Origin of the sequence: Streptosporangium sandarakinum (genome assembly GCF_050942225.1) — a bacterium.
Classification (GTDB): Bacteria; Actinomycetota; Actinomycetes; order Streptosporangiales; family Streptosporangiaceae; genus Streptosporangium; species Streptosporangium nondiastaticum.
On the sequence record NZ_CP192034.1, the window covers coordinates 6,638,308 to 6,695,978 of the forward strand.

General features: G+C 72.2%; 46 protein-coding genes (2 of these 46 only partly in view). 17 read left to right on the forward strand and 29 right to left on the reverse strand.

The genetic code is table 11. The annotated features are described in order from the left end of the window. The 6 genes from ACQP10_RS30510 to ACQP10_RS30535 form a co-directional block, all read right to left on the reverse strand. Positions 1-1,176, reverse strand: partial view of a DEAD/DEAH box helicase gene (locus tag ACQP10_RS30510; RefSeq protein ID WP_433540164.1) — the 5' end (the start) only. 1,893 nt of this gene lie to the left of the window's left edge; 1,176 of the gene's 3,069 nt are visible here — the first part of the coding sequence; its start codon is at positions 1,174-1,176; its stop codon lies off the left edge, out of view. Continuing rightward, positions 1,173-2,696, reverse strand: coding sequence for a hypothetical protein (locus ACQP10_RS30515; RefSeq protein ID WP_433540165.1), 1,524 nt, complete (start codon positions 2,694-2,696; stop codon positions 1,173-1,175). Before ACQP10_RS30515 ends, ACQP10_RS30510 begins: the two co-directional genes overlap by 4 nt. A gap of 238 nt (positions 2,697-2,934) precedes the next feature. Continuing rightward, positions 2,935-3,378, reverse strand: a complete 444-nt coding sequence (locus ACQP10_RS30520; protein WP_179824487.1) for a hypothetical protein — start codon at positions 3,376-3,378, stop codon at positions 2,935-2,937. Positions 3,379-3,565: 187 nt separating this feature from the next. Continuing rightward, positions 3,566-4,030, reverse strand: coding sequence for a GNAT family N-acetyltransferase (locus ACQP10_RS30525; RefSeq protein WP_389999832.1), 465 nt, complete (start codon positions 4,028-4,030; stop codon positions 3,566-3,568). Positions 4,031-4,258: 228 nt separating this feature from the next. After that, complete coding sequence (locus ACQP10_RS30530; protein ID WP_433540166.1) at positions 4,259-5,245, reverse strand: aldo/keto reductase; 987 nt, start codon at positions 5,243-5,245, stop codon at positions 4,259-4,261. Between the two features lie 214 nt (positions 5,246-5,459). Continuing rightward, positions 5,460-6,485: a hypothetical protein gene (locus tag ACQP10_RS30535; protein WP_433540167.1), complete on the reverse strand. Its 1,026-nt coding sequence runs from the start codon at positions 6,483-6,485 to the stop codon at positions 5,460-5,462. 181 nt (positions 6,486-6,666) lie between these two features. Between ACQP10_RS30535 and ACQP10_RS30540 the strand changes: the two genes are divergently transcribed. Next, positions 6,667-7,308: a TetR/AcrR family transcriptional regulator gene (locus ACQP10_RS30540; RefSeq protein ID WP_433540168.1), complete on the forward strand. Its 642-nt coding sequence runs from the start codon at positions 6,667-6,669 to the stop codon at positions 7,306-7,308. 312 nt (positions 7,309-7,620) lie between these two features. After that, on the forward strand, positions 7,621-9,603 hold the full coding sequence (locus tag ACQP10_RS30545; protein ID WP_346019368.1) for a DUF6571 family protein: 1,983 nt from the start codon (positions 7,621-7,623) through the stop codon (positions 9,601-9,603). Positions 9,604-9,709: 106 nt separating this feature from the next. Here the strand turns inward: ACQP10_RS30545 and ACQP10_RS30550 are convergent, their stop codons facing one another. Further along, on the reverse strand, positions 9,710-10,156 hold the full coding sequence (locus ACQP10_RS30550; protein ID WP_433540169.1) for a hypothetical protein: 447 nt from the start codon (positions 10,154-10,156) through the stop codon (positions 9,710-9,712). An 87-nt stretch (positions 10,157-10,243) separates the two neighbouring features. Here ACQP10_RS30550 and ACQP10_RS30555 point away from each other — a divergent pair, with 87 nt between their 5' ends. The 4 genes from ACQP10_RS30555 (at position 10,244) to ACQP10_RS30570 (ending at position 13,553) form a co-directional block, all read left to right on the forward strand. Next, positions 10,244-10,534 (forward strand): hypothetical protein, encoded by a 291-nt coding sequence (locus ACQP10_RS30555; RefSeq protein WP_433540170.1) that lies wholly within the window; start codon positions 10,244-10,246, stop codon positions 10,532-10,534. Positions 10,535-10,740: 206 nt separating this feature from the next. Next, on the forward strand, positions 10,741-12,192 hold the full coding sequence (locus tag ACQP10_RS30560) for a hypothetical protein (protein WP_433540171.1): 1,452 nt from the start codon (positions 10,741-10,743) through the stop codon (positions 12,190-12,192). 122 nt (positions 12,193-12,314) lie between these two features. Beyond that, positions 12,315-12,671 (forward strand): nucleotide pyrophosphohydrolase, encoded by a 357-nt coding sequence (locus ACQP10_RS30565; RefSeq protein ID WP_346019364.1) that lies wholly within the window; start codon positions 12,315-12,317, stop codon positions 12,669-12,671. 171 nt (positions 12,672-12,842) lie between these two features. Then, positions 12,843-13,553, forward strand: coding sequence for a DUF6461 domain-containing protein (locus tag ACQP10_RS30570; protein WP_389999803.1), 711 nt, complete (start codon positions 12,843-12,845; stop codon positions 13,551-13,553). A 161-nt stretch (positions 13,554-13,714) separates the two neighbouring features. Here ACQP10_RS30570 and ACQP10_RS30575 read toward each other — a convergent pair whose 3' ends face one another. Then, on the reverse strand, positions 13,715-14,023 hold the full coding sequence (locus ACQP10_RS30575) for an NIPSNAP family protein (RefSeq protein WP_179824508.1): 309 nt from the start codon (positions 14,021-14,023) through the stop codon (positions 13,715-13,717). Positions 14,024-14,383: 360 nt separating this feature from the next. On the opposite strand from ACQP10_RS30575, the gene rox reads away from it, so the two are divergent. Continuing rightward, on the forward strand, positions 14,384-15,814 hold the full coding sequence (gene rox / locus ACQP10_RS30580) for a rifampin monooxygenase (protein WP_433540172.1): 1,431 nt from the start codon (positions 14,384-14,386) through the stop codon (positions 15,812-15,814). A gap of 34 nt (positions 15,815-15,848) precedes the next feature. Here the strand turns inward: rox and ACQP10_RS30585 are convergent, their stop codons facing one another. Both ACQP10_RS30585 and ACQP10_RS30590 read right to left on the reverse strand, forming a co-directional pair. Then, on the reverse strand, positions 15,849-18,377 hold the full coding sequence (locus ACQP10_RS30585) for a GmrSD restriction endonuclease domain-containing protein (protein WP_433540173.1): 2,529 nt from the start codon (positions 18,375-18,377) through the stop codon (positions 15,849-15,851). A 101-nt stretch (positions 18,378-18,478) separates the two neighbouring features. Then, on the reverse strand, positions 18,479-18,799 hold the full coding sequence (locus ACQP10_RS30590) for a 5-methylcytosine restriction system specificity protein McrC (RefSeq protein WP_433540174.1): 321 nt from the start codon (positions 18,797-18,799) through the stop codon (positions 18,479-18,481). Positions 18,800-19,058: 259 nt separating this feature from the next. On the opposite strand from ACQP10_RS30590, the gene ACQP10_RS30595 reads away from it, so the two are divergent. The 3 genes from ACQP10_RS30595 to ACQP10_RS30605 all read left to right on the forward strand — a co-directional run bounded on the left by ACQP10_RS30595 (position 19,059) and on the right by ACQP10_RS30605 (position 22,010). Then, entirely contained in the window at positions 19,059-20,789 is a 1,731-nt protein-coding gene (locus ACQP10_RS30595) for a hypothetical protein (protein ID WP_433540175.1), read from the forward strand. Beyond that, positions 20,786-21,322 (forward strand): hypothetical protein, encoded by a 537-nt coding sequence (locus tag ACQP10_RS30600; RefSeq protein ID WP_389999788.1) that lies wholly within the window; start codon positions 20,786-20,788, stop codon positions 21,320-21,322. Before ACQP10_RS30595 ends, ACQP10_RS30600 begins: the two co-directional genes overlap by 4 nt. A gap of 268 nt (positions 21,323-21,590) precedes the next feature. Next, positions 21,591-22,010: a PPOX class F420-dependent oxidoreductase gene (locus tag ACQP10_RS30605; protein WP_346019354.1), complete on the forward strand. Its 420-nt coding sequence runs from the start codon at positions 21,591-21,593 to the stop codon at positions 22,008-22,010. Positions 22,011-22,055: 45 nt separating this feature from the next. On the opposite strand, the gene ACQP10_RS30610 is transcribed toward ACQP10_RS30605, so the two are convergent. The 8 genes from ACQP10_RS30610 to ACQP10_RS30645 form a co-directional block, all read right to left on the reverse strand. Next, on the reverse strand, positions 22,056-23,318 hold the full coding sequence (locus ACQP10_RS30610) for an FAD-dependent monooxygenase (RefSeq protein ID WP_433540176.1): 1,263 nt from the start codon (positions 23,316-23,318) through the stop codon (positions 22,056-22,058). 45 nt (positions 23,319-23,363) lie between these two features. Further along, positions 23,364-23,954, reverse strand: coding sequence for a TetR/AcrR family transcriptional regulator (locus ACQP10_RS30615; protein WP_433540177.1), 591 nt, complete (start codon positions 23,952-23,954; stop codon positions 23,364-23,366). Between the two features lie 174 nt (positions 23,955-24,128). After that, positions 24,129-24,539 (reverse strand): YybH family protein, encoded by a 411-nt coding sequence (locus ACQP10_RS30620; protein ID WP_346019351.1) that lies wholly within the window; start codon positions 24,537-24,539, stop codon positions 24,129-24,131. A gap of 300 nt (positions 24,540-24,839) precedes the next feature. Next, positions 24,840-26,045: an ARPP-2 domain-containing protein gene (locus ACQP10_RS30625; RefSeq protein ID WP_346019350.1), complete on the reverse strand. Its 1,206-nt coding sequence runs from the start codon at positions 26,043-26,045 to the stop codon at positions 24,840-24,842. Beyond that, positions 26,042-27,652, reverse strand: a complete 1,611-nt coding sequence (locus ACQP10_RS30630) for a hypothetical protein (RefSeq protein WP_433540178.1) — start codon at positions 27,650-27,652, stop codon at positions 26,042-26,044. Before ACQP10_RS30630 ends, ACQP10_RS30625 begins: the two co-directional genes overlap by 4 nt. 387 nt (positions 27,653-28,039) lie before the next feature. Next, on the reverse strand, positions 28,040-30,862 hold the full coding sequence (locus ACQP10_RS30635) for a hypothetical protein (RefSeq protein WP_433540179.1): 2,823 nt from the start codon (positions 30,860-30,862) through the stop codon (positions 28,040-28,042). Positions 30,863-30,970: 108 nt separating this feature from the next. Beyond that, positions 30,971-33,121: a protein kinase domain-containing protein gene (locus ACQP10_RS30640; protein ID WP_433540180.1), complete on the reverse strand. Its 2,151-nt coding sequence runs from the start codon at positions 33,119-33,121 to the stop codon at positions 30,971-30,973. 225 nt (positions 33,122-33,346) lie between these two features. After that, positions 33,347-34,378: an ROK family transcriptional regulator gene (locus ACQP10_RS30645; RefSeq protein ID WP_346019346.1), complete on the reverse strand. Its 1,032-nt coding sequence runs from the start codon at positions 34,376-34,378 to the stop codon at positions 33,347-33,349. A gap of 71 nt (positions 34,379-34,449) precedes the next feature. Here ACQP10_RS30645 and ACQP10_RS30650 point away from each other — a divergent pair, with 71 nt between their 5' ends. Both ACQP10_RS30650 and ACQP10_RS30655 read left to right on the forward strand, forming a co-directional pair. Next, positions 34,450-35,616: an MFS transporter gene (locus ACQP10_RS30650; protein WP_433540181.1), complete on the forward strand. Its 1,167-nt coding sequence runs from the start codon at positions 34,450-34,452 to the stop codon at positions 35,614-35,616. Positions 35,617-35,895: 279 nt separating this feature from the next. Beyond that, a complete protein-coding gene (locus tag ACQP10_RS30655; RefSeq protein ID WP_433540182.1) occupies positions 35,896-37,137 on the forward strand; it encodes a hypothetical protein in 1,242 nt (413 codons plus the stop codon). Between the two features lie 242 nt (positions 37,138-37,379). On the opposite strand, the gene ACQP10_RS30660 is transcribed toward ACQP10_RS30655, so the two are convergent. Both ACQP10_RS30660 and ACQP10_RS30665 read right to left on the reverse strand, forming a co-directional pair. Continuing rightward, entirely contained in the window at positions 37,380-38,012 is a 633-nt protein-coding gene (locus ACQP10_RS30660) for a class I SAM-dependent methyltransferase (protein WP_346019343.1), read from the reverse strand. 449 nt (positions 38,013-38,461) lie between these two features. Then, positions 38,462-39,982: a PLP-dependent aminotransferase family protein gene (locus ACQP10_RS30665; RefSeq protein ID WP_433540183.1), complete on the reverse strand. Its 1,521-nt coding sequence runs from the start codon at positions 39,980-39,982 to the stop codon at positions 38,462-38,464. Positions 39,983-40,063: 81 nt separating this feature from the next. On the opposite strand from ACQP10_RS30665, the gene ACQP10_RS30670 reads away from it, so the two are divergent. Together ACQP10_RS30670 and ACQP10_RS30675 are read left to right on the forward strand one after the other, a co-directional pair. Further along, complete coding sequence (locus tag ACQP10_RS30670) at positions 40,064-40,675, forward strand: LysE family translocator (protein WP_433540184.1); 612 nt, start codon at positions 40,064-40,066, stop codon at positions 40,673-40,675. 26 nt (positions 40,676-40,701) lie between these two features. Then, positions 40,702-41,400 carry a B3/B4 domain-containing protein gene (locus ACQP10_RS30675; RefSeq protein ID WP_346019340.1) on the forward strand — a complete coding sequence of 233 codons (699 nt, stop codon included), beginning with the start codon at positions 40,702-40,704 and terminating at the stop codon, positions 41,398-41,400. A gap of 117 nt (positions 41,401-41,517) precedes the next feature. Here the strand turns inward: ACQP10_RS30675 and ACQP10_RS30680 are convergent, their stop codons facing one another. From ACQP10_RS30680 to ACQP10_RS30705, 6 genes are all read right to left on the reverse strand, one after another. Continuing rightward, entirely contained in the window at positions 41,518-43,557 is a 2,040-nt protein-coding gene (locus ACQP10_RS30680) for a hypothetical protein (RefSeq protein WP_433540185.1), read from the reverse strand. A gap of 120 nt (positions 43,558-43,677) precedes the next feature. Further along, on the reverse strand, positions 43,678-44,847 hold the full coding sequence (locus tag ACQP10_RS30685; protein WP_346019338.1) for a Gfo/Idh/MocA family protein: 1,170 nt from the start codon (positions 44,845-44,847) through the stop codon (positions 43,678-43,680). A 72-nt stretch (positions 44,848-44,919) separates the two neighbouring features. Further along, positions 44,920-46,545 (reverse strand): hypothetical protein, encoded by a 1,626-nt coding sequence (locus ACQP10_RS30690; RefSeq protein ID WP_399500189.1) that lies wholly within the window; start codon positions 46,543-46,545, stop codon positions 44,920-44,922. 23 nt (positions 46,546-46,568) lie between these two features. Continuing rightward, complete coding sequence (locus ACQP10_RS30695) at positions 46,569-47,435, reverse strand: carbohydrate ABC transporter permease (RefSeq protein WP_179824622.1); 867 nt, start codon at positions 47,433-47,435, stop codon at positions 46,569-46,571. 11 nt (positions 47,436-47,446) lie between these two features. Next, positions 47,447-48,409 carry an ABC transporter permease gene (locus ACQP10_RS30700; RefSeq protein ID WP_346019336.1) on the reverse strand — a complete coding sequence of 321 codons (963 nt, stop codon included), beginning with the start codon at positions 48,407-48,409 and terminating at the stop codon, positions 47,447-47,449. A 206-nt stretch (positions 48,410-48,615) separates the two neighbouring features. Further along, positions 48,616-49,761, reverse strand: coding sequence for an ROK family transcriptional regulator (locus tag ACQP10_RS30705; RefSeq protein ID WP_399500190.1), 1,146 nt, complete (start codon positions 49,759-49,761; stop codon positions 48,616-48,618). Between the two features lie 611 nt (positions 49,762-50,372). Between ACQP10_RS30705 and ACQP10_RS30710 the strand changes: the two genes are divergently transcribed. Next, positions 50,373-50,801, forward strand: coding sequence for an ATP-binding protein (locus ACQP10_RS30710; RefSeq protein ID WP_179824628.1), 429 nt, complete (start codon positions 50,373-50,375; stop codon positions 50,799-50,801). 225 nt (positions 50,802-51,026) lie between these two features. Next, on the forward strand, positions 51,027-52,001 hold the full coding sequence (locus ACQP10_RS30715; protein WP_433540186.1) for a D-isomer specific 2-hydroxyacid dehydrogenase family protein: 975 nt from the start codon (positions 51,027-51,029) through the stop codon (positions 51,999-52,001). A gap of 76 nt (positions 52,002-52,077) precedes the next feature. On the opposite strand, the gene ACQP10_RS30720 is transcribed toward ACQP10_RS30715, so the two are convergent. Next, a complete protein-coding gene (locus ACQP10_RS30720) occupies positions 52,078-52,932 on the reverse strand; it encodes a PHP domain-containing protein (protein WP_346019333.1) in 855 nt (284 codons plus the stop codon). A 332-nt stretch (positions 52,933-53,264) separates the two neighbouring features. Between ACQP10_RS30720 and ACQP10_RS30725 the strand changes: the two genes are divergently transcribed. Then, a complete protein-coding gene (locus ACQP10_RS30725; protein ID WP_433540187.1) occupies positions 53,265-55,700 on the forward strand; it encodes a protein kinase domain-containing protein in 2,436 nt (811 codons plus the stop codon). Positions 55,701-55,863: 163 nt separating this feature from the next. Here ACQP10_RS30725 and ACQP10_RS30730 read toward each other — a convergent pair whose 3' ends face one another. Further along, entirely contained in the window at positions 55,864-57,045 is a 1,182-nt protein-coding gene (locus ACQP10_RS30730) for a M20 metallopeptidase family protein (RefSeq protein ID WP_389999722.1), read from the reverse strand. Between the two features lie 285 nt (positions 57,046-57,330). Continuing rightward, a protein-coding gene (locus ACQP10_RS30735; protein WP_433540188.1) for an amidohydrolase family protein crosses the window boundary here: on the reverse strand, positions 57,331-57,671 show its end. The gene runs 883 nt beyond the window's last position; only the last 341 of its 1,224 coding nucleotides appear in the window; the start codon falls outside the window, past its right edge — the gene reads right to left on this strand; its stop codon occupies positions 57,331-57,333.

A 57,671-nucleotide genomic window follows, 5' to 3' on the forward strand; every position in this document is an offset into this window, starting at 1 on the left:
GCTCTCCACCATGAGTGCGCGGGCCCGCCCGGTCACGGCGTCCTCGTTGCCGACCCGTACGGCCAGGACGTCCGCGGGCAGCTGCTCCAGGACGTTGTCCACGGCCCGGTTGGTGTGCGAGGTGATCAGCACACGCTCCCCCCGGGCCGCGCACGCGACCGCGATCTCGGTGATCGTCCTCGTCTTGCCGGTGCCCGGAGGACCCAGGATGAGCAGCAGGTCCGGTACGGCGAGCGCCCGCCGGAAGGCCGGGAGCTGGCCGTCCGGGTCGAGCGCCCCGCGGGGCCGGTCGCGGGGATCGACGTCGAACCGGGTGAACCTCCGGTCGACGAACCAGGTCAACAGCTCGCGGTTCACCGCCTCGCCCAGGCGCAGGGCCCGTACGGCATCGGCCTGCGCCTGGAACACCCGCTCGCTGGGCATGACCCTGAGCGCGCCCTGGGCCGGGATGCGGCCGTAGTCGACCGCCGACTCGAACCGGACTACCACCTCCAGCCCGCGCACCATCCGCACCCGGCCCCTGAGGTCGGGCTGGTCGGCGAGGCAGACGGCGGTCCCGGCCGCCAGGCCGGCGGGACGCACCAGGTGGAAGGTGTAGACGCCGCGGGCGGAGCGCCGTTCCTCCCGGGCGCTCTCCATTCGCCGGTAGTGGATGGGCGGCGCCTCCCGCTGCCGGGCGACCTCGATGTCCCGCCCCGCCTCGATGACCCGGTCCATCAGGTCGAGGTGGTCGGTGTGGTGCCGGGGCAGCGACGGCCGTTCCGGCGCGGACCGGCTCACGTCGCTCCACGCCCGCCGCAGCAGCCCCCAGTGCGCCGACATGCCCTGCGGCACGTCGCGAAGCCGGTGGAAGCCCCGCCAGCCGGCGGAGCATCCCAGCAGCAGGGACCCGCGCAGCAGCCGCTCCTCCTGCCCGAACCCGCGCGGCCGCGCGCTGCCCAGCACGTAGGCGTCCTCGCGCCGGGACAGGTAGAGCCGGGCCACGTGCGTGTCGACGTGCACGACGAGGCACTTGCGCTCCTCCTCCAGCAGGGCGGGCAGCGCGCCGATTCTGGACAGCCGCTCCATCTCCTGGATCAGCTGTCCGGGGTGCAGCCGCGGCGCCAGGCTCGCGTGGACCTTCTCCGAGGGGACCACCGCCACCGGACCGGGCAGGAACACCGGGACCGTCGTCACGAGAACTCCCCCCGCGAGAGCTCCCGCCGTCCCTCCCGGAACGCCACGGCGAGCGCCCCCGCCCGCCCGGGGCGGCGCCGCGGATCCGCGTCGAGGCAGCGGGCCAGCAGCTCGTCCGCGGCCGCCGGGAACCCGCGTACGGTGGCCCGCACCGGAGGCGATCCCCCAGGCAGAGGCGGATGGCCGGTCACCGTGTGGTAGACCACGGCGGCGAGCTGGTGGAGGTCGGTGTGCGGCCCCGGCGACGGAAGGCGCGGACCGGCGCGGACCTGCTCGGGCGCGCGGTACCCCTCGGGCCCCTCCCCGGGCCGGACCGGCCAGGCCGCCAGCCCGGCGTCCCGCAGGGCCGGTTCGTACGCCCGGCCGGTCAGCACGATCGTGTCGGGGCTCAGCATCCGGTGGCTGTGCCCGCGCCGGTGCAGCTCGGCCAGCGCGTCGGCCAGCCGCGCGGCCTTCGCCAGGACGTCCGCGACCGTGAGCCGATCGAGCGGCCCGGCAGTGAGCCCGTCGAACGGTCCGGCCGTGAACCGGTCGGACGGTCCGGCCGTGAACCGGTCGAACGATCCGCCCGTGAGCCGGTCGAGCGGTCCGCCGCCGGGGCCGAAGACCTCCCGCCAGCGCGGCCCGGCCGGTGACTCCGTGACGAGGGTGACGGCCGCCGCTCCCGGTTCCTCGTGCAGGCCGAGCAGCCGGGGCAGGCCGCGCGCCCCGGCCAGGGCGGACAGCAGCGCCGTCCGGTCGCGCAGGGCCTCGCGGGCGCCCGCCGCGTCGGGGGTGTCGCGCAGCACCGCGACCCGGTGCAGCCGTACCCGGGCGGCGGCGGGTTCGACGCGGTCGGCGGTCGCCTCCCGCGACACCCAGGACCGGTCGGGCGCGAAGGTCTCGGCCGCGTCGTCGTGCAGCAGGTAGCGGTCACCGCCGAGACGCAGCTCCTCGCCGCCTCGCCAGGGGGCCTCCGCCGGGCCGTACGGCGCGGGCGGCACGGGAGCCGGACCGGCCGGTCCGGCGGGCCGGTAGGGGTCGTAGTAGGACCGCCTGACGGTCGCCGCCTCGGGCAGGGCGAGACGGCGGCGCAGCCCGCCCGCATCCCACAGCTCGATCGTGACACCGGTCTCGGCCTGCCGTTCTCGGCTCCAGCGCTGCCACCACCGCACGGTCGGGGCGTCCAGCTCGCACGGAACGCACAGCACCCATCTCTCGATGGTGTAGCCCTTCTCCCGGGCGTATTTCCGCGCGGACCCGAAAGACTCCCGCACCTGCCTCTGCTGCGACTCCCCGAAACCGTTGACGAAGTATTTCGCCTGCCAGATCGTGACGCGGCCGTCGAGATCGCCCACCAGCACGTCGATGCCCCAGTCACCGGGATTGGCCCGGACCGGGATCGCGTCCTCCCCGGTGACCGCCGAGACCAGGTCGGTGAGCATCTGCTCGAAGTCCTCCCTGGCCCCCGCCTCACCCCTGCGCTGGCGATGCGCCGCGAAGTCGACGGGGTGCTCCCCCGCCCCGAAACCCCCGCTCACCGCGGGTCACCAGCCATCCGGGACGCGGCGCCCGGCGCCGTCACGCCCCTCCGCCCCGCTCCGTGATCGAGCATCTCGCCCCCTCACCGGCCGGCTCCGCATTACCAACCCGTTGTACATCACCGATCCGCGGCTGACAGGGAATCGGATCATCCGGCCGGAAACGACCCGGTGAAGCCCAGGGAGACCGCGGGGACGCGCCGGGAGACCGCGGAGGACGCGTGCGTCAACGGCCGGGTCACGAGACCGGCAGGCAGTTCGTCTCGCCCCGCATGCCGTACTGCCCGTGACGCCGCGAGTCCAGGATGATCACGGTTCTGTACTCGTCGCCGGCGAGCCGGATGGGGGCGTTCTCCTCGTCCTCGACGATCCGGTAGCGGGCGACCCGGAAGAGCGCCCCCATCAGGAGGTCGTTGAGCAGGCCCGGTTCGGTCCCGGGCGCGCGGTCCCTGCCGACGGCGGCGAAGGTCCGTTTCGCTTTTCCCTCGCCGCAGGGGATGTCGCGCCCGCCGGGGTCGGTGATGCGGACGTCCAGCGCGCGGCGTCTCTTCATGACCTCGGTGATGTGGTGCTTGAGGGTCTCCCCCGCCTCCGCCGCCGTGGGGCCGCTCGCGCCGCATCCCGACACCGCCAGCACCGCCACCGCGCACGCCGCCACGCCGCGCCGTACGGAAAGCGCCATGGATCCCTCCGGGGCGGCCGATACGCCGTGATCCGACAACGTCCAATAAAGCCGCCGTCGCGTCTGCCCGTAAAGGGGATGGCCCCGTACCCGGAGGATCGGGCGCCCACCCGCGGCGCGCGGGGGGTCGGATCGCCATGGAGCGAGCTCGCGCGGGCGTATCTCCCGTCGTGGGCGCGCGCGGGGGTCAGAGACGCCGGGTCATGAACACGCTGCTGGGGTCGGGACGGTAGTCGGCGAACGGCTCGCAGTAGGTGAACCCGAGCTTCTCGTACAGCCTCCTGGCGGCCAGGAAGAACTCGGCCGACCCGGTCTCCAGGCTCAGCCGGGTGAAGCCCATCGCCCCGGCCTCGGCGATGATGTGCTCCAGCAGCCGGGACGCGATGCCGCTCCGGGCGCGTTCCGGCGCGGTGCGCATCGACTTCAGCTCGGCGTGGCCCGCGTCCAGCCTCTTGATCGCCCCGCAGCCCACCGGGTCCTCGCCGTCCAGGACCGACCAGAACGTCACCCCGGGCGCGCGGAGCCCGTCGAGGTCGAGGGCGTGCTTGCTCTCCGGCGGGGTGATGGACCGCATCTGCCGGACATGCTCCCGGAGGAACCCGATGATCCGCGGACCGGACAGGTCGTCCACCACGATCCTCAAACCGCTCAACTCACATACTCCGCGTCATGGAGGGTCGCGCCGCCGGACCCCGAACCCGTCGATGCGCCGGGAGAAGCATCTCGCACCCGGCTGCGAGGGGCATCCCGGCACGGCCGGGAGGGCTGCTGCCGTCCCGGCCGGGCCGTACTGGGATGCGCCCTCCTGCCCGGATCGGTCCGAGCCTGCTCCGGGTTCGTTCCATGCCTGTTCCAGACCTGTTACGGGCCTGTTCCGGCGCTATCCGGCCAGGTCGGCCAGGTCGTCGGCGGTGAGGCGGATACCGGCCGCCGCGACGTTCTCGGCCACGTGGTCCGGCGAGCTGCTTCCGGGGATGGCGAGGACGACCGGTGAGACGGCCAGCAGCCAGGCCAGGGCGACCTGCGCGGGCGTCGCCCCGTGGCGGGCGGCGACGTTCGCGACGCCGGACCCGTCGATCGGCTCCCGGCCTCCGCCGAGCGGGAAGAACGGCACGTAGGCGATGCCGGCCTCCTCGCACCGCGCGAGCACGGCGGCGTCGTCCCGGTGGCCGACGTGGAAGTGGTTCTGCACCGCGGCGACCGGGGCGACCGCCTGGGCCTCGGCGAGCTGGGCCGCGTCGACGTTGCTCACGCCGAGGTGCCGGATCAGGCCCTGGTCGCGCAGCTCGGCGAGGGCGGCGAACCGCTCGGCGACCGCGAGGGGCGCGTCGGCGACTGGACTGACGGGCGCCGGGAGCGCAGCGACCGGAGCGAGGAGGGAAGGAGCCGACTCCGAAGCGTCCCGAGCCGCGGCGCGAAGCGCCGCCATCGACACCGACTCGCCGCCCGGCCGTCCCATGCCGCCCACCCGCAGGTAGACCAGGTCGAGGTGGTCGCGGCCGAGGCGGCGCAGATCCTCCTCGACCAGGCCGCGCAGCTGCCCGGCCGTCGCCTGGCCGGTGGGCACGACGCCGCCCTCCAGGAGCGGCCCGACCTTGGTGGCGATCACCATGTCTTCGGAGTACGGCGCCAGCCCCCGCCGGATCATCTCGTGCGCCTGGAGGTCGCCGAAGCCGTAGAAGCCGGCGGTGTCGATGTGGTTCACGCCGAGCTCCACGGCGCGGCGCAGCACCGCGACGCCCTCCTCGGGGTCCCGGATCCGGCCGCCGAGGGCGAGCCGCATCGCGCCGAAGCCGAGCCGGTTGACCCGCAGGTCACCGCCCAGCGGGAAGTCTCCGGCGGCGGCGGAGGGTTGGTTCATCGTCATGACGGCACCGTCTTTCTCGGGTTCTCTCGGGTTCTCTCGGGTCTTCTCTGGCTTCTCGGGCCGGGCGGCGTACGGAACGGGCCGGCCGTCCGGAGTGGCGTGATGCGCGGAGTACGGAATGCGGAGTGTGCGGAGCACGGAACGCACAGGGGGCGGGAGGACACGCGGGGCGCGGAACGCGGGGGGTGCGGAATACACGCGGGATACGCGGATCTCAAGCGCCCCGGTAATAGTCGGCGAGCGCGGCGAAGGCGGCCTTGGGCTCCCACGGCAGGCCCGGATACGCCTCCCCTGTGCGACCGCCCTCCAGGACCTTGACCACGCCGTAGCTCGCCAGGTCGAAGTCCTCGCGGGGGTCGTCGCGGTGCGGCAGGTCGTAGCGCGCGAAGGTGTTGACGAACGCGGTGTCCACGCCTTCGGCGGTGAAGACGTCCAGCAGTTCCCTCAGGTAGGCGGCCTGCTCCTCCTCATCGCGGACATGGTCGCCGACGAGCCGGACCGGCCGGCCGTCCCCGCCCCATTCGACGATCATGTCGCCGCGTCCGCCCAGGTCCGCCGCGCCACGGTGTGTGGTGCACCCGAACTCGGTGATGGCGAGCGGCTTGCCCCGCCGTACCGCGGCCCGGATGTCGTCGCGGAACCGGGGGGCGATCTCGGCGTTCCGGTAGCCGGCGTCGGAGGAGACGATGTCGAACGGCGTCCAGTCGACGCCGTCCATCGGCAGGGACGCGTAGCTGACCTTCCCGCCGAAGCTCCCCCGCACGGTCCTGACCGCGTGGGCGAGGAAGTCGTTCACCCGGGCGGGCACCTCCGCCAGCGCCTCGCGCAGCCGCGCCGGCTCGGCCAGCAGCGCGAGCCGCTCGTCGAGGGTGTCGCCGGGCAGGAACCCGACGGTGAACAGGCTCAGCTCGGAGCCGGTGAGCAGCACTACCTCGGCGCCGTCCCGGCGCAGCCGTTCGGCGCGGCCGGCGCCGTCGGCCAGGAAGTCGAGCAGTTCGCCGGTGGTCAGGTCACAGGTGAACGGCGAGTACCAGACCTCCAGCCCGGCCTCCGCGGCGTACCCGGCGGCGGTCTCCAGGCGGTCCTGCCGGCCACCGGTGATCCGTACGGCCGTGCAGTGCAGGTCCGTACGGATGACCTGCATCTCCCGCCGGACGACGCCGGGGTCGAACGGCTCCCGGGTGCTGTGACCCGGCCCCGCGACGAACCCGGTGTCGTAGGTGATCCCCTTACCGCGCATGACGCGTTCCTCTCCCCGACCGGCCTGGACCCTGGCTGCCACCGGAGGCCGGTCTTCGGCCTCCGCTCAGAGCCCGGAGCCCGGCGCCATTTGAAGGTACGGTACGTACCGTACTCTAAAATCGGCATCCGCTCCAGCCGCCTCCCCTCCCTGGGATACGCTCCGTACCGGAAGGAGCGGGATGGCCGACGAAGCGACAGCGAGCTCGACCCAGCAGCCCCGGCCCACGTCGGGCAGGCGACGCGGGGCCGCGCTGGAGCAGGCGATCCTGCGCGCGGCCATGGAGGAGCTCACCGAGCACGGCTACGCCGGAATGACCATGGAACGGGTCGCCCGCCGCGCCGGCACCAACAAGAACGCCATCTACCGCCGCTGGCCCACCCGCGCCGCCCTAGGCATCGCCGCCTACGGGCGGTTCGCCGTCATCCACGCCCAGGTCCCGGACACCGGCAGCCTGCGCGGCGACACACTGGAACTGCTGCGCCGCGCCAACGGCACCTACTCCTCACCCGTCGGCGGCATCCTGCGGGCCCTGCTGGCCGGCGCCCGCGACGACCCCGAACTGCTGGCCCAGCTCCAGGAACGCACGGCCGACGCGGGCAGTGACATCTGGCTGACGATCCTGGCCCGCGCCGTGTCCCGCGGCGAGCTGCGCCCCGAGGCCCTGCACCCGCGCGTCGCCACCGTGGCCGTCGTGCTGCTCCGCGACGAGTTCATCACCCGCGGGCACCCTTCGGCGCCCGACGAGGTCCTCGTCGAGATCATCGACGAGGTCTATCTCCCACTGCTACACGGCCGCGGCCCCGGCCACCCCGTCCGCTGAGCCCGTACGGCCCAGCATCGAACGATCTGTCCGCTGAGCCCGTACGGCCCGGCCTCGGAGGGCGGTTCCGCGTCGCGCAGGGCGGCCCACTCCTCGCTCCAGCGCTCCAGCGCTCCAGAAACGGTTTCCAAGCCTGGCGGTCCCCCCGGTGGCTCCTCGATGTCGGTGATATCGCGCCCATCCCAGCAGACGTCATCGACAACGAGGAAAGAACCCGCTCATGACGGTTGATGAATTCGCATTCATCGCCCTCGGCCCGGCTTTATCGAGTTAAGGTGAAAAACCGGAATAAGGCGATGACAGGGAGGGCCGATGGCGTCCGGAAAGGGGCCTTTGTCGCCGGATTTCAGCGGAATCGACCCCGAACTGATGCAGGGCTTCGTCACCGCGCTGGAACGAGGCCGGGACGTCATCGGCGAGCAGTCCGAACGGATCCGTCAGCTCCTCGCCACGGCGCAGGTGCCCGCCGCCGGGCTCCAGCCGATCCGGGAGATCGAGGGCTGGATCGACGACGAGCTGCCGGGGCTGCGCAAGCGAAACGAGACCATCAAGGCGAGCGACGCCCTCGCCCCCTGGCTGCCCGGCGCGCGGACACCCGGCTCCAAGCTGGTCGGCTACGACGAGGGGAAGATCCTCTCCCCCGCGGAGGCGCAGAAGCAGGGCACGGCGCTGGGCAAGCGTTTCCTGGCCATCGAACCGCGGAACTTCTTCTCACTCGGCAACCCCTCCTCCGACGTGTACATGAAGATCGTCAAGGAACTGGCCGATCACAAGAACGACGCCGACTACACCGCTGCCTTCTTCGCCGCTCTCGGCACGAAGGGCACCGTCCAGCTGCCCGCCCTGCTGCGGGAGAACCTGGACACCGCCGACTTCCAGGCACCCGCCGGCCCTCCCCGCCCAGACGACGAGGTGCTCCGAACGGTGAGCCAGGCGTTCGGTACGGCGGTCACCGGAGGATCACGCGTCCCGGGTTTCGCGAAGATCAAGGAGGAGATCCGCAGCACCGCAGCCGGGGCCGGTGCGGGCCTGCTGCTGAGCGCGGGGAGGTTCCCCTCCGAATGGCTGCGGGACGTGGTGCTGAACCACGGCTTCGCCGACCCCAAGAAGGTCAGCACCGGGTTCCTCTACGCCCTGGGCAACAACCCTGGCGCGGCCCGGCAGGCCATCGCGGCGGTGACCGGGCCGTACGGCAGGGACCAGACGAAGCTAAAGACGTTCCTGAAGTCGTTCAATGGGCACTTCGGCGGCTCGTCCCTCCCTCCGACCGGCGGTGACGACGCCTTCGGGCGCATGCTGGCGGCGGCCTCCGGCGCCTACGACGAAGAGGACGGCAGGCACAGCCAGGAATCGGCGGCGTTCGCCTTCACCGTGATGACCACGCTCGGCAAGGTGGGCGAGGGCGCCCGGGTTCACCTCGCGGAGATCGCCGGCGCGTACGCCACCGAGATCACCGAGGGTGCGGACATCGGTGACGCGAACATGACCGAACCCAGCGCGCTGAAGCCCTCGGCCTCGGCCTTCGGCCTGAAGTCCGCCTTCACGCTGAGCCCGAAGGACACCTACCGCTTCCTCAAGCTCTTCGCCGACTCCCCGGAGAACCTCAAGCCGTTCGACGAGGGGATGGGACGGTTCTCCCAGAAGGTGATCGCCGACGCCTCGGCGAAGACCTTGAAAACCGGGGACGTCGAGCACCTGGACCGGGTATTCACCGCCCTGGGCAACGTACGCGGCTTCGAACTGGCAGCCGTCGAGAAGGTACAGGGCAACCTCGACACGATCGACAAGCAGCGGGACGACCTGGTGGGATTCATCCGCGACACCGCCATCGGGGCGATCAGCATGACTCCTGTCGCCGCGCCGAACATGGCCGCGGATCTCGCCTGGTTCGCACTGAGCACCACGTTCGCCGCCGACGGCGCCTTCGGTGATGACGACGAGACCCGGGTCGAGAAGGCCGACAAGCAGGACGCCATCGACACCCTCGGCCGCCAGCACACCTACGCGCAGATCCTGATGGCGAACGGCTTCGCCCCGAAGGTGACCCCGGGCGAGTACCAGGCGAAGTGCCCGCCGGGGGTGGCGATCGCGGACGCGAACGGGGAGCTGAGACCGTTCGCGGACCTGATGAAGCAGGGGAACAGGGGGCTGGAGGCGTTCGAGAAGTGGGCCACTGTCAACGGCATGGGTGGCGATGACAAGACTGCCGTCGGGAGGTTGTCCGGCAACATGGCTGACCGGTTCGAGAGCCGCAACAAGCGGGGAAGAGAACGCGCGTTGGCCTTCGATGGCTAGCGCTACTGCCAGAATTCCACCGCTTGGATCTCACGACCTTCCAGCTCCTGCACAGCGGTGGCTCGCCGTGCAGCCGGGCGTGAGAGCCTCCAGTCATCCTGCCGTCTCAGGAAGTCCGCAAGCATTCGGTCTCTCCTCGAACCGCGTACTGCCCGCCGCCCGGTGACTCCAAGATAACTATCGTCTTGTACTCGTCATTGGCGAGCTTGATAGGGGCATCGCCACGGTCTTCGACGATCCGGTATGGGGCAACCCGACTGAGCGCCCCTAGAAGAAGATCGTTGAGATTGTCCCCGCCGCGTTCGGACGCGGGATCTCTCCCGGCAGCGGCAAAAGTCCGCTTCGCCTTTCCTTCGCCACAGGAGATATCGCGTCCGCCGGCATCGGTTATACGGACATCCAGAACCTGTCCCTTCCGCATCAGTTCCGTGATGTGGTTCTTGAGCGTCTCCCCCGCCTCCGCCGCCGTAGGACCACTCTCCCCGCACCCCGACACCGCCACCAGCACCATCACCGCGCACACCGCGACGCCGCGCCGTACGAAAAACGCCATGAATTCCTCCGGGGCTGGCCGATGCGCTGTAGATCCAATAATGTCCAATGAAGCCGCCGCTGTGTCCACGATCCACAAAGGGGATGTATGAATCCTCAAACCGGGGATCTGGTGCCCAACCCGCGGCGCCAGGTGCTGGAGCAGGCGCTGGCCGAGGTCAGGGCGCGGGTCGCCATCCTGGAGGCGGCGCTCGATCCGGCGCACGGCCAGTTCACCGGGCAGCCCGTGTGGGTCGGACCGACGGCCCGGCGGTTCGCCGAGGACCTCACCGCCCGCCGGGTACGGCTCCGCCAGGCGGCCAGGGCGCTTCTCGAAGCACTCGAAGACGAACTCCGTTCCGTGCCGGAGAAGGTCCCGCCCTCCGCCGCACGGCACTGACCCGTCGACCCGAAATACGACGGGGACGGAGCAGGTTCTCCGTCCAGAACCGGCGGGTGAAACCACCGCCCCAGAGCCCGGCCCTTTCCGTCCACGCGGTTCAGGGCACGCATGCCGGAACGAGAAGCACCGTCGGCGGAGATTTCACGGGGAAACCAGAGCAATAAGCCCTCTTTTGCTGATCAACCGGCATATTCTTCCCTTCCGTGTCCCGACGATCATTGCTCCTGTGGGCGGCGGCGCTGGTGGCGGCGCTGGCCCCGATCCTGTCCGTCTTGAGCGCGCTGCTCCTGGGCTGGGGTGACGGGGAACAGGGCTTCGCATGGATGTCGACGGGGTGGTGCGCCGGTTACGAGATCAATGAGGAGATCCGCACCCTCCTCGGGCCGGTCCGGGAGTTTCCGCTGGTGCTGTTCGGCCTCGCGCCGCTGGTCGGCCTGGCCTTCGTCGGCTGGCTGCTGAGCGTCCGTGCCGGACGGCTCCGCCTCGGCCGGATCTTCGGTCTCGCGGCCGCCGGGGTCATGCTCGTCGTCTCGCTGCCCGAGCCGGTGCTGCTCACGTTCGACGCGGCCGTCTCCCGATACTGCCTGAGCGCGTGGGGCCCGCCGGAGCTGGTGAACTGGACCCTCACGTCCGGCTTCTACCCTCTCCTCCCCGCGGTCCTGACGATACTCGCGGCCCGCCCGCCGGTCAGGCCGCGGCTCGTCCGGCGCAGCCGCCAGGTCCGCGTGGCGATCACGGTCCCGGTCGTGGCCGTACTGCTGCTCGGCGCGGCGAGTGACAGCCGGCCCGGCCGGGTGAGCGACTCGAACGAACTCGACTGCGCCGGATTCGGCGACGTCCGGGTGCCCGCGATGAGCGGGCAGGAGAAGGCGTTCCTGTGCGCGGTACGGTCCGACGGGTTCGGGGCCGATGGGCCTGGCGTGCCCGAACTGGCCGGCCTGCCCGACCGGGCGCTGATCGCCTACGGCCGCAACCTGTGCCACGCGGCCACGCGGAACGGCGGCGACACCGGGGCGCGGGCCGTACAGCGGATGATGGGCGAGGCGGCGGGCGGGCCGCTGGCCGGGGCGCTCTCCCGGATGTGCCCGGCTGTGGCCAAGATGCTGCAGGCCGAGGGTGATCGGCAGCGGGCGGAGGCGGAGGCGTTCGTCGCCGCCGCGGAACGCGCCTGCGCCGCCCACCCCCGTCACCGCCCGAAGATCAAGCCGGTACGGCGGGCACGCGCCACCATGTGGACGGAGTTCTGGACCATCAACGCCTGGGACGAGGGGCAGGAGGGCGAGGAGGCCGACGAAAGGGTCGCCGACCTGGTCGGGGGCGGAGACGGCACGCTGGCGGTCTGGGCCGCCGATGAGATCGGGCACGCATGCGTGACCGGTGAGGCCTACACCCGGCGTCCGCCGGTGGAGACACGCGGCTGGGAGCAGGTCGTCGAGGTCGGCTACCGGACCCGGACCGGCTCCCTGGTGCTGGTGGACGGCGAGGGCAAGGAAATGCCCGACCTGGCCGCCGAAGGAGCGGGGCGGTACCGGGTCCGGGTCCACGTACGGGGTCGCAAGGCCGCCCAAGAGTACATCGACGTACCGGACGGCACCGTCCAGCTTCTGATCATGGTCTTCCCGGACGAGCGGCGAAAGCCGGTGATCTACCGGTGACACCGCCCACGGCGCCGGTCCGATCGGTTCGCGGGACCGGGATGAGCGCCGCCGGGGTGATCCGACCGGCGCGAGGCAGGCGGCGGCGATGCTTCTACGATGCCCTTCGGTAGCGTGCTCGCATGACGGAACTCGAAGACCTCGCCGACCGGCTGCGGCGGTTCGCGCGTGAGCGTGACTGGGAGCAGTTCCACACGCCCAAGAACCTCGCCATGGCGTTCGCCGGAGAGGCCGGCGAGCTGGTCGCGGAGTTCCAGTGGCTGACGCCCGAGGAGTCGGCCGCGGTCATGGACGACCCCCAGGCGGCAGAACGCGTCAGGTCCGAGCTGGCCGACGTCGTCACCTACCTGGTCCGCCTCGCCGACGTGCTGGGGGTGGACCTCATCGAGGCCACCCACGCCAAAATCGACCAGAACGAGAAACGCTTCCCGGTGGAAGCCTCTCGGGGGCGGGCCAGGAAGGCCCCGCCGTTCGCCTGATCCCGCTGGAAGATCACTGTAGTGTTCCCGGCGTGGTGATGCGGTCCGGCGGGCTTTGCGCCGATATCGCGTGTTCACCGGCGAGGACGTCTCCGGCGCGAGCCTGGGCGACGGTCACGCCGACCACCGCTGTACGAGATCACGCCGGGGCTCCTTCCGGCTTCATGCGCGATGTCCGGCGAGAGCGCAGCGTTCGGCTTCGACGGCGCTGCGTCCCCGTCGGCCCGCGACGGGGACCGTATCGACGAACCGCGCGATGAGGGGTTGGGCATGTCGCCGAGAACACACCTGTACGACCTGCTGGTATCGACGATCTTCACCGAGGGGCTCGACGACCAGATGGACCTGTGGACGCTGGGGTTCAGCGCCATATGGATCAAGGGCACGGACCTCGACACGCTCGCCGCGGATTTGCACCTGGATCCCGCCACCCGCACCCCCTGCCACCTGAGTGAGATCCTCGACCGCAACATCGACGACGGATCCGACTGGGTGGCCGAGGTCAACGGCTGGATCGGCATCGTGCCGGGCGTCGACCGCGAGCGCCTGCCCTCCATCAGCGAAGGCGGCCGTGAGGTCCTCAACGTCAGTATGGACATCAGCGGCAGGGAGTACTTCGACTACGCCCGCGACGGGCGCATGATCGTCTCCTTCGATCCGGCATTCCCGGAGAATCGGTCCGGCGACGACCCGCACGCGCTCGATCACCTGATGGACGGTCTGCGCTTCCAGATCAGCGATGACGGCTTCGTCGACGATCGGGTGGAAGAGGACGAGAGCTTCAGTTCGGCCCTGGCGCTGATCGGACGGATCACGGGAACGGACATGGCCGCCGACTGGTTCGAGGCGCGGCATTCCAGCATGCGTCCCGTCTCTTCCTGATGGTCCTGTCGAGGAGGAAGCAGGTCAGCGGACCGCAGGGCCGGTGATGCGAACGGTTCCGGTCGCGGAAGGACCCGGACCGGCCTCGAAGACCTCGCCGGCCGGCCGCGGCGGTTCACGCGCCACGGCGCGGTGCGCTCACTCGGGAAGCAGCGGTGCGCTCACTCGGGGAGCAGGGGTCGCATGAAGGTCCGTTCGTAGCGGAGCACGCACCCGCTCTCGTCCCTGATGCGGTCCGCCTCGACGAAGTCCGGGTGAACGCCGAAGAGGCCGCGGTACTCCTCGTACGCGGCGAGGCTGGGAAAGCTGAACAGGGCGAGGGCCTTGTCGCTGGCGCCCTCCGACGGCAGGAAGTAGCCGTGATGCGTGCCACCGTGCAGGTTGACCAGCTCGATCCAGCGACGGCCGAAACGCTCGAACGCGTCGATCTTCCGGGGATCGATCACATATTCGACGACACAGGTGATCATAAAACCATTTCTATCCTGCGCGACGGCCGGCCTCGACGGCACGCGGAGGAGTCCGTCCATCACCGAGGACGAAAAGGCAAGGAGGCTGAACACTCCTTACCACTTTCAATCTATAGCCCACCGGGGGGCTTGCGGCAAGACCCGGGTCGTGCCGCAGAATCTCCGACCGAAGCCATGACCCGTGGAAACACGGCTTACCGAGTACGTGTGCTCCTGTCGAGTCGTCCGGGTCACGCGGGGCGCCGAACCGGCGGTAGGGCTCACGACGCGGTCGCGGAGACTTCGGACGAAGACGCGGGTGTGCGCGCCTCCGGATCGTGCGGAGCAACTGGCTGAAACGCAACCTTGAATGGGGGGTTCATGATCGACGTGATCATCGCCGGCGGTGGGCCGACCGGATTGATGCTGGCCGGCGAGTTGCGGCTGTACGGCGTGCGCGTGGCCGTACTGGAGAAGGAGGTGGAGCCCGCCCGGTATGTCCGCGCGCTCGGTCTGCATGTGCGCAGCATCGAGGTGATGGACCAGCGTGGTCTGCTGGAGCGGTTCCTCGCGCACGGCAAGCAGTACAACGTCGGTGGCTACTTCGCCGGCATCATCAAGCCGTGGCCGGACCGGCTGGACACCGCGCACTCGTACATCCTCGGTATCCCGCAGACCATCACCGAGCGCCTGCTGACCGAGCACGCCACCGAGGTCGGCGTCGAGATCCGGCGCGGCTGTGAGCTGGTGGGGTTGAGCCAGGACGAGGACGGGGTGACCGCCGAACTGGCCGACGGCACGCGGCTGCGCTCGCGCTACCTCGTCGGTTGCGACGGCGGCCGCAGCACGGTGCGCAAGCTGCTCGGCGTCGGTTTCCCCGGTGAGCCCACCAAGATCGATACGCTGCTGGGCGAGATGGAGCTGACCGAGGATCCGGAGACGGTCGCCGCCATCATGGCGGAGGTCCGCAAGACCCAGCTGCGGTTCGGCGCCGGACGCCTCGGGGACGGAGGGGTGTACCGCGTCATCGTGCCCGCCGAGAAAGTGGCCGAGGACCGTACTGTTCCGCCGACCCTCGAGGAGTTCAAGCGGCAGCTGCGGGCCTTCGCCGGCACCGACTTCGGCGCGCACTCACCGCGCTGGCTCTCCCGGTTCGGCGACGCCACCCGGCTGGCCGAGCGCTACCGGGTCGGCCGGGTACTGCTGGCCGGCGACGCGGCGCATGTTCACCCCCCGATGGGCGGGCAGGGGCTCAACCTCGGCATCCAGGACGCGTTCAACCTCGGCTGGAAACTGGCCGCCCAGGTCAACGGCTGGGCACCGGAAGGACTGCTGGACAGCTACCACGCCGAACGACACCCCGTGGCCGCCGACGTGCTGGAGAACACCCGCGCGCAAGCCGTACTGATGTCCACCGAGCCGGGACCCCAGGCGATGCGCCGGTTGCTCTCGGAACTGATGGACTTCGAGGAGGTGACCCGACACCTGATCGAGAAGATCACCGCGATCGGAGTCCGCTACGACTTCGGCGAGGGGCACGAACTGCTCGGCCGCCGGCTGCGGGACGTGAAGCTGAAGCGGGGACGCCTCTACGAGCTGATGCGCGGCGGCCGCGGACTTCTGCTCGACCGGACCGGCCGGCTCTCGGTCACCGGGTGGGCGGACCGGGTCGACCACATCGTCGACGACGGCGAGGAGCCGGACGTACCCGCGATGCTGCTGCGGCCGGACGGTCACGTGGCGTGGGTCGGCGAGGACCAGGAGGAGCTGATCGACCGGCTGTCCAGGTGGTTCGGCGCGCCCGTCGAGTGAGACCGGGCGCGCCGACCTAGGGCGGTTCGGCCGGTCAGTCACCGGCCGCTTCGGCATGGGCGGTGACACGAGCGGCGAACCAGTCGAGGCAGGCGACGACCACGTCCCAGACGGCCTCGTCGACCATCAGGTCGACGTCGAAGGAGGGATAGAGCTCCAGCTTGGCCATGGGCAGCTCCACGCCCGGGGCCTGGTTGAGCATCCTGCGCAGCTCGTCGCGGAGGATCGGGTCGTCGAACGGAACGCGCTTCTTGAGCGTCCCGAACGGCACCTCCACCGTCTTCGTGTAGAAGCGGACGATGGGCAGGATCTCGGTGCCGCGTTTGACGATGGGCGCGCAGGAGGCGCTCGCCGACCGGCCGAACTGCACCTCGCCGCCGCGGCCGCGCCACCAGTCCAGCAGCCGTGAGACCGCGCCGGCCGTCTGCGGACCGCGCTCGTCGCCCAGCTGCTGGAAGAACCGCTCCTCATGCTCGCCGACATTGGTGTGGCCGTCGTCAGCGGTCAGCTCCGCCTCGCTGAGGTTCAGCGCTCCGGGGAGATCGAGCAGCTCGGCCAGCTCCCGCGCCGTCATCCGCTGCGCGAGGTCGGCGCGGTTCGCCTCGTCGAGCTTGACGCCCTCGGCACGCAGGACGTCGTGGACGTCACGGTCATCGTCGTCATCCAGCCACCGGAACCCCTTGGAGACCTGCCCCGACGCGTTCAGCACCCGATGCGCGTTGAGCACCTGGGACTTCGACAGGTGGGCGCCGACCGGTACGGCGTGCGATCCGATCAGCTCGGCCAGGTCACCGTAGGTCGTCCAGGTGCCCGCAGGCAGCGCCGCGAGGGCCTCGTGCAGCAGCGTCCAGTCCCGGGAGGGGCCGACCGGGCCGACGTCGATCGGACTCGGCCAGATCTCGACGGCCCGCTCGGCGAGCCGGTCAGCACGGGCCTGGATCTCCCTTCTTCCCCACCGCTCGTGCTCGGCGATCTCCTGGTTCATGGCGAGACCGCTGCGGCCGAGGAAGTCGCGCTTCCTGGCGAACGACATGTTGCCGAGCTCGGAGTTGTAGCCGCTGAGCGTGAGATTGCCGAGGGTGTGCACCAGCTCCCGGTGGAGTCGCGCGGTGTCTCCCTCAGTGGTGAGCTGTTCCAGCCAGTCGGCCGTCGGGCTCTGCGGAAGCACGTGCTCAATGGTGATCTTCTTGTCGGAGAGATCCACGGCCTCCTTGGCCCCGTAGCTCTCCTCCAGGCGGCGGAGCACGAGCTTCTGCTGCGCGGTACGGCCCTGCCAGTAGAAGGCCCGGTTCCGGATGTCGGCGCGGAACTGCTCGTCGGACGACCAGTACAGCCGGGCGGGCGAGAGCCCGGTTCGTACGGCGTCAGCGGGCCTCTCCCCGGTCAGCTCCCGGGTCAGCCGCATGAAGATCCTGCTGAGGCTGCTGGTGGCGACTCCCCCGATGAGCCGGCGGACCAGGAAGCTCTCGATGTAGCGCTGCGCCTCCACCACCTCGTCCTCGGTGGCCTCGCCGCTGTCGTGCAGCTCCAGCAGCCGCATGATGACCGGGTAGGCGGGGATGCCCTTCCACTCGTTGAGGAAGCGCAGGCGGGCGTCGATCTCCGACTCGCCGTCGGGTTCGAGGATCCGGTGCAGGTATCGGGCGCGGCGGGCGAGGTCCTTGACGTAGCTCTCGACCTGGACCTCGACGTCCCTGTTGCTCAGGGTCACGGCCCGGAGCAGCTCCTGATGACCGCGATAGGTGTCGTTGTACTGCGCCTCGTCCCCCCGGTCGAGGATCAGGGCGAGGTACATCAGCTGGTCCATTCCCTTCGCCCCGAGCAGCCTCTGCATCGGCAGCCAGTGGACGTCATAGACGTACTGTCCCCGGGTCGGCAGGTGCATGAAGACGTAGTTGCGGATCAGGTCGACCTGGCTGAGCCGCATCCCGGTGTTGTTGATGGACTCGAAGATCCGGAAGGCGTTGTCATCGTCCTCGACGACGATTTGCACGAGGTTCAGCCGGTTGAGCACGACGCTTTCGACGCGCTTGATGTCGTGGGGATCCGCGGGATCATCGACCGTCACCAGCTTGCCGCGGAAGAACTGGTAGGCGTTCGCGATCCGGCTCTGAGTCTCGCCGAACGGCTGCCCTTCGACGCAGTCGATGAACGCCTGCCGATCCACCTGGGTCGGCAGCAGCCGATATCTCCGGTCGCCGGACTGGAACTTGTTGATCAGGTGGGTCTCGTTGATCCGGGCCCGATGCAGGGGATCCTCGGCCGCCTGGTAGTCGCGGAGCGCGCACAGGGCCACCATGAGCGTGGTCAGGCGCTGCTGCCCGTCGACCACCAGCCACTGCGACCTGCCGGGCGAGTTGTCCGGGCCGGGGGCGAGCACGACCGAGCCGAGGAAGTGGCTGTTGTCCCGCCTCCGTTCGAGTTGCTCGGCCTGCAGCTCGATGTCCTTCCACAGCGCGGTGAGCTGTTCGCGTTCCCAGGAGTAGGGGCGCTGATAGAGCGGCACCAGCAGCTCCTGCTCGCCGTCGATGAGCTTCCGCAGCGTCGTCTCGTTGGCCTTCACACCGACCCCTTCCGGAATGCCGCGACCGCAAAAGATCAATAATCCTTACACGATCGGTTGTCTCTTGCATACGGAAAGTCAAAACCTGTCAGGGGAAATCCTCATGCCGTCGCGTGGAGTTCCGGAGCCTCGCGGGCGGTCGATTCCGCGAGCCGTTCGACGGCCGAGAGCAGCCCGGCTGGCGGCAGGGTCAGGTCGAGGGCGTGCTGGGTGATCTCGATGCCCGCGCCGCGCACCACATGCCGGTACGGCTCGGCCTCCCCCTCGGCATACACCAGGTGGCCCCGGTCGAGGCCGAGCACCGTGCAGTACGCCAGCATCTGGTACAGGTCGGCGTTGTGCCTGTCGGGGCCGGTGGAGATCTTGTACTTGGCGTCCACCGCCGCCGGGACTCCCGGACCGGTCTCGACCTCGCCGACCACTCAGCGCTCACCTCCGACGGAGACCGGGCCAGGAGCCTGCGGGACGCTCAGTACGGGTGAGACACGGGATGGGTCGATCGGGTTACCGGAGGACGCCGAACGTTCCGGGACGGCCGGCCGAGAGCCGGGGCTCGGCTCCGCCTTCGTTGAAATGCGCGATATCTGCCATCATGATCGCGCAGGCTGCCTCCTGGATCGATCCATCGGAACCGTCCAGCCCCGCCGTACCCCCTTGCTCACGAGAGGACGTCGGACGTCCGTGACCGACCACACGCTCGTCACCGAGCTTCGTGACCTCGCCGACCACCCGTACCTGGCGGCGCGCGGCGAGCAGCTGCGTGACCTCGCCGACGCGATCGCCGAGACCGGGCAGGACGACATCCCGGAGGACGGGAAGGCGGTCCGCTGGTGCGAGGTCGATCTCTTCTCGGCCTTCGCGCCCGGCGACACGGTGCTCCCGTCCGGCGCCGGGGACCACTCGGGGGGCCTGCCCGGCTCTCCGGAGGCGAAGCCGTCCTCCCGGGGCTCCGGCTTCCGGAGGTGGGTGCCGATTCTCAGCCACGTCCTGGTCTTCCTGCCGATCGTCGTCACCTGGCTCGGGCTGAAGATGGCGACGGACGCCTACGGCCAGACGCTCAAGGCCGACGGCGTCGAGGCGGCCCGGCACCCGTTCCTGGAGATGTGGCAGCAGGGTTTCGGCGGGAGGCTGGCCGAGTTCTGGGAGTTCGACAACGTCGCCCTGCTCACCCTGGCCGCCATCGGCGTTCTCGTCGTCGTGACGGTGGCCGACCACCGGCTCCGCAACGGCGAGGAGGACGCCGCCGACCGGCGGGAGAGGGACCTCGACCGGGAGCTGGCGGTGCTGCGCGGCAGGCTCAGGAACGCCCTGACCCGGGCGAGCCTCACGCTCGGCCAGGTACGGCTGGCCTCCCCCGCGCGCTTCACCGCCGAGCTCACCAAGGCGGCGGCCCAGATCAACAGGGTGGGGAACACCACCCGCCGCGCCCAGACGGAACTGGTCGACGCGCTGACCCGGGCACTGGAGGCGACACAGAAGGCCACGGACGCGCTCATGGCCGGCGCCGCCGACGTGCAGGGCTCCATCGGGTCGCTCGACCGGCACCTCACCGGCATCAACGCCGCCTGCATCGACCTCGCGACGGCGGTCGACCGTACCTCCTCGGTGGTGGACGACGCGGGGACCAGGGCCACCGAGGCGGTCGGGCAGGCCGGGGACCAGCTGGCCACCGCCATCTCGCAGACCACCCTGGGGCTGCGGGAGTCGTTCAACGAGGAGCTGGTCCGCTCCATCGAGACCATCCGGAAGACGGTCGCCGTCCTCGACGCACGGGTCGGTGAACTGGCGGGCAACGCCGCCGGCATCGGCGTCGCCGTCGACCGCGTCGCGGTCTCCGTCGGCGCGATGGGCGCCGGCACCGAGCGGGCGGTCGCCTCCGTCGGCGACCGGCTGGCCACCGCGCTCACCGGCACGTCGGCCGACTTCCGGGACGCCTTCGGCACCGTCGGCGCCGAGATCCGCGATGCCCTCGGCACCTGGTCGGACGCCGCGGGCGCGCACGCCTCCCGGATCGAGACCGTCTCCGGCATCTCGGGCCGGACGGCCAACGTCCTGGAGGACACGCGGAACGCCCTGGACCGGCTCCCCGCCACGCTGGACGGCGTCCTCGCGGGCCTGCCGTTCCGGATCAAGGAGATCACCGAGAGCGACTTCTCCGACCTGACGCATGCCATCACCCGGCTCCAGGACGCGCTGGACCGGGCGACCGACGTGATCGGCGGCGCCGTGCCGAACGGCGCCGCGGCGGGCCTCGTCACCTCCGATGGCGTCGCGTCCGGTGGGGTCGTCCCGGACGACGCCGCGTCCTGCGGTGTACCCGGCGGCGTCGTGACCGGTGGTGCCGTGGCCGGTGGTGTTCACGGTGAAGTCGTGGCCGGTGGTGTCCCGAGCGGCGCCGGTGGAGCCGTATGAGAGCCGGCCCGAGGGTCTCCCGCCCGACGCTGCTGGCCGGCTGGCTCTTCGCCGACCTGCTTCTCGGCCTGACGATCATCATGCTCGGCGCCCAGGCCCCGCCCGAGCCGCCGAAGGCGTCGGCCGGGCCGGAGACCGGCAGCGCCACGGCCGCTCCGGCCCCGAGTCCCTCCCCGTGCGCGACCCGCGTCGCCGGGGTGAAGGCCAAGCCGGTGAAGGTCACCTTCCGGGTGAGCCCCGGGGCCGACGGCAAGGCGCTGAACGCGCAGGTGAAGAAGGAACTGCTCGCCTACCGGGACCGGCTCACGGGGCGGCACGCCGGCATGGTGCTGACCTTCGGCGCGAGCGGCGGCCCGGGAGAGGGCGCGCGCCTGGCCACCCGGGTCAACAAGGCGGCGCGCAAGGCCTACCCGGGCGTCTTCGGGGCCGCCGCCACCCGGAACTTCCACGACCTGTCCGCACCGGGCGGAACGATCTCCATGGAGATCTACTTCGTCTCGGACGGCTGCGCTCCGGCGACCGGCAAGAGCTGAGAATCATGCGATGAGCGGGCGGATGCTCCCCGGTCCGCTCGTCCGCGAGGAGTACATGGCGTGCGTCGGGGCGGTGAACGGCGAGACCCACGGCCGACCTGGTGGACCTCCCCGTCGCGACCGCCGAGCCCGCACGCCTGCCGTCGCGATGACGGATGGGAAGCATGAGGTCCGGCGGTATTCGGATGTGGGCTGTGGACATACTTCTCATGAATCGCACACGCGTCACTCGTATCACCGGGTGCGCTGAGCCGAAAGAGGAGAATCCATGTCGAACCCGCCGCTTCCCGAGGGCGCCATCGAGATGTTGAGGAAGGCGAATCCCGCCGTCATCGCGACGCTCCGGTCCGACGGCCAGCCCGTTTCCACGGCCACCTGGTACCTCTGGGAGGACGACGGCCGGATCCTGGTCAACATGGACGAGGGCCGCAAGCGGCTGGACCACCTGCGCAACGACCCCCGGGTGACGCTCACCGTGCTCGACGAGGGTAACTGGTACACCCACGTCAGCATCATCGGGCGCGTCGTCGAGATACGTGACGACGAGGATCTGAAGGACATCGACCGGCTGTCGATTCACTACGGGGGCAATCCGTACCCGCGGCGGGACCGCAAGCGGGTCAGCGCCTGGATCGAGATCGACCGCTGGCACGGCTGGGGCGAGCACAAGGACAGCAGCCAAGCCTGACGCCGTACTCTCCCCGGTCATGCCGGGCGGGCGGTGCCCGCCCGGTCAACGGGTTCCGCTGAGGGACTCCAGGGTGGCGGCGGACTTGCCGATCAGGACCGTGCCGAAGTACCTGTCAGGGCCGGGGAGGTTCATCAGCCTCAGGGCGAGCCTGCGCAGCCGCAGCCGCGCCGGGGACGACGGCAGGAACCACTCCACCCCGCTCCGCGCGACCTTCTGCTTCTCGGTGACCACCGGGCGCCACCGCTCCTGGTAGCGCGCCAGCGCCGACTCCACGGAGTCCGGGGAGGCGGCGGGGCTCGCCGGGTCGGCGGTCGCGAGCCGCTCACCGAGGAGGTACGCGCCGGCGACGGCGAGCGAGGCGCCCTGCCCCGCCAGCAGTGACACCGCGCCACAGGCGTCGCCGAGCAGCGCCACCCGGCCTCGGCTCCATCGCGGCATCTCGATCTGGGCCACCTGGTCGTAGTACACCTCCGACGGCTCGGGGCAGTGTTCCAGCGCCCGGGGGACGAGCCAGCCGAGGGTTGAGCACGCCCGCCGTACGGCCGTCCGGGGGTCCTCCGGGAGGGCGGGGTCGATGGCGCGGTGGACGGTGAAGACCGCCACTCGGCCGTCGCGCAGGCCGTACAGGCCCATCTGCCGGCCCGCCGTGTCGGTGAGGCAGAAGCGACCGTTCACCGCCTTGTAGACCTCGGGGTCGTCGAACACGTAGGCGGCGGTGTGGAAGCCGAGGTAGCGGAGGAACCGCTCCTCTTCGCCGAAGACCAGTCGCCGCACGGCCGAGTGGATGCCGTCGGCGCCGATCAGCAGGTCGGCGTCGAGCGTCGTGCCGTCGGCGAGCGTCACCCGGACGCCGCCGCCGTCTCCGCCGTCCCCGTCACGCCCGCCGTCACCGCCGTTCTCGCCGTCTCCGATGTTCTCGACCCCGGTGACGCCGCAGCCGTAGCGCAGGTCGACGCGGTCCGCCACCCGCTCGCGGAGGGCCAGCTCCAGGTCGGGGCGCATGATGCTCAGCAGTCTGCCGTCGAGCACGCGGCCGAAGCGCTCGTAGTCCAGGCGGGCGCGGAGGCGGCCGGACTCGTCCAGGTAACGCACCTCGTCGAGTCGGTAGCCGAGCTCCTTCAGGCGGGGCAGGACCCCCATCTTCCGGGCCGCGTCGTAGCCGAGCCCGAAGAAGTCGATCATGTATCCCTGGCGGCGCGGGCCGGGGGCCTTCTCGACCAGGACGACGTCCCAGCCGTGGGCGTCCAGGCGCTGGGCGGCGGCCAGGCCGGCGATTCCGGCCCCGCAGATCACGGCTCTTCTCATCTCGGCCCTTCTGGCTTCTTCGATGTGGGGGACCCGGTCGGCGCCTCACCCTCCGGCGCGGCGATCGTCGCCTCCGGGGCGGGTGAGGAGGCGGCGCAGGACGGTCATGACGGCCGCCGACGTCAGCTCCGGGTTCAGCGGCCGGTGCAGCATCATCCCGTCGAGGGCGGCGGCCAGCACCGAGGCGGTCTCCTCCGGCGTCTCCTGGCCGCGGGCCCGAAGCCAGTCGACCAGTTCCCGGCGGAACCGGGTGAACAGGGCGGTGAGCTCGCGGCGCAGGTCCTCGTCGCGGGCGGCGGCGAGGTAGGTCTCGGTGAACAGCACCGACACCGGGTCGCTCCCGGTGAAGGCGTCGAGCGCGCCGAACATCGCCGCCAGCCCGTCGTCCAGGGTCTCGGCGCGCTCCAGCAGCGGACCGGTCTCCGCGACGACGCGGCGGATGACGTCGAGGGCCGCCTCGCTCAGCAGCGCCTGCAGGGACGGGAAGTGGTAGTGGACCAGGCCGGGCGCGACACCCGCCCGCTCGGCGAGAACCCGCGTGCTGACCGCGGTCCACCCCCGTTCGGGGATGAGGTCGGCCGCGGCGTCCAGCAGCTTCCGCCGTACCTCCCGGCCGCGCTCCGCCGACGTCTTCACCCGCGTGCCGCCTCTCTGATCGGACGATCGCCTTGGTCGATCGACTTGGTCGGTCGTCCAAGTAATAGCACGACGAGTCCCCCGGCACCAGCCGGCGATCGGTCATGCCCCAAGGCCGGCCGGTGCGGGTCGTGCCTCCGGTCGCGCGTGCCGGGCCTTTCCGGCAGGACCCGGCTACGGCGCGGGCCTGATCTCCGTGCCCTGGGCGGAGACCAGCCGCCAGCCTCCGGCCGGGTCGGCGGCGAAGACGTGGGTGTAGCGGCTGCCGGCCGTGAAGGCCGTCCCGTCGTCACCGGTGAAGCTCATCTCGGTCCGCCCGACGACGATGCCGACGTCCCCGGCACGGCGGACGACGGCCTCCTCCGGGAAGGACCGCACGGCCGGGAACCGGAGGTCTCCGGAGGACACCGCGCCGAGCAGGTCGGCCGCGGTGGCGACGGCGCCGTCATTGACGGCGACGATGACGAAGTCGTCGTGCAGCAGGTCGCCCAGCGCCGCGGTGTCGGCGGCGACCAGCGCGTCGAAGAAACGCCGATCGTGGTCCAGCAGGGACGCGCGGTCGCCGGAGTCGGCGGTGATGGTCATCGGTGGTGTCCGTTCATCAGCGGTGTCTGTTCCTTCGGTGCCGAAGGACCGCGATGCTAAACCGTGACGCCGGTGACAAGGTCAAGGGTTGGCTCGCGGCCGGTTTTCGGGGACCGTAGCCGAGTGCCCGGTACGACTCACCGTTCGGGGCCCGCACTCGGTACGGCTCACCTGTCCGGGACGCACGCCCGATACGACGCACCCGCCCGGAACCCGCGCCGGACGGTGCCTCCGCCCAGGGCGCACCCGGTACCGCTCATCCGCTTGGGACGTGACCCAGGCCAACGGGCGCGGTCCAGGTCAGCGGGCGCGACCCGAGCGGCGGGCGTGGGCGCGGTAGTGGTCGAGGACGTCCTGGCGCAGGAGGTGCCCGAAGCCCGCGCCCTCGATGCGCAGGCCCAGCTCGGGCTCGGTCACGCCGAGCGCGGCGGCGGTGGCGGCCAGGTTCCAGTCGCACGCGGCCAGCTCGGTCAGCAGGTGGCCGCGCCGTACCTGGTTCTCCGACAGCCGGAACGTCTTGAGGTACGCGAGCCTGCCGTTCTCGTCCGTGATGAGCTCACCGATGTGGTTCTCCCGGTGCCGCTCGAAGGGCGGTAGGAAGCGGGACAGCCGGTAGCGGCCCATCGTGTACACGCGCCGGTGGGTGTATCCGGGGCCGAGCAGTCCGGCCGCCATGGTCCGGTCGTGGAAGGCCGCCCACTCCTCCGTCTGGCGGCGGGCCGCCGCGCGCAGGTCGGCGAGCGAGCGCACCTCCGCGTCCACGATGCGGGCCCGGAAGTCGGGCACCGGCATGGTGAGCGTCGCGTAGTGGTGGATCAGCTCGCCGTACAGGTCGTGGACCAGGGTGGCGTGCAGGGCACGATAGTCGGCGGGGTGCGGCACCACGAACGCGGCGGCGAGCGCGTCCGCCGCGTAGACGACGACGCCGCACTGGCCGGGGTGGATCTCGAAGACGCGCAGCGCGTCCGCCAGTCCCCGGACCTGGGTGCCGGTGTACGCCTCCTCGACGCGGGGCGAGAGCCCGCGGCTGATCGCGCGGTGCGACCACTCCTCCCAGGCGATCTCGGGCCCGCCGAAGTGCAGCGCCAGGTAGCCCTCCATCGCCAGGTGCTGGGGCATGAAGCGCAGCCGGTTCCGGTCCTCGCGGCGGGCCATGCGGCGGTGGAAGCGCAGCGGCATCCGGCGGGGCGCGGGACCGTCCTTCGCCGCGTCCCGGAGCTGGGTGCCGTACGCCGCGGCGGGCGTGCCGTCGGACGTCCAGGTCGCCACGAACGCGTGCGGGATGTAGGAGATGTAGTGGTCCCGGCGCCCGATCTCGACGACGTCGAGGCCGGGGCCGTCGTAATGGTCGCGGGCGTCCTCGTCGAGGCCGGGGTCGCCGTGGAGGCGGGCGTCGAGCCGCAGGTCCTCGATCGGCTCGTCGCGGACCAGCGGCACGAGCCGTACGCCACCCCAGGTCTGCGCCGGACGGGTGGAGAGCCCGGTGAGGGTGAGCTCCTCCGTCATGTTTCCTCCCTCGGGGTCCGCCGGGCATCCTCTCTTGGTGTCCGTCGGACGTCCTCCCCCGCCGCCCCGGCCGCCGGGTCACCTTCGTCCGTCACCCGGCCCGCCGTCTCCGAGGACTCCGCGTCCAGGAAGGCCGCGACGCGGTGCGCGAGGTGGGCGCGCAGCTCCGGCAGCCCGGTACGGCCCTCCGCGAACCGGGCCAGTTCCACGAGGGCGACCAGGTTCTCGGCGTCGCGGATCCCGGCGGACGGCACGCCGGGCGCCAGCCGCCGCACGTCGAAGGAGGCCGCGTCGTACACCGGGTTGAGGTGCACGACACCGCACGCGCCGTCCGGGTCGAGCCGGGTGCGCCAGATCCGCAGCACCTCCCCCGCCAGGCCCGGCGGCGCGTTGTCCCAGCCGTCGGAGACGATGACGAGGCGTTCGGGTCCGAGCTCCAGGGCGTCGAGGACGCGCTCGCCGAGCGGCGTCGCGCCGTACGGGCGGACGAGCAGCGCATCCGAACGGCCCGACAGCCACAGCGGCGTGTACCGCGAGGCCAGTGCCTCCAGCAGGAAGTGGCAGGCCAGCGCGACGGCGAGCGGACGGCGGCGCTTCTGCGCCGAGCCGTACGCCGAGAAGCTGTCGTCGAGCACGGCGGCCACCCTCCCCCAGCGCCCAGCCTGCTCACCCGCGGTACGGCGGGCCGCCGCGCGCAGCGCCTCCGTCAGTTCGGCGCGGCGGCGCACGCGGTCGTCCAGCGGGAGGCCGAGCACGTAGGACGCCAGCCGGGTCAGCGGCATCGCGGTGAGGTCGGCGCGCACCGCGTCGGCCTTGAGGGTGCTGGCCGACTCCTGCAGGCGCAGCCGTTCCAGGCGGGTGAGCCGGGGCGCGATGCGCTCCAGGAAGGCGGCGCGGGGGATGCCGTGCTTCGCCGCGAATCCCTCCGCCACCGTGTAGGGCAGGTCGTAGATCGCCTCCTGCCGGTAGTGGGCCTGACGCCAGCTCTCCAGGATCGGTGTGGCGTAGGCCGCCTTCCGGCGCGGGGCGAACAGGAACGTCCCCAGCTCACCTCGCGGCTCCAGGTGAGCGTGGCGGAAGGCGGTCTTGACGGCACCGCGGTACTTCACCGCGTCGAACGCGAGGTCGGGCCGGGCGGCCAGCCAGTCCCGCATGATCGCCCTGGTGCGGCGGTTGTTGACCCTGGCGCGGCGCAGCTCGCGGAACAGCCGGTAGACCCGGGGCGGCGGCAGCAGGGCCAGCCGCCGGGCGATCAGACGCCCCTCGGCGCGGCGCCGCTCCGGGTCCGCCTCGCCGACCGTGACCAGCAGGTTCCGGATGATCAGGGCGGCGTTGTGGTCGTTGACGTCCAGGGCGAGGGTGGCCGCGTACAGGTCGCGGTAGTTGCCGAGCAGGTACTCGTGGAGGAAGCCCAGGGACAGGCCCTGCTCGTCCTCGCCGGAGTGGAACTCGCGCTGCCCGGTGGAGGTGATCGCGGCGTTCACGAACAGCAGGACGTCCTCGGCGGCGACCAGGTCCGCGAAGGTCTCCGTGCTCTCGGCGGTCACGACGGTCGCCCTGCTCTCGGTGGTCGCGGAGGTACGGCGCCGGCCGGGGTGTGAGGGCACGAACTGCGAATCATCGCTTCACAGGCGGGTTCCGGAAGTCGCGCCGGAGTCCCGCGGCCGGCCCTGGAACGATAACACCGGTTTGTCCGCCTTTTCCCTGGGTTTTCCGCCATCGCACGATCACCTGTACCGGCCGTCCCCGTCCCGCACGGACACGGAACCGTCAACGCCCGCACCCCGCACCCCGCACGGGCACGGGCACGGGCACGGGCACGGGCACGGAATCGTCAATGGCCGCTCCCGCCCCCGCGCAGGCGCGGAACCGCCAGTGGCCGTGCCCGCCCCCACACAGGCGCGGAACCGCCAGTGGCCGCGATGGATCTGTCCGGCCGGATGAAGCCTCCGCCGTGGGGGCCGATCCCCGTCGGCCCCCACGGCACGTAGGCGCTACGGCTCGACGCGTCGCCGGTGGACGACGGCCTCGTCCCCGCGGCCCGGATACGCCATGATCAGCAGTCGCTGCGCGCCGAGCCGCTCGCCCTTCCATGGCGTCCAGGCGTAGTGGACGCGGATCCGGTAGTGGCCCTTCCTGCCGCGCAGGGCGAGGTCGGGCAGCGGTTCACCGCCCATCGGGTCGGCCGCCAGGATCGTCCCGGTCGGGCTGCGGTAGCCGACCTCGACGACGTGGTGCCATCCCCGGGTCTCCACCGGCGGGCGGCGCGCGTACCGCTCGACGGTGACGCAGAGCGGGTAGTCGCTGTGGACCCTGATCGCGAGGTAGCCGGGCCCCGCCTCCGTCAACTCGCTCCCCGGAGGAGGGTCCGGCGTGGAGTCCGGCGTCTCGTCGGCCCGAGGATCGGCGTCGGAGGCATCCGAGGCGTCGGTACTGTCGGTACTGCCGGTGCCGGTGCCGGAAGGGTCGGCATCGAAGGCGTCGGCGCCGGAGGGCTCGGCCTCGGGATCATCCTCGTTCGCCACCAGTTCGCCGTAGTCGGTCCACACCGGTTCCGGGTGCACCGTCACCGAGTCCGGCCTGATCAGAGGCCGGTGCCGGGGCATCGCGTCGCACCTGCGCCGCTGGTCCGCCTCCCACTCCCGGAACTCGCGGTCCTCAGCTTCGGCCCGCGCCCTGGCCACCGCGGCGGCGCTCGGGCAGATCCCGCCGAGGGTGTGGGTCAGTCCGGGCACGTGGACGCCGTCGGCCGCGCGGATCCGGGCGATCTCGGCGGGGTCGTTCCGCGTGTGGACGCCGCACAACCGGCGCCCGTACGCCACCAGCTCTTGATCCGACGCGTTCCGCCCGGACGGCAGGACGTCGGAGGTGCGCACCTCGCACACGAACCGCGTCTCCTCGCTCATCGGGGAGGGTCCGTCACGCCGCCCGTCCTCCGCCGCCGTGGCCCGCAGCCGTTCGCAGGCGGCCCGCGAGGTGGACGGGCCGCGCACGTGGTCGGCCGCGGGGACGAGGCAGAGCGCCGCGGTCACCGCCAGGGCCGCCGCGGCCGTCCGGTACGGCGAGCGGGCGGGGCGTCCGCCGTACCGAAGCAGCAGGATGATCGCGGAGGCGGTGAAGGCGGCGCTGCCCCACAGCGGCGAGAAGCCGGGAAGGAGTCCGCCGGCTCCCGATTCGGGGGCGGACACCCAGGTGAGGTACGCCTGGAAGCCCTCGGATATGAAGTCCGGCTGACTGCCCGCCGACGCGTCGACGGCGGCCCAGGTCGCGTCTCCCAGCGGGCCCGTCGGGGCGGTGAGCGTGACGACCACCCCCACCGCGGCGTTGAGCAGCAGCGCGCCCGCCGCCCACCGCGCCGAACCGCGCGTCCTGCGCACCACCGCGGCCAGCGCCGCCACGGTGAGGCCGACTGGCCCCGCGAGGAGGTCCAAGCCCGTCCGGAGCAGGGGCAGGCTCCCGGGCATGAGACGCACCGGGAGCGCCGGAAGGACGTACTCGATCATCCCCCTCGGCCCGAACCAGAACGGCAGGCCGTACGCGAGATTGACGGCCGCGGAGACCATCGGCAGCGCCACCGCGGCGACCGCCGGTGGCCACGGTCCGAGCGGGGCCCGGACCGGGGGACGTCTCTCCTCGTACGGCACGGCCCGCGCGCGCGGGTCGCCGAGGTCGTGGGCGGACCGGGCCAGCCACACCGGGCCGAAGAGGTGGAAGGCGCCGGTGACGCCGTGGAGCAACAGGAGGCCGGGGCTGCCGGGCAGGGCGAAGCCGTCGAACCAGGCGAGGTCGCTGGACCAGACGAAGTCACTGAAGAACAGGGCCGTGAGGACAACGGGCAGCAGCAGGCTGCCGACCCCCGACCACACCGTGGCCCTGCCCCACCGGCCGTCCCGGGCCTGGGCCACCAGGACCAGCACCATCCAGAACGACGAGAGCAGCCCGCTCAGCCCGACGAGGTCGAAGACCTGCTCCGCGAAGTGCAGGTCGAGCAGGTCGGCCGTCTCCTGGCCGACCGAGGAGACCGCGGCGACCAGTCCGGCCACCAGCGCGGTACGGCGGAGCAACCGGGAGGCCCCGGTCAGCACCCGGTGGAACAGCACCGCGAGGGCGAGCGACATGAACCCGTGCACGACACCCGTCCACGGGACCGGGAACGGCGCCGTGGCCATGACCAGATACCAGACCAGGTCGACGTAGAGCATCGCGCGCAGCCGACGGACGTCTCCGTCCGGCGCCCGGAACGGCCCGGCCACCCGTCCGCGGAGGATCTGCCACAGCATCCACCCCTGGAACGCGCCCGAAGGGAGCAGCGGCAGCCAGAACCATCCCGGGGACGAGGGTGGCTTCGGTCCGGCCTCGTGGGTCACCAGCCACCAGGCGGCGTCGCCCTCGCCCATGACCGCGGCGACGGCGACGGACCCGGCGACCGCGGTCGCGTAGCCGACGGCGGCGAGCGCGGCGAGCCGCCCGAAGCGGTACCGGCGACCGGAGACCTCGGCGCCGCCGGAGGGTGCGGCACCTCGGGAAGGGCCGGCGCCTCCGGAGGGATCGATACCTCGGGAGGGGCCGGCGCCTCCGGAAGAGGCCGCGCCTTCGGAAGGATCAGCAGTACGGGAGGGATCGACGCCTCCTCCGGAGGTTCCGCCGGAGGAGGCGCCGTCGGAGGAGGCGCCATCGGAGGAGGCGCCGTCGGAGGAGGCGCCGTCGGAGGAGGCGCCATCGGAGGAGGCGCCATCGGAGGAGGCGCCATCGGAGGAGGCGCCATCGGAGGAGGTTCCGCCGGAACGGTCGCGGTGGCCGGGGCGAAAGCGGCGCACGAGTACTTCCCTGGGGGGTCAACGGGATGGACAGGAGGGCGGGCGACGTGAGCGGAGCGCCGGATCCCGGCGAGCCGCCCGGGAAGGCCGATCTTCATCGGCCCGACGTCAGCGGTCGCCGAGGTTCTCCAGGATGGCGCGGACCTTCCTGGCGTTGGCGTGGTGCGGGCCGTACCTGCGTTCCAGGTCGGACAGCAGGCGGCCCAGCGTGCGTCCGGCCCGTGTCGTACGGCCCGAGCCGAGTTCCACCAGGCCGATCTGGCAGCGGAGTTCGAGGAGGCGGTCCTCGTCGGTGCCGAACCGTCTCTCTTCGTCGAGGAGCCGGCGGAGATCGGACAGCGCGAGGTCCGTCTCGCCCACGGCCGCGTGGCAGTTGGCCTCCATCAGCCGGCAACGCAGGGCGAGGTTGCTGCCGGGGCCTTCCACGGCGGCGACGTCGGCGGCCAGCCGGCGGAACTCCGGCGCCGCCCTGCGGTAGTCCCCGCCGAGGAAGAGGAGCTCGGCGAGTTCGATCCGCAGGCCGATGACCTCGGAGCTGGTCGGGCCGAACGACCCGACCGCGGGGCCCACCATCTCCGCCAGCGCGTCGGCCGCCTGGCCGAAACGGGACGCCGCCTTGAGCGCCTCGGCCTCCCGGCGGGCCCGTTCGATGTCCTCGTGTTCGATCTGCACCAGCCCGGCGGCGAACCTGAACCGCGCCGGCCGCACCGGATGGGCGGGGCCCCGCCCGTACTCCGGTTGCCGTTCGTGGCCGGGGCGCCGTTCACGGCCCGGATCCCCCTCGTGGCCGGGGTGACGCTCGTGACCCGGCCGCTCATGACCCGAGTGCCGCTCATAGCCCGACCGCTCATGACCCGAGTGCCGCTCGTCCCCCGGCCGTTCGTAACCCGAGTGCCGCTCGTAGCCTGGCCGTTCGTAACCCGGCCGTTCGTAACCCGGATGCCGCTCGTGACCCGAGTGCCGCTCGTGGCCCGGCCGGTGCTCGCCGTACGGTGGCCATTCGCGGCGCGGCGTCCGTTCACCGTCCGGCCGCCGTTCGCGGTGCTGCAGCCGTTCGGCGTGGGGGGCCTGTTCGATGTATGACGTCCGTTCGGCGTGTGACGTCCGCTCGGTGTGCGGCCGTCCGACGTGTGGCGGCCGTTCGGCGTGTGGCGGCCGTTCGGCAGACGGCGGCCGTCCGGTGGGCGGCGGGGCGGTGATGCGACCCACGACCGTGGCGTACATCCGTGCCGGGTGGGGCGTGTCCAGGTCGACGTAACCGGGGAAGGGCGGCAGCTCGCGGCAGAAGTCCAGCAGCCGGTCGTAGACGACGTCCGCGCCGCCCGGCCGGTCCTCCGGTTTCTTGGCCAGCAGCCACAGGACGAGGCGTTCCAGGCCCTCGGGGACGTCCGGCCGCCTGGCGCGCAGCGGCCGGGGCGGGACGTCGGTGTGGTTGCGCATCGTGGCCAGCGCCGTGGGGGCGGTGAACTGGTTGTCCCCGGCGAGCATCTCGTCGAGGATCACGCCGAGGGAGTACAGGTCGCTGCGCGGGCCGACGGCCCCGGTCATGGCCTGCTCGGGCGCCATGTACGCCGGGGTGCCGAGCACCTCGCCCGTCCTGGTGAGGCGGATCTCCCCACCGGCGGCGTCCGCCCCGGCGGAGGCGAGGGCGGCGGCGATGCCGAAGTCGAGGACCTTGACCGTGCCGTCGGGGCAGAGCATCAGGTTTCCGGGTTTCAGGTCCCGGTGCACCAGCGCCCCGGCGTGGGCCACGGCCAGCACGGAGCACACCTGCGCGGCGATGGCCGCGGCCCAGGCCACGGGGATCTCGGTCTCGTCGAGCAGCGCCGAGACCGGGTGGCCCCTGACGAGCTGCATGACCATGTAGAGGTCGTCGCCGTGCGGGCCGCAGTCGTAAACGGTGGGCACGCCGGGGTGTTCTAGTCTGGCCGTAATTCGTGATTCGCGCACGAAACGCCTGGCCAATTCCTTGTCCGGACGGCCATCGGGAAACCGGGCGGTTTTAATGAATTTGATGGCGATCCGCCGGTCCAGACGGTTGTCGTAACCGAACCAGACCTCCCCCATTCCACCGGAACGGCGGGATGCTGGATCCAGCTCGTAACGCCCGCCGATGACGGTTCCTCTGCCCAAAACCCCGCCCCCAGAAAAGGCGTCGACTCGTCGGATAAATCGGAGAACCTTACAACGAGAAAATACAGGTTCGCGTGCCGTGCCGCCGAGGCGTCCCGCCGCTGAGACGATCACAGCGTCCGTCATCCCGCTGACGGCCGTCCTCCCGCGGGCCGATCACCGCTCCCGCCACCTCCATCGGGGCCGTTCCCCACGAGCCGATCATGACTCCCGCCTCTCCCGCCGGCGGCCATTCCCCACAGGCCGATCACGGCTCTCACTCCCCGCCGACGGCCGTTTCCCACGAGCCGATCACCGCTCCCCTCGCCTCGTCGGCGAGCGTTCTCCGGACGGTTTCCGTGGACGGCGGGATCAGCCGAAGACCCTGTCGCGCGCGAGATCCAGAGCGGTCAGGACCGCGCCCTGCAGTACGGCGTTGCCCTCCACCGTGCTCGCGCGGACCTCCGTCGGGGCCGGGGACAGGTCGCGCAGCCGCCCCTCGACCAGTTCCGCGAGGTCGTCGCCGCCCTCGCGGCCGATGCTCCCGCCGAGGATGACCAGGCCGGGGTCGAGGATGGCGACGAGAGCGAAGGCGCAGGCGGCGATCCGCCCGGCCGCGTCGTCCCGGCCGAGATCGCGCAGGACGTCGGCCACCACGAGGTCGCAGAGCGATCCGCCGGCCGTTCGGAGTATGCCGATCTCGCCCGCGCCGCCCGACGCGCCGCGCCGTACCCGGCCGTCCAGCACGAGCGCGGAGCCCAGGCCATCGTCCAGCCAGAGCAGCACGAAGTCGTCGCGTCCGGTGGCGGCTCCCGTGCGGTGCTCGGTGACGGCGGCGAGGTTGACCTCGTTCTCCATCGTCACCGGGACGTCCAGGTCACGCCGTACCTCCTGGAGCAGGCCGGGCTCCCAGCCGGGCACGTCGTTGGGGGCCACCAGGTCGCCGTGCCTCGGGTCCACCAGGCCGGGGGCGCCGAGTACGACGGTGTCCAGGGCCCGGCCCGCGGCGGCCTCGGCGACGGCGCTCCCGATGAGCGCGGACAGGCCCGGCGTCCCGCCGGAGCCGGGGAGGTCGCGTACGGCGGAGCCGACCGTCCGGCCGGTGATGTCCGCGACCGTCACGTTGACCGCCGTGCGCCGCACGTCCACCCCGGCCACGTGGGCGCGGCCGGCCACGATCCCGAACAGCCGGGCGTTCGGCCCCCGCCGGTTCTCGCCGCATTCTCCGGCCACTTCGATCAGGCCGCCGTCCCGCAGCCGTTCGATCAGGTCGGACACGGTGGGTCTGGACAGGCCGGTGAGCTCGCGAAGCTGCGGTGCGGTCAGCGGACCGCGTTCGAGCAGCAGGTCGAGGACGAGCCGATCGTTGATCGCCCGGGCCGTGGCCGGGGTCGCGGTCTTCATCCCGCCATATTAGTCAGGGTTCCTGCCTGTTCATCTTTTCATCAGGAAGCCTGCCTGTTAGATTCTCCGTCATGAGCCCCCACCGTGCCATCACCGCCGTCTTCGCCCTCCACGGCGCCGTCGCGGGCAGCCTGGCCACCCGCATCCCCTGGATCCAGGACCATCTCGGCCTCAGCCCGGCCACCCTCGGTTTCGTCCTGTTCTGCCCGTCGGTCGGGGCCTTCGTGGGGATGCCGATGGCCGCCCGCCTGGCCCACCGCCTCGGCGGGACCATCGCCACCCGCCTCCTGATCACCGTGTGGTGCGCGGCCCTCGCGCTGCCCGCCCTCATGCCCGCGCCCGCCTGGCTGTTCCCCACGTTCCTGCTGTACGGCGCCGCCGCCGGCATGAGCGACGTGGTGATGAACTCCCACGCCGTGGTGGTCGAGCGGCACCTCGGGCGGTCCATCATGTCCGGGCTGCACGGCATGTGGAGCGTGGGCAGCCTGGTCGCCGCCGGAGCCGGAGCCCTGGCCGCCCAGGCGGAGATCGACGCCCGCCTGCATCTCGGGGTGACCGCGCTCGTGCTGGTCGCCCTCGCCGCCGTCGCGGGGCGCGGCCTGCTGGCCGACACCACTTCCGCCGACGCTCCGCCGCCGCGCCGCTTCGCCCTGCCCTCGCGGGCCATCGCGGTCATCGGGCTCCTCGGGTTCTGCGCCACCTTCGCCGAGGGGTCGAGCTCGAACTGGTCCGCCCTCTACCTGACCGAGGTGACCGATGCCGGGCCCGGCGTCGCCGCCGCCGGCTACACGGTCTTCATGTTCTGCATGGCGGGCGCCCGTCTCGCCGGGGACCGGTTCGTCCGGCGCTTCGGACCGGTGGCGACCGTCAAGGCCGGCGGCGTCGTGGCCGCGATCGGCGGAGCCGTCGTGGTCACCTCCCGCGTGCCCGCCATGGGCATCGCCGGATTCGCCCTCCTCGGGCTCGGCATCGCGGTGATCGTGCCGCTGGTGTTCGTCACGGCCGGCAACGTCGGCCCGACGCCGGGGGACGGTGTGGCGGGCGTCGCGACCATCACGTACCTGTCGGGGCTGCTCGCCCCTGCCGTCACCGGCTGGATCGCGGACGGCCTGTCCTACCCGGCGGCGTTCGGAGTGATCACCGGTGTGATCGTGCTGGTACCGCTCCTGGCCGCCGCCCTGCGCCCGCGCACCGCGACCTCCACCCCGGAACCGGCGGTCCCGGCGGACCACGGATAGAGAGCCCTCACCGACCGTGAGCGAGTCCGTTCCCAGGGCCGCGAGCGAGTCCGTGAGCGGCACCGTTCCCAGGCCGCGACGCGGACGACGGCGACGGTGACGGTGGCTGCGACGACGACGGTGGCGGCGAGGCGTGGAACGGCTGCACGGTCGGCGCCAGCCCGCGCGGAACGCGGACAAGTCCAACGAAAGCCGGACTGATCCGGTCGAACTTACTCTCAGGTCCGGCGGTCCAACCGGGTGGAGTCCATACGGGGGACTCGTCGACTGGGAGGTCCGATGAGGCCGGAGATCACATCAGTTGTGGCGGTGGCCCTGGCAGCCACCGCGTTCGGGGGAATCCACACCGCCAACGCCGCATCGGTGCGGTACGCCGGTACCGCACCGCGGGTTGAGGCGGCGCCGTACGGCGGAGCCGCACACCACACGGGCGCGACACCGTACAGCGGGATCGCCGCCCACCCGGACGCGGTGCCGCACGGCGGAGCCACGCTCCACGTCGGCGCGACGCCGTACAACGGGGCCACGGGCGCGGTGCCGTACGGCGGAGCCGCGCTCCACGCGGGCGCTACGCCGTACAACGGGGCCGCGGACGCGATGCCGCGCTCGGGCGCGGAGCGTCACGCGGACGGGGTGCCGCACTCGGAGGCGGTCCGGTACGCCTCGGTGCGGGGCTGCTCCGACAGGCACGAGGTGCAGTATCCCTGCGGGAAGTGGCGCCTGGTCACCCACGGGGGTGAACGCCGGGGACTGGCGGACGCCCGCATCACGCCGCTGGACGCGAAAGGCAGGCCGCAGAAGTACTCCGTCGCGCCGATCGAGGTCAGCGGCAACGGCCTGCACGTCGCCTACTTCAGGGAGTCCGACGGCAGGCTGGTCGTCCGGGAGATCGGCGGGAAGGTCCGCGCCATGGCCGGCGCGCTGCCCGCCCGCGTCGGGATGGACGACGTCACCCTGATCCTGTCCCAGGACGGCACCCGCCTGGCGGTCGTCCTCCCCGAGGACCGGAAGCTGCCCACCCGGGTGTACGACACCGCGAGCGGCGCGCCGCTCTGGACCGTGCCGTGGAACCGGGTGCTTCTCGGGTTCAGCGCCGACGACGACGAACTTCTGACGTACGGCGAGACCACCGAGACGACCCTGCGCGTCCTCGGACCGTCCGGAGAACGGCTGCGCGGCCGGACCCTGGACGAGGAGGGCGTCTACGCCCCCTACGGCCTCGCCGCGGACGGCGCGACCGTGGTGACGGCGCAGGAGAAGCGCGGCCGGTGGGACGTCGTCGTCCACGACCTCGCGTCGGGCAGGGTGCTGACCCGGGTGCCGGTCGGCAGGAGCGCGCCCGAAACCCTGGCCTGGACGGGGCCGGAGCAGGTCACCGCCCACTTCGTCATGTACGACGGAAGCTCCCGGCCGGCCCGGGTGCGCGTCCTGCGGATCGACACGGCCACGAAGAAGACAAGGGTCCGGGAGTCCTACAAGGTGCTGTCCGACACGTTCGCGGTCGCCACCTGCGGCGGCTGACCGCACCCGGCCCGCGGGGCGTTCCGGCCCCGCGGGCCGGCGGACTGGCGGACGCCATGGCTCGGGCGGTGGGCCGGGTGCTGCGCTTCAGGCGGTGGCAGCGGGGCGGGCGTTGCGGCCCGGGCGATGACGGGGTCGCGGGCGTTGCGGCCCGGGTGGCGGCGGAGTTGCGAGCGTTGCGGCCCGGGTGGCGGCGGGCGGGCGTTGCGGCCCGGCGGTGGCGGGTTTCCAGGTCCTGTGATTCAGGCGGCGGCGGGCTTGCGGGCGGCGAACCGCTCGATGACGCCGAGCTTAAGGCGCTCGTGACGCTCGATCCCGAACCCCATCGCGCGCACCCCCGGCAGCGGACGGCGGCGGTAGTGCTCGCCCTGCAGCGGCACGGAGACGGCGTCGGCCAGCGCCTGCAGCGTCCGGACCGGCCAGGAGGTCGAGACCACGTGGTCGGCCAGGAGCAGCAGACCGCCCGGCCGCAGGACCCGCGCCATCTCGGCGAGCGCCGCCCCCTCGTCGGGGATGGCGCACAGTGAGAACGTGCAGACGACCGTGTCGAAGCGCTCGTCGGGGAACTCCAGCGCCCGCGCGTCGCCCTGCCGCAGGTCGGCCGCCAGACCGAGGTCGCGGGCCCGGCGGCGGGCGACCGCGAGCATGGGGTCGCTCCGCTCCACCCCGGTCAGCCGGATGCCGGACGGGTAGTGGGAAAGGTTCAGGCCGGTGCCGGCGGCCACCTCCAGAACGTCACCGGCCGCCTGCCGGCACAGCCACCGGCGGGTGTCGCCGAAGAACCTGCGTTCCACGGACGCCATCCGCCGGTCGTAGGAGCCGGCCTGCCGGTCCCAGTACCGGCTCAGCCGCTTCTCCCGGTCGCTCTCTTCCATCGGTCCGTGTCCCGCCGAGGAGTCCGCCACCGCTTCAGCGTAACTCCTCCCGAACCGGGTGTTCCGGGTCACGGCGAAGGCCACGTCCCCCGACGCCAGGCGCCGGGCGTGCACCCGCGGAGCGGGCCTTAACGCTTCTGCGCGATCCGCATCAACTCGACCATGTCCTTGACTCCATCTCGTCCCTTGGCGAATCGGGCGAAGTACATGGAAAGAAGACGATCGCTTCCCCCACACCGGAACCTCGCCATCACCTCGTACGACTGTCCGGCGTAAGGCATGGATTTTGTAATGTCGAATCACCGTATCGATGTACCGAGAAAATATGCCGCCGAAATCGGTGCGCCACGGTCGCCCCGGCGTACCCCATGGGTGGACGGCGGTGAACGGCCACCCTTTGGGCGGACGGAGGGAACGGCCGGCCCTTGCGTCGTGCGCCGAGGCCCGGGTCACGTCAGGTGGCGTAGGGCGGCGCCGAGGGCCGCCACGCCCGCCGCGATGTCGGCCGGCGTGCTGACCGCGTAGCCCAGGACGAGCCCGGGGCGGGAGGGGCACTGGCGGTGCCACGACAGCGGCTGGACCTTCACCCCGCGGGCGAGCGCGGCCGCGGCCAGGTCGGTGTCGGCGAAGTCCGCGTCGAAGGTGACCGTCACGTGCAGACCCGCCGCGGCGCCGTGCACGACGGCCCCCGGGAGACGGGCCGTTATCGCCTCGACCATCGCGTCCCGGCGGCGGCGGTGGCGCCGCCGCAGGAAACGCAGGTGCCGTTCCATCTCCCCGGACTCCATCAGCCGTGCCAGCACCAGCTGCGGCAGTACGGCGTTGCCGAGGTCGGCGTACCGCTTGGCGTCCACGAGGGCGTCCCGGTACCGGTGGGGCGCGAGGACCCATCCCGTCCGCAACGCGGGGGCCAGGAGCTTGGACACGCTGCCGGCGTAGCAGACCCGCCCGGGGAGCATCGCCCGCAGGGCCGGGACCGGGGGCCGGTCATAGCGGTGCTCGGCGTCGTAGTCGTCCTCGACGACCAGCCCGCCGTCGGCGGCCCAGCGCACCAGCTCGCGGCGGCGCCCGCCGCCGAGCACGACCCCGGTGGGGAACTGGTGCGCCGGGGTGACCAGTACGGCGGGGGCGCCCGACGCCCGCAGCTCCCCGACGCGGATCCCCTCGTCGTCGACGGGGACCGGCGGGGTGTCCATCCCCCAGTGGCGCAGGTGCAGGCGGGCGCCGAGCGATCCCGGGTCCTCCACCGCGACCCGCCGGATCCCGTCGTCCCGTAGCACCCGCGCGAGCAGCGCGAGGGTCTGGGAGGTGCCGGAGACGACGAGCACCTCGTCGGGGTCCGCCCTGATGCCGCGGTTGCGGGCCAGCCAGTTGACCACGGCGAGACGCAGTTCCGGGGTCCCGCGCGGGTCACCGTACCCGAGTCCGGTCGCCGGGAGGCGTCCGAGCACCGCGCGCTCGGCGCGCAACCATGCCGACCGCGGGAACGCCGCGAGGTCGGGCACGCCCGGTGACAGGTCGATCCGGGCGGGGGCCGCGCGCAGCACGTCGAAGACGTCGTCGCCCGGCGGGTCGGCGAACGGCCCGCCCGTCACGGGGGCGGCGGGTACGGCGGGCCGCACCGGGAACGCGGACGGAGGAGCGTCCGCCGACGCGGGCGGCGGCGCGGTCACCGGGATCGCGACGACGACCGTGCCGGCCCGGCCGCGCCCGGCGACGTGCCCGTCCTCCCTCAGCCGCTGGTACGCCTCGGTGACGACGCCACGCGACACCCCCAGCTCGCCGGCCAGAACCCGGGTGGCCGGCAGCCGGCTGCCCACCGGCAGGCTGCCGTCCGCCATGGCGAGCCGGAGCCGCCGGGCCAGCCAGTCGGCCAGCCCGCCCGCCGGGGCGTCGCCGATGTTCAACTGGAGGAAGTCCGAGCCGGACCTTATGGACCTGTCCCAAGCGTCGTCATTGGACCTTTCCATCGGACCATTGTGGCGGCAGGGTGAACTCGCGAGCCGGGCGGTCCCCGCCCGGCAGGGACCGGACGACCTCGGAGGCGGGTAGTGAGCGTCGCATTCCTGGTGACCGCGCTCATCGTGGTCGCCACCCCCGGCACCGGCGTCGTCTACACGCTGTCGGCCGCCCTGTCCCAGGGGCGCCGCGCGAGCGTCGTCGCCGCGTTCGGCTGCACGCTGGGCGTCGTGCCGCACCTGGTGGCCACGGTCACCGGCCTGGCGGCGCTGCTGCACGCGAGCGCCGTGGCGTTCCAGGTCCTGAAGTACCTGGGGGTCGCCTACCTCCTGTACCTGGCGTGGGCCACGTTCAGGGACGGGGGCGCGGTCGTCGTGAGCGAGGACGCCGCTCCCCGCCCGGCCTCCGGGGTGATCCTCTACGGCGTGCTGGTCAACTTCCTCAACCCGAAGCTGACCATGTTCTTCCTGGCGTTCCTGCCGCAGTTCGTGAACACCGGCGACCCGGGCTCCACGGCCCGGATGCTGGAGCTGAGCGCGGTCTTCATGCTGATCACCTTCGCCGTCTTCACCGTTTACGGAATCTTCGCTGCCTCGGTGCGCGATCAGGTCGTCTCCCGGCCGCGGGTGACGGCGTGGCTGGCGAGGGTCTTCGCCGCCTCCTTCGTCGCGCTCGGCGTCCGGCTCGCCCTCACCGACCGTTGACCCGACCCACGACAGAGGTCCATCCCATGCATCTGCAGCACTCGCCCGAGGTCTGGGCGGAATACCCGGAGCTCGTCGCCGGTGCCGTGTTCGCCACCGGGATCACCGCGGACGTCTCCGCCGAGTCCCGGATCGCGGTGTACACCGCGATCGCCGAGTCCCGGCTCGCGGACGGCCCGGAGACCGGGTTCCCCGAGATACAGGCCTGGCGGCGCGCGTTCTCCCGGATGGGGCTCAAGCCGACCCAGTACCGATGCGCCTCGGAGGCGCTGCTGCGACGGTTCAGGAAGGAGAGGGTGCTCCCGCGAATCCACCCCCTGATCGACCTGTGCAACGCGATCTCGCTGGCGTTCGCGATCCCGGTGGCGGCGATCGACCTCTCCCGGGTCTCCAAGGGGCTCGACGTACGGCACGCGGACGGCGACGAGGTGTACCAGACCTTCTCCGGGGAGACGGAGCACCCCGACGCGGGCGAGGTGATCTTCGCCGACGCCGCGGGACGGGCGCACGCCCGGCGGTGGACCAACCGGCAGAGCGGCTACTCGGCCATCCGGGACACGACGGCCACCGTGCTGATCGTCACGGAGGCGATGCACGACACCGCGTCCACGGACGTCCCGGACCTGGTGGCCGCGGTCACCGGCGAGCTGGGCCGCGTGTGGGGTTCCACCCCGCAGAGCGCGATACTCAGCCGCTCCACCCCCCGCTTCGAGTTCCCGGCCTGACCGCGAGGGGCGCCGGTGCCTGGACTGAGGAGTGAGCGAGCGCAGCGAGCGAACGACGAGGGAAGACACCGGACTCAAGCCCCCGAGCCGCGACGCGCAGCGTCGCCATGAGCACAGCTACCACTCCATGATCAGATACCCGCGGTGCGGCACCCCCGCGTCGACCAGCACCCGGTCGCCGTCCCGCCGCGCCGTGACCTCCCGCGGCTCGGCGAGCGGCTCCAACAGGGTGGCGCGGAGCCCGGCCCCGGCAGGGACGCCGGTGACGACGGGTGCGGCGGGGTCGGCCGAGCCGTTGGCGACGGCCAGCCGCCACCGGCCGCCCACCCGCGCGTACTGCGGCATCAGGTACGGCCCGCCCGAGACCAGCGGCAACCCGGGCAGCCCAGGCGGTCCAGGTGACCTACTGTCCGCCCTGCCCGACATCGACGACCACCCGCCGCCCGGCCGGTCCGGCGTCGCATCGGCCGCGACCGGCGGTGGCCCGTCATCCGGTCCGCCCGGGATCGGCGGTGGCCCGCCGAGCCAGCGGACCGCCGCCTGCGCCAGGAGCCGCCCGTCGTCGCACCGGCCCAGCAGCTCCGGCGCGCACGCCGCCATGGTGAGGACGCGTCCGCCGAGGGTGTTGACGTGCGCCACCCGTCCGGCGCCCCAGTGCTCGCCGCGCGGGGTGAGCACGTCCGTCCACACCTCGGCGTCGTCCGCGGCCGTCAGCCGGGCCACCGCCGCCTGCACGTTGACGCTGAGCAGCGCGCCGCCGTCCCGGACTCGCTCCACGGCGTACGGCCGCGGCGACGTCGTCTCGCGGGCGACGACCTCGGTCACCGACACTCCGAGCAGCTCGCCGTACCCGCGCTCGGTGAGGATCGCCGCGGCGGCGCCGTCCAGCAGCACCCCGCCGCGCAGCAGTTCCGCCGGGTCCGGCACCGCCCAGGCCGTCGCGCCGAACAGCGCGGTGACCGGTGCGACGCCCGCCCGGACCGGGATGCCGTACGGGAGCAGGAACTCCGCGGCCCGCAGCGGGTCCGCCGCGAGGCCGCCGAGCGTCCCGTCGCCGTGGACGTGGGCGGCGGTGTCCTCCCACCAGGGGACGCCGACGCCGAAGGTCTCCAACGCGCCGGTGACCGTGGCGTCCAGCGCCGGGCGGGACCGGGTGAGCATCCGCCCGACCCGGGGGTAGCGGCCGGGGTCGCCGGTGACGAACGGGAACACGTCGAGCAGCAGGGCGTCCGCGCCCGACAGGTGGGCGGCCACCATCTCCGACCACGTCTGGGTGTCGGACTTGCTCCACTCGGTGTGGGTCCAGTTCTCCACCTCGGGCGCGACCTCGACGCCCGCGGGGCGCAGCGGCCGTTGCAGTTCCAGCATCGCGATGGAGTAGGCGAGTCGCCGGCCGGGCGCGTCGCCGTACGGGGCGAAGTGCGGGCGGTGCGCCTCCACCAGGTCGAAGAGCGCGCCCCACGATCTTCCCTCGGCCGAGGCGACGCCGAGGCCCGAGCTCATCAGCCCGAGCCGCGCGCGGCCGGCGACGGCCCGCCGTACCAGGGTGACGACTTCGAGCTGCGCCTCGCGCCAGGTCCGCTGGAGCAGTGCCCGCCACGGGTGCGGCTCGCCGGGCGCGGTGATCGCGGCGACGAGTTCCTCGCGGGTGGGCTCCTCCCCGGCGAGGCGGTGGAAACGTGCCAGCATCCCGGGTTCGAACCCGCCACCCCAGGTCAGCGGCGCGTGGTTGTGGAAGCGGAAGTCGTCCTCCAGCCACATGACGCGGAAGCCGAGCCCGGCGAAGCGTCCGTAGTGCGCCGCCAGCCAGTCGCGCCAGATCGGGCAGGCGAGCGACGCGGCGGCCGTGGAGGTCTCGCCCTCGGGCGAGACCAGCGGCGCGAAGCCGAGATCCTGGGCCCGCCCGCGGTCGGCGTGGCCGACGGTGACCCAGGGGTTGAGGCTGACCTGGACGCCGCGGGCGGACAGGGCGTCCCGGGCCGCGCGGACCGTCTCGAACCACAGGTCCTCGCCGTCGCCGGCCGGGTGCCCGGCGTGCAGTTCCTCGGCACCGGTCATCAGCACGACCTCCTCCACCCCGTGCGCGGCGCAGAAGTCCGCCAGCGGGCCGGGGTCGCGTCCGGGGAGGACCTGGTAGCGCAGGTGATAACGGGTCATCGCCGGTCCCGCTCGGAACAGGCGGCCGGCTCCGCGTTCAAGCACAGGTGGCAGCCGGTCATCGCCGGCCCCGCTCGAAACAGGTGACCGGCCCCGGGCCCGAGCGCGGGTGGTAACGGGTCATCGCTGGCCGCGCTCGAAGTAGGCGGCCAGCTCCGGGTCCAGCGGCGGCACGTCGTACGGCGTGCCACCGTCGCGCAGCGACATCGTGGCCATGTATCCGGCGGCGACGCTCATCCGGGCCGACACGGGCGAGGTGTCGGTGGCACCGCCCTCGCGCACGAAGCGGTTGAACTCCGCGATGATCCCGGTGTCGGCGCCGCCGTGCGAGCCGGCCGCCGCGGGCACCCGGTAGGCGATGTCGCAGTCGTCGCGGTAGCCGCTCGGCCCGGTGTTCCAGACCTTGACCGTGTCGCCGGGGCCGTCGCCGAAGTTCTCCAGCCGCCCCTCGGTGCCGATGACGGTGTAGTTGCGCACGTAGTCGGGGCTGAAGTGGCACTGCTGGTAGGCGGCGATGACGCCGTTGTCCAGGCGCATGTTCATCACCGAGACGTCCTCGACGTCCACGACGTGGTTCAGGTCGCCGCGCCGGGCGGGCGGCCACTCGAACTCCTTGAGCCAGTTCTCCGGCCGGGGGGTGCCGGGCGCGCGGCGCGGCAGGTCGCCGTAGAGCATCAGGTCGCCGAAGGCGTTGACGCGCGTGGTGTAGCCGCCGGCCAGCCAGTGGACGACGTCGAGGTCGTGGGCGGCCTTCTGCAGGAGCAGGCCCGTGGTGCGGGTGCGGTCGGCGTGCCAGTCCTTGAAGTAGTAGTCGCCGCCGTAGGAGACGAAGTGACGCACCCAGACGGTCTTCGGCTCGCCGATGACGCCCTTGCGGATGATGTCGCGCATGGTCCGCACCACGCCCATGTGCCGCATGTTGTGCCCCACGTAGAGGCGGGTGCCGGTCTCCTTGGCGGTGCGCAGGATGTTGTCGCAGCCCTCCACGGTGATGTGCAGGGGCTTCTCCAGGTAGACGGCCTTTCCGGCGCGCAGGCAGTCGATCGCGACGCGCTCGTGGGTGTCGTCGGGGGTCATGACGATGATCGCGTCGAGGTCGGAGCGGTCGAGCAGCTCGCGGTAGTCCTCGGTGAGGATGTCGGCGTCGAACCGCTCGGACTGCCGTTTGAGCACCGCCGGGTCGGAGTCGCACAGCGCCGCGACCACCGAGCCGCGGCCCGGCCGGTGGGCCGAGAGCGCCAGGCTGGTCCGCAGGCCGAGGCCGATGACTCCGATGCGCAGGTCTTCCACTTCTCATCCCTTCTCAGGCCGTACGGCCTCTCAGGCCGTACGGCGAAGCGTCCAAGGTCGTACGGCGGAGCGTCAGCCCCTGGCGATGGACGCCTCGTACTCGGCCTTCATCGCGGCGCCGCCGCGGTCCATCCACTTCTTCACGAAGCCCTGCCACGCGGAGAGCGGCTTGCGGCCGGTGACGACGTCGACCACCATGTCCGAGCCCATGGTGGACAGCTCGCCGCCCTTGGTGGTGAAGGTGTCGGAGAAGTGGCCGGTGGTCACGCGTTCCTGGAGTATGGGCGCGACCTTCGTCTCGAAGTCGTGGATGAGCCGGGTCCCCTCGGGCTTGCCGGGCAGGTAGATCGCGGTGGGCGAGCCGATGACGAACGAGATCGGCTGCTGGGTGGCCGGGACCTCGGCGGCGCCCCGGTCGGTGAAGGTCAGCTCGCCGTCCTTCCGGGTGAAGTGGACGCCCTCGACGCCGTAGTTGACGAGCTGGTTCTCCTCGGTGCCGAACGGCGCGGCCATGAAGTTCAGCACGTTGAGGAGCATCTCGACCCGCTTGGGGTCGGCCTTCTTGCTGATGGCGGTGAAACCGACCGAGCCGAGGCCCGCGTTGTAGACGGGCTTGGCGTCCGGGGTGGCGGCGAAGGGGACGATGGCCCCCAGCTCGTACTTCTGCGTCCGCGCGTCGTTGTAGAAGCCGGGGAAGGACTCGACGTAGGCGCCGAGCTGGCCGTTGGCCACCTTCTCCTTGGTGGTGGCGAGCGTGGCGTCGGGCCAGAAGAGGCCGGCCTTGAAGCATCTGACGGCGAACTCCAGGGCGGCCTGGTACTCGGGCGTCTCGTACTGGTGGACCAGCTTGCCCCCCGTCAGCCGCCAGGTGTTCGGCGCGCCGTACCACTGGCTGAACATGTGGACGTGGTTGACGTAGGCGGGTTCGAGCACGTACCTGTTGCGCTTGGCGTCCAGGAGCTGGACGGACTTCTGGAAGAAGTCGTCGGCGCCCGTGAAGCCGATGCCGCCGACCGGCCGCCAGAAGTCCTGGTTGACCAGGTAGACCTGGCCGAAGCGGCTGTAGGAGACGGCCACACCGAAGATCTTGCCGTTGGTGACGGCCGACTTCCAGGCGACGTCGCCCAGGTTCGCCAGGTTCGGGTACTTCTTGATCGCGTCACCGGCGAGGTGCGGGGTGAGGTCGTGGAACTTCGCCTCCAGCAGTTCGGGCACGCGCTGCAGGCCCTGGTTCGGCGGGAACCACACCAGGTCGGGCAGGTCGTCGCTGGCGATGATGGCGTTGAACTTGTCGGGGTAGCCTTCGCCGACCACGATGTTCATGTCCCATTGAGCGTTGAGGCGCTTGCCGAGTTCCTGCAGGTAGGCGCTCTTGTCGGCGCCGGGCGGCGCCACGTCCCAGGTCTGGGTGAGGGCGGTGATCCGGCTGCCGTCGCCGGGCGGCGCCGGGACCGACCTGACGAGCTGCTCGGGGTACTTCAGGTACGACGGGTCCTGACCGGCGTCGATCGGCAGGTCGGGGGTGGGGATCTTCGCGGGGGTGTAGGTGGGCAGCCGGAGCTTCCTGGACAGGTCGGCGCCGCCCTTCCCGGCTCCGGCGGCGCCGCCGCCCTCGCCTCCGCAGGCGGCGAGCCCGGCGGCCGTGGCGCCGGCGAGTGCGAGTCCGAGGAAACCGCGGCGGGACATGCTCATGGACATGGGTCTCTCCTGGGGGGTGGTTCTCAGCCCTTGATGGCGCCGGTGAGGACGCCCTTGGTGAAGTACTTCTGGAGGAAGGGGTAGGCGAGGAGGATCGGCACCAGGGCGATGACGAGCACGGCCATCTGGACCGAGGCCGTGGGCAGGTCGCGGACGATCGCCACGTCGGTGCCCTGCGCGGCTCCGCCGCGGAAGATGTACTGGCGCAGGACGAGCTGGATCGGGTGCTTGTCGTGGTCGTCGATGTAGAGGAGCGCGCTGAACCAGCTGTTCCAGTAGCCGACGGCGTAGAAGAGGCCGACCACCGCGATCACCGCCTTGGACAGCGGGATCGCGATCCGCCACATCATCCGCCACTCGCCGGCGCCGTCCATGCGGGCCGCCTCGAACAGCTCGTCGGGCAGCCCCTGGAAGAAGGCGCGGACCACGACCACGTTGAAGGCGTTCACCAGGACCGGCACGATCACCGACTGGTAGGTGTTCAGCATGCCCAGTTCTTTGACCATCAGGTAGGTCGGGATCATGCCGGGGGTGAACAGGAAGGTGGCCAGCACCATCATGAGGATCGGCCTGCCGCCGAGCATGCCCCGGCGCGACAGCGCGTAGCCGAGGAAGACCGTGCACAGCAGGCTCAGCGCGGTGCCGCAGAGGGTGATGCCGACGCTGGTCAGCACGGCCCGGGTCACCGCGCCGCCGGACAGGATCAGCCGGTACGCCTCCAGCGTCGGGTGGGCGGGGAGGAGCACGTAGCCGCCGCCGTTGGCGACGCTCTCCGCGCGCCCGGTGAGGCTGGTGCCCACGGCCAGACCGAACGGGTACAGCACGGCCAGCACGATCGCGGTCAGCACGGCGGTCTTCAGCGCGCGGCCCGCGACGGTCGGGCGCTCCATCCACGGCGGCCTCATCGGTAGATCCCCTGCTCTCCGAAGCGGTGGGCGAGCTTGTTCGCGGCGTAGATCAGGGCGGCGCCGATGAGGCCCTTCATCAGGCCGGCGGCGGTGCTCATCCCCCAGTCGCCGTTGATGACGCCGTGGTAGTAGATGTAGGTGTCGATCACCTCGGACGCCTCGGCCCCGACGGCGTCACGCTGGAGCACCATCTGCTCGAAGCCGACCGACAGGATGTCGCCCAGCCGCAGGATCAGCAGCATGATGATCACGGGCCGGATGCCGGGCAGCGTCACGTGCCACAGCCGGCGCTTCCAGTCGGCCCCGTCGATCGCGGCCGCCTCGTACTGGCTCACGTCGATCGCGGTGATGGCGGCCAGGAAGATGATGGTCCCCCAGCCGGTGTCCTTCCAGATCACCTGCGCGGTGGCCATGAGCTTGAACAGCTCCGGGTCGGCCATCAGGTTGCCGATGGTGACGTCGTGCGCGGCCAGGAACGTGGTGATCGTGCCGGCGCCGCCGATGACCTGCTGGAACATCGCGACCACGACCACCCACGACAGGAAGTGCGGAAGGTAGACGACGGTCTGGACGAGGCGCTTGACCCGGTTGCCGACCAGGGAGTTCAGCAGCAGCGCCAGGGCGATCGGGGCGGGGAAGTAGAGCAGGAGCTGGAGCGCGGTGATCTGCAGGGTGTTGCCCACGGCGGTCCAGAACTCCGGCTCCTCCAGGAGCATCACGAAGTTCTCCAGCCCCACCCATGGGCTTCCGTCGATCCCCAGGAACGGCGCGTAGTCCTTGAACGCGATCACGTTCCCGAGCAGGGGGACGTAGAAGAAGACGACGAAGTACAGCACGCCCGGCAGGCACAGGAGCAGCAGCGTCCAGTCGCGTCTCAGCCGATCGCGGAGGGTCCGGCGCTGGGGACGGGCGCCCACCTGGACCTCCGCCGCGGGGGCCGCCGTGGATACGACCACGTCTCACCTCCAGGTCAGAACGAATTTCCAGGAGGCTAGCGCCCATTTATGCAAGCAACTAGAGTAAATAGCGCAGGAACGAGCAATCGATGCACGGCGGCGATCCGGCCGTGACCCAAGAGTTACGGCGGCCCGGCCGCTCTCAGGCATGCCTGACCTAGGGGAACGGCATCACAGCCGGACCGCCCCGGCCCCGGGTGAAATATTCAAGCCGAGAGCGTAAACAGCAGCCGCTCGGCGTGGTCGAGTGCCAGCCGTACGGCGCCCACGGCGATGCACTCGCCGCCGAGCCCGGAGACGACGGCCCGCGGCGGGTACAGGCAGTACTCGTCCAGCACTTCCTGGATCGGCTCCACCAGCAGGTCACCCACGGAGGAGAGGTCGCCCCCGATGATCACCATCTCCGGGTCGAGCGGGTTGACCACGGTGATCAGGCCGGCCGCCAGGGCGCGCCCGAACTCCCTGACCGCCAGGCGGGCCTTCTCGTCGCCCGCGCGCGCCCGGCCGACGGCGAACTCCGCGCTCTGCCGGCCGCCCCGCAGCTCGCCGGGCTCCACCGCCATCGAGTAGTCCATCACGTGGCGGAAGGCCGACCAGTTGTCGTTGGGCTGGGAGCCGATCTCGCCCGAGGCGGCGTGGGCGCCCCGGTGCACCCGGCCGCCGATGAGCAGACCCATGCCGATCCGGTCGGCGGCGAAGAGGTAGACCACGTCGTCGCAGCCCCGGGCGGCCCCGCGCCAGTGCTCGGCCGTGACGGCCAGGCGCATGTCGTTCTCGACGACCACCGGCACCGGGAGCCGCGCGGACAGCTCGGCGTGCAGGTGCAGCCCGGTCCAGCCGGGCAGCACGATGCTCTTGACCACGCGGCCCTCGCCGTCGACCACGCCGGTGGTGCCCACGCCCACGACCGCCAGCTCGGTGACGGCGAGCCCGGCGTCGGCGGCGGCCAACCGGACCAGCTCGGCGACGGCGGACAGCCGGTCGGGCACCGGGGTGTCGGCGGGCAGCGGCTGCCTGCGCACCGCCCTGACCTCCCCGCCCAGGTCGCAGACCATGACCTGGAGGCTGGAGCTGTCGATGTGGACGCCGGCCACGTGCCCGGAGGAGGCGCGGAACCGGAAGCGCCGGGCCGGACGGCCGCGCTGGCGGTCGGCGCGCTCGTCCTCGGCGCACTCCTCGACCCAGCCGTCGGCCAGCAGCTCCTCGACGATCCCCTCGGCCGTGGGCCTGGACACGCCGGCGGCGGCGGCCAGCTCCGTCAGGGTGACGAGCTCCCGGCCGCGCAGGATGCGCAGGATCGCGTCGGAGTTGAGTCTTCTCAGGACGGACGCGTCACCGCTCACCTGTCTCATGCACTCGATCCTACTTTGACAAGATTCTTTAATAAAATGGAAAGCCTCTAGCCCGCGAGGGGGCGCCGGTGTCTGGACCGAGGAGAGAGCGAGCGAAGCGAGTGAACGACGAGGGAAGACACCGGACAAGAGCCCCCGAGCCGCGACGCGCAGCGTCGCCATGAACCCGCGAGGGGGCGCCGGTGTCTGGACCGAGGAGAGAGCGAGCGAAGCGAGTGAACGACGAGGGAAGACACCGGACAAGAGCCCCCGAGCCGCGACGCGCAGCGTCGCCATGAACCCGCGAGGGGGCGCCGGTGTCTGGACTGAGGAACGCAGCCGCGGAGCGGCGGAGTGACGAGGGAAGACACCGGGTCAAGAGCCCCCGAGCCGCGACGCGCCAGCGTCGCCATGAACACAGCGTCGCCATGAGTACAGCAAGGGCCCTTTGGTCAAAGTTTGCCGGAGATCGCGGAGTCGGCCCGCGGACCATTCCCGTCGCCACCCGAACCCTCTCCGACCAGCGAGGACATTGTCCCGGCCCGGGTTTCCCCGGGGATTACGTGACCACGTTCACATGATGAGAGCCGTCTGGAAGACATGACCCGGCTCATTGCGGGGACGGTGATTTCGTGAAGGGATCCGAGCTGCTGGGGCACATCGCACTTCCAGGAGACGCCGCGTCCGTTCCGCAGGCCCGGCGGTACGTCCGCGACCTCTTGGAGGCCGCGGGCCATCCCCGTACGGACGACGCGCTCCTCCTCGTCACCGAGCTGGTGACCAACGCGGTACGGCACTCCGACTCCGGCCGCCAGCCAGACGGGAAGGTCACTCTGATCATCATGTGCCGGGACGGGACGATCCTGATCGACGTGATCGACGAGGGATCGCCGGGCACCGCCCCCGAGCTCAGGACGGACGTCCAGGCCGACTGCGGCGGCGGCCGGGGGCTGTGGCTGGTGCGGGAGTTGTCCACCGCGTGGGGCTGGCGCGACGACCAGGCCGGGCGGGTGGTGTGGTTCCAGATAGCCGAGAACGACCGTGAACCGGCCCACGCGTGACCGGCCGGACCATGCCCGGCCGCGGGCGAACCCGTACCTGACCGCCCGGACCGCGCCGGAGCGGACCCCCGCGTGACCACCACCGGCCCGCGCATGAGCACCACCGGCCCGCGCGAACCGCGCCCGGCAGCGGATCGGCTCGCGTGACCGCCACCGGCCCGCGCGTGACCGCCTGACCGCCCCCGGAGGCCGCCCGGTGGACGGGGCGCGGGAGAATGTCCCCCCATGGAAGAAGCCCGCATCGCGATAGCGCCGCCGCCCGGTCCGGAGGCGGACGGGGCAGGTGACCGCGCCAACTCCCCCGCCCTCGACCACCTGCGCGCCCGGGTCGCCGAGGCCGTGACCGCCGGAGGCGGTTCCAACGTCCCGCCCGCCGAGGCCAACGGGCTCGTGTGGCTGGTGCCGGGTGACCCGGACGGGCTGGCGCGGATGCTGGACGACCATCCCGGGATCGGGTGGGTGCAGTTCCCCTGGGCGGGCGTGGAGAAGTTCGCCGAGGCCGGGATCCTCCGTCGGCCGCAGACCTTCACCTGCGCCAAGGGGTCGTTCGCCGGGCAGGTCGCCGAGCACGCGCTGCTGCTGACGCTGGCCTGTCTGCGCAGCGTCGTACGGCAGGCCCGCACGCCCCACTGGTGCTCGGCGGACCCGCGTTCCCTGCACGGCCGCCGGGTGACGATCCTCGGCGGCGGGGGCATCGCCACGGAGCTGGTCCGCCTGCTCGCGCCGTTCGGCTGCCGGGTCCGGGTGCTCCGCCGCCGGCCGGACAAGGTCGAGGGCGCCGAGAAGACGCTGCCGTCCTCGGCCCTGCACGACGTGCTCGGCGACACCGACGTCCTGGTCCTCGCCCTGGCCCTGACACCCGAGACGCGGTACGTCGTCGACGCCGCCGAGCTGGCGCTGCTGCCGCGGCACGCCGTCGTGGTCAACGTCGCCCGGGGCGAGCACATCCGGACCGGCGCGCTGGTCGAGGCCCTCCGCTCCGGGACGATCTCCGCCGCCGGGCTGGACGTGACGGACCCCGAGCCGCTGCCCGAGGGCCATCCGCTGTGGGACGACCCCCGGGTGCTCATCACCTCGCACAGCGCCGACTCCGCCGACTACACCACCCGGGTGCTCAGCGAGCGGGTCGAGCGCAACGTGCGCAACCTGCTGGCCGGCCGGCCCCTGGAAGGCGTGATCGACCCCGAAGCGGGCTACTGACCGTCGACGGGCCCGCCCGGGACCGTCGAGGGGTCCGCCCGGTCCCTCCCTCCCGGGCACCGCGTCCGTTGTCCTTTCAGGCCCCGGTGACGGGGGTCGCGCCCGTGGCGGAGGAGATCAGATCGCGGTAGACGAGCGGGTCGGTGACACAGGCGCCGAGCCGTACGGTCTTGTTGGTGCCGTGGTAGTCGCTGGAGCCGGTGACCCGCAGGCCCAGGTCGCGGGCGAGGGCGCGGACGTGCTCCCGATCGGCCTCGACGTGCTCGGTGTGGTCGGCCTCGACGCCCCACAGACCCGCCTCGGCGAGACCCGCGATGAGCGCGTCGGGCAGGGCGTGGCCCCTGACCTCCGCCTTCGGGTGCGCCAGCACCGGCACCCCGCCGGCCTCGCGCACCAGCCGGACCGCGGCGAACACGTCGATGTCGTCCTTGGGCAGGCGGTAGCGGCGGCCCAGCCACTCGGGCCGGAACGCCTCGTCCACGTTCCTGACCAGGCGGCGCCGGACGAGCGCCTGCGCCAGGTGGGGGCGGCCGACCGTGCCGCCCGCCGCGTACCGGCGCACCTCGGAGACGGTCACGTCGATGCCGTCGGCGTTCAGCAGCTCGACGGTCCTCTCGGCCCGCCGCTCCCGGGAGCGGCGCACCCCGGCCAGTTCCGCGGCCAGCGGCTCGTACGCGGGGTCGAACAGATAGGCCAGCAGGTGCAGCCCCATCGTCGGCTCCGTGCCGTACCACCGTCCCGACAGCTCGGCGCCGCGCACCAGCGTCAGCCCGGCGGGCAGCGCGGCCACGGCGGCGTCCCACCCGGCCGTGGTGTCGTGGTCGGTGATCGCCACCACGTCCAGCCCGGCCGCGGCGGCCTCGGCCATCAGTTCCGCCGGGGAGTCGGTGCCGTCGCTGGCCGTGGAGTGGGTGTGCAGGTCGATGCGCATACCGCCAGCTTCCCAGCGATCCGCGGACGATGCGCCATGGACAATCGTGCGTCCCGGATAAGGGAGAAGACGTGTAGATCGGGCAGTGGACCGGGATGCGGATCGGACACGGCGAAACGAGCGGCCTCTTTCATGCGCCGGACGGCTCCCACGTGCCGACCGGCCCCGACATACCGACCGGCTCCCATGTGCCGACCGGCTCTCACATACCGACCGGCTTCCATGTGCCGGACGGACCTCATATGCCGGACGCCGTCGGCGCGCCGGACGATCCTGAAGCGCCGGGCGGTCCCCAGCCGGGTGGTCTCCACGTGCCGGGGGGAGGCTCCAACGTGCCGGAGACCGGTCCCCACGTGCCGGAGACCGGTCCCCACGTGTCGGAGACCGGTCCTCACGCGCCGGAGGGAGGTTCGCGTTCGCTGGCGGGCCGTTACCGGCTGCTGGCCCCGCTCGGCGCGGGCGGCATGGGCGTCGTCTGGCGGGCCCGGGACGAGCTGCTGCACCAGAGCGTGGCGGTCAAGGAGGTCTCGCTGCCCGCCCACCTGTCCGAGCGGGACCGCGAGGAGCGGCTGCGGCGCACCCTCCGGGAGGCCCGTACGGCCGCCGCGCTGCGTGACCACCCCGGCATCGTGACCGTCTACGACGTGGTCGAGGAGGACGGCCGCCCGTGGATCATCATGGCCCTGGTCGAGGGGTCGTCCCTGGCCGGGGCGATCCGGGCCCGGCGGCGGCTGCCCGAGGCCGAGGTCGCCGTGATCGGGCGGCAGGTGATCGCCGCGCTGGTCGCGGCCGAGGCGGCGGGGATCGTGCACCGTGACGTCAAGCCCGCCAACATCCTTCTGGGGAGCGGCCAGGCCGTGCTGACCGACTTCGGGATCTCGGCCGCCGACGACGACCACACCGACCTGACCGGCACCGGCCGGCTCCTCGGCACGATCCCCTACCTGGCTCCCGAGCGCTTCGCGGGCCGTCCGGCCTCCGCCGCCACCGATCTGTGGGCCGTGGGCGTGACGCTGTACGAGGCGGTGGAGGGCCGCAAGCCGTTCGCCCGGGGAAGCACGGCCGCCACGATCGCGGCGATCATCAACGGGCTCCCGGACCCGGCCGAGCACGCCGGCCGGCTGCGTCCGGTCATCGAGGGACTGCTGCGCAAGGATCCGGCCGAGCGGCTGACCGCGGCCGAGGCGCTCGCCCTCCTCGCGCCGGTCGCCGGGACCGGTCCGGCCGTCCCGTCCCCGGTGACGGGCCCCGGTCCGGCCGTACGGCCCGGCGCGGCGCAGGCCCCGGCCCGTACGGCGAGCCCGAACCGTACGGTGGCCCCGAACCGTACGGTGGCCCCGGATCATACGGTGGTCCCGGATCATACGGCGGGTCCCGGCCGGAGCCCGGCGACGGACGACATCCCGGCCACGCAGGCGGGCGGAGCCGACTCGTGGACGGGCACGCCGACCCCGCGGACGGGTGCGGCGGCCAGCGGGATGGCGGCAGCCCGGACGGGCGAACCGGCCGCGCGGGTGGACGAGCGGGCGGCCGCCCGGCAGGGCACGGCGGCGAGCGAACCGAGATCGGCCGCCCGGCCGGCCGCCGCGGAACCGCGGGACCGGCGCGACGCGGAGCCGCGGAGCCCGGACACCGGGAAACCGCGGGACCCGGGCATCGCGGGATCACGGGACCGGCGCGACGCGGAGCCGTGGTCACGGAACCGGAGCGGCGCGGAGCCGCGGGACCGAGCCACCGCCCCCGGCTCGCGTACCCGGGCGACCACGGCGGGGTCGCGGACGCGGAGGACCGCGGCGGCGGGCGCGGGATACCTGCGGGCGCTGACGGCGACGGCGCCGGAACGGCTGCGCGAGCCGCTGCCGGCGGTGGCGGCGTGGTCGCGCGCCCTGCTCGCCGGGGGTACGACGCTGCGGCACTCCCTGGTGTCGGCGGCGGCCGGGACCGCGCGGCTGCGCGCCCGGGTGTCCGTGGCGACGGGCGCCGTCCTGCTGGCGGCCATGGTGACGATCGCGGTGGTCGTGGTGACCCAGCGGAACGCCCCCGGTGCGGACACCGGCCGGACGTCCGCCGTCGCCGAGGGGTCGGTGATGTCCGCCGTCCCGACGTCCGGACCGGCCACCGGCCGGGCTCCGGAGGCCGCGGCGAGCCGTACACCCGGGCCGGACCCGGGTGGGACGGCCGGGCCCGCCGTGAGCCCCGCCCCGAACGGGACGGCCGGTCCTGCCGGGAACCCGGGTCCGAGTCCCCCCGGGGACCGGTCCTCCGCCGGGGAACCCGCCGTCGCCTCCCCCGCCACGCCGCCGCCGGGTTTCCGCCTCTACCGGGACGGCAGGCATCGCTTCTCCCTGGCCGTTCCCGAGGGCTGGCACCGGGAGGTGCGGAAGAGCCAGGTGGGCTGGGTGTCCGGCAGGGGCAAGAGCGCCTCCGTCCGCCTCCTGGGCGTCCTCGCCGACCCGGAGAAGAAGGAGAAACGCTCCCCGGAACGCATCCTCGCCGAGCTGCGCGACGGGCTGAAGCCGCTGCTGATGGCGCGCGGTTCCTACCGGGAGTTACGGAAGGGCCCGGTCGCCTTCCCCGGGGGGAAGGGCGCCGAGCTGGAGTTCCGTTTCGCGCGCAAGGGATCGCCGAAGCAGATCCACCGTTTCTACGCCCGGTGCGTGGTCCGCGACGGCGGCGGCAGCGGGATGTTCTGGTTCTCCACCCCCGCGGAGCGGTCCGGCGCCGCCTCGTACATCAACACGTTCGCGAGCACCTTCAGGCTGGGCTGACGGCCGCCCCACGCCGTCTACGGGCCCGGTGCGCCACCGCCCGGTGGGCCATCACCCAGCGGGCCACCACCCGGCGGGCCGGCTCCCGGCAGGCCGGCTCCCGCCGGCGACGGGCCGGGCGCGGGTGGACCCGCCGGGAAGGACCCGTCCCATCCCCCGGCGGTCACCTCCGGGCGGGCCGCTTCCCACCGGTGGCGACGACGCGGGCCGCGGCGAGGTAGGCGGCCAGCAGGCTCTCGGCCACCGCCTTGACCGTCTCGTCCCCCGGCAGGAACGTCGGGGTGTGCAGCCCCGACACCGTGTCGGTGCCCACGAAGAGCATCAGCGACGGCACGGCCGACGCGAAGTGGGCGAAGTCGTCGGCCCCGCAGGAGCGCAGGATGGCGGGCGTGTGCCAGGCGGTTTCGGTGAGCAGCCGGGCCGTCTCGTCGGCCAGGCGTTCGTCGTTGACCAGCGGCGGCTCGCCCAGCGCGATCCACACCTCCGCCTCGCAGCCGTGGGCGCGGGCCATCCCCTCGGCGATCTCACGGAACCGGTCCTGCAGCCGCCAGCGCCAGGTATCCGACATCGCGCGGAGTGTTCCTCTGGCGACGGCCCGGCCGGGGATGGCGTTGGGGGCGGTGCCGGCGCTCACCGTCCCGAAGGTGATGACGGTCGGCACCATGGGGTCGGCGTCCCGGCTGACGAGCTGCTGCGCGGCCACGACGATCTGGGACAGCGCCAGGACGGGGTCCCGGCCGAGCTGGGGGTAGGCGGCGTGGGCGCCGCGGCCCCGCACGGTGAGGGTGAACTCGTCGGCGGAGGCGTTGACCGCACCGGACGTGCAGGCGGTCTGGCCGACGGCGAGCACCGGCTGGACGTGCGCGGCGATCATCGCACCGATCCGGTGCCGTTCGAGCGCGCCGGACTTGACGATGTCGAGCGCCCCCGAGGGGTGGGTCTCCTCGCGCGGCTGCAGGACCGCGACCATCGGGGTCTCCGGCCGTACGCGGTCGACGGCCCTGGTCAGCGCGGCCAGCGCGGCGAGGTGGACGTCGTGGCCGCAGGCGTGCATGGCGCCGTTGCGCGAGGCCCAGGGGACGCCCGTCTCCTCGGTGATCGGCAGGGCGTCCAGCTCGCCGCGCACGCCGATGGCCGGGCCGCCCTCGCCGACGCGGAGCATCGCGCCGGTTCCGGCCACCCGCTCCAGGACGCCGTCCCCGGGCAGCGCGTCGAGCATCCGCTTGAGCGTCGGCTCCTCGGTGCCCGCGAGGTACGGCTCGGCGTGCAGTTCCCTCCGCAGCTCGTAGGCGGCGGGGAGTTCGTCGTGAAGCGCGGCGTACAGCCGCTCGTGGACGTCCTTCACCTGGCCTCCCCGGCGCCGGGACGATGGGAGCCGGTCACCCCGCTTCCTTCCGGGCTTCCCGTGGGCCGATGGGCGTGGGTGCCGTACATGCTTCCTCCCCGAGATAGACAGGCGATAAGTCCGTTAAATCCACTAATAGTTATTCCGCTTCCCCGCGAGACACGGATGATGCGGCCCGCGCCGTTTCCCGGGGCGCACCGCTCCCACGGCCGCCCGGTCTCCGGGCCGCGTCCCCGTTCAGGCCGCTCCCCCATCCGGCCCGTCCCCCGTGCGGCCCGCCCTCGATCAGGCCGCTCCCCCGCCCGGCCCGTCCCCGAACCCGTTCAGGCCGCCGTGCGGCCCGTCCCCGGACCCGTTCGAGCCGCCGTCCCCCAGCCCGTAGACCCGGCGGGCGTTCTCCGCGCCGATCATCGTTGCCACCCGCACCGCCTGCTCCGCGCTCCACTCCCCCTCGGTCACGAAGCCGCCGAGAACCCGGGTCATCGCCCGCCGCCACAGCAGGGCGCCCAGATGGTGCAGCTCGGCGGGCCCGCAAGCGTCGGAGGAGAAGAGGATCTTGGCGAACGGCGCGAGCTCCAGGCTCTCGGCCACGACGGCCGCCGCCCGCGCCCCGGTGTGGTGCACGC

Bases quoted from the DNA above. Each gene is read 5' to 3' on its own strand.
- ACQP10_RS30520 (WP_179824487.1), bottom strand. From the start codon at position 3,378: ATGGCGCTTTCCGTACGGCGCGGCGTGGCGGCGTGCGCGGTGGCGGTG.
- ACQP10_RS30530 (WP_433540166.1), bottom strand. From the start codon at position 5,245: ATGACGATGAACCAACCCTCCGCCGCCGCCGGAGACTTCCCGCTGGGC.
- ACQP10_RS30535 (WP_433540167.1), bottom strand. From the start codon at position 6,485: ATGCGCGGTAAGGGGATCACCTACGACACCGGGTTCGTCGCGGGGCCG.
- ACQP10_RS30540 (WP_433540168.1), top strand. From the start codon at position 6,667: ATGGCCGACGAAGCGACAGCGAGCTCGACCCAGCAGCCCCGGCCCACG.
- ACQP10_RS30545 (WP_346019368.1), top strand. From the start codon at position 7,621: ATGGCGTCCGGAAAGGGGCCTTTGTCGCCGGATTTCAGCGGAATCGAC.
- ACQP10_RS30550 (WP_433540169.1), bottom strand. From the start codon at position 10,156: ATGGCGTTTTTCGTACGGCGCGGCGTCGCGGTGTGCGCGGTGATGGTG.
- ACQP10_RS30555 (WP_433540170.1), top strand. From the start codon at position 10,244: ATGAATCCTCAAACCGGGGATCTGGTGCCCAACCCGCGGCGCCAGGTG.
- ACQP10_RS30565 (WP_346019364.1), top strand. From the start codon at position 12,315: ATGACGGAACTCGAAGACCTCGCCGACCGGCTGCGGCGGTTCGCGCGT.
- ACQP10_RS30570 (WP_389999803.1), top strand. From the start codon at position 12,843: ATGTCCGGCGAGAGCGCAGCGTTCGGCTTCGACGGCGCTGCGTCCCCG.
- ACQP10_RS30575 (WP_179824508.1), bottom strand. From the start codon at position 14,023: ATGATCACCTGTGTCGTCGAATATGTGATCGATCCCCGGAAGATCGAC.
- rox (WP_433540172.1), top strand. From the start codon at position 14,384: ATGATCGACGTGATCATCGCCGGCGGTGGGCCGACCGGATTGATGCTG.
- ACQP10_RS30600 (WP_389999788.1), top strand. From the start codon at position 20,786: ATGAGAGCCGGCCCGAGGGTCTCCCGCCCGACGCTGCTGGCCGGCTGG.
- ACQP10_RS30605 (WP_346019354.1), top strand. From the start codon at position 21,591: ATGTCGAACCCGCCGCTTCCCGAGGGCGCCATCGAGATGTTGAGGAAG.
- ACQP10_RS30610 (WP_433540176.1), bottom strand. From the start codon at position 23,318: ATGAGAAGAGCCGTGATCTGCGGGGCCGGAATCGCCGGCCTGGCCGCC.
- ACQP10_RS30620 (WP_346019351.1), bottom strand. From the start codon at position 24,539: ATGACCATCACCGCCGACTCCGGCGACCGCGCGTCCCTGCTGGACCAC.
- ACQP10_RS30625 (WP_346019350.1), bottom strand. From the start codon at position 26,045: ATGACGGAGGAGCTCACCCTCACCGGGCTCTCCACCCGTCCGGCGCAG.
- ACQP10_RS30640 (WP_433540180.1), bottom strand. From the start codon at position 33,121: ATGACGGACGCTGTGATCGTCTCAGCGGCGGGACGCCTCGGCGGCACG.
- ACQP10_RS30645 (WP_346019346.1), bottom strand. From the start codon at position 34,378: ATGAAGACCGCGACCCCGGCCACGGCCCGGGCGATCAACGATCGGCTC.
- ACQP10_RS30650 (WP_433540181.1), top strand. From the start codon at position 34,450: ATGAGCCCCCACCGTGCCATCACCGCCGTCTTCGCCCTCCACGGCGCC.
- ACQP10_RS30655 (WP_433540182.1), top strand. From the start codon at position 35,896: ATGAGGCCGGAGATCACATCAGTTGTGGCGGTGGCCCTGGCAGCCACC.
- ACQP10_RS30660 (WP_346019343.1), bottom strand. From the start codon at position 38,012: ATGGAAGAGAGCGACCGGGAGAAGCGGCTGAGCCGGTACTGGGACCGG.
- ACQP10_RS30665 (WP_433540183.1), bottom strand. From the start codon at position 39,982: ATGGAAAGGTCCAATGACGACGCTTGGGACAGGTCCATAAGGTCCGGC.
- ACQP10_RS30675 (WP_346019340.1), top strand. From the start codon at position 40,702: ATGCATCTGCAGCACTCGCCCGAGGTCTGGGCGGAATACCCGGAGCTC.
- ACQP10_RS30680 (WP_433540185.1), bottom strand. From the start codon at position 43,557: ATGACCCGTTATCACCTGCGCTACCAGGTCCTCCCCGGACGCGACCCC.
- ACQP10_RS30690 (WP_399500189.1), bottom strand. From the start codon at position 46,545: ATGTCCATGAGCATGTCCCGCCGCGGTTTCCTCGGACTCGCACTCGCC.
- ACQP10_RS30695 (WP_179824622.1), bottom strand. From the start codon at position 47,435: ATGGAGCGCCCGACCGTCGCGGGCCGCGCGCTGAAGACCGCCGTGCTG.
- ACQP10_RS30705 (WP_399500190.1), bottom strand. From the start codon at position 49,761: ATGAGACAGGTGAGCGGTGACGCGTCCGTCCTGAGAAGACTCAACTCC.
- ACQP10_RS30715 (WP_433540186.1), top strand. From the start codon at position 51,027: ATGGAAGAAGCCCGCATCGCGATAGCGCCGCCGCCCGGTCCGGAGGCG.
- ACQP10_RS30720 (WP_346019333.1), bottom strand. From the start codon at position 52,932: ATGCGCATCGACCTGCACACCCACTCCACGGCCAGCGACGGCACCGAC.